Below are 57,671 nucleotides of genomic sequence, written 5' to 3'. Positions count from 1 at the left end.
GTGAACGTGATGAATCCACGCGTTTTGGTAGGTGCCTTTATCGGTGCCATGGCTGCTTACTTGTTCTGCGGACTCACTATGGGCGCTGTAGGTAGAGCAGCTGGCGCAATGGTGGATGAAGTAAGACGCCAATTCAGAGAAATCAAAGGCATATTGGAAGGCAAAGCCACACCCGATTATGGACGATGTGTAGAGATTAGCACCAAATCGGCACAACGCGAGATGATTTTACCTTCACTCTTAGCCATTGCTATTCCTATTGTTGTGGGAATCGTTTTGGGTGTTGCAGGCGTTCTTGGACTACTCGTAGGTGGCTTGGCAGCAGGATTTACCCTCGCCATCTTTATGGCAAATGCTGGTGGTGCATGGGACAATGCCAAGAAGATGGTGGAAGAAGGCAACTTCGGTGGCAAAGGTTCGGCATGCCATAAGGCTACTGTCGTTGGCGACACTGTAGGTGATCCATTTAAAGACACCAGCGGACCAAGTCTGAACATCCTCATTAAGCTCATGTCCATGGTGAGCATTGTCATGGCAGGACTGACTGCTGCGCTCATCTAACACGAACTTAGAACACTGATAGAGGCAATTACCTCAACCTCCAAATCTGCATACGCAATGAATGAAAAATGCTATTGGAGGTTGAGGTAATTTTCATTTCATCCAATGAGAGTTGTCGTTGTTCCAAAGAAAAAGCACTTTCTTCACTCTATTGGCTTATAAATCATAGTTTTTATGTAATTTTGCACCCATAAAAATGACAACGACAATGACAGAACAGCAACCCTCTTATCACCAACATGCGAAGGAACAACACCACAATACAGAGCATCATCACCACCATAGGAAACATCCTCAGTTCCAAAACAACCATGCGATGCGGAAAAAACGTAGGAAGATGGCGAGCAACGTATTGTTCTTTTCGCTTTGCATCGTTGCTGCACTCATCATGATGGCGGTCATTTGGATGTACACCGCTGAGTAGCAGAGCAGACAGAAAACATAAAAGGCGTTTCGAGTATCGTACTCGAAACGCCTTTTATGCTTAGGGATGCCCCAAAAGTGGGACACCCGTTGTAGGATTTAGCAAACTTTCTCTAATCGCTTCATTACAGAGAACATGAACAAAGCAGAGAGTAAGCAGACTCCAATGAATACAGACCAAACAGCCCATACAGGTAAATCACCCCAAAGATATCCACCTACGCTCACCAACAAGTTACCAATGGCGGTAGCAGCAAACCATCCACCCATCATGGCTCCCTTGAGTTTAGGAGGTGCAACTTTGCTGACGAAACTGATTCCCATCGGACTCAACAGCAATTCACCAAACGTCAGCACTAAATAAGTACTAATCAACCAGTTGGCAGATGCGTAGCTGGCTGTTCCAGCCTCGGCAGCCAACGCCTGTTCATTAGGAGTAAGCAAGCCTTGTGAACCAACAATCATGATGGTATAGGCCGATGCAGCAATCACCATACCGTAGGCTATCTTGCGTGGAGCCGAAGGTTCTTTGCCCTTGGCAGCCAATGCACCGAAGATTGCCATGCTGACTGGTGTCAACGCAACTACATAGAAGGGGTTGAACTGTTGGAAGATAGGCGCACTCACATCAATAGCTCCTTCTACTTGTGTGTACTTATAAATCAATACACCAATTGATGCTAAGAGGACAGCTAACGAAATTCCCTTAGCTTTCTGTGTTCTTGACTGGAAGAATGAGAATCCTGCATAAACGATAAAGACAATCATCACAAGGTTCACTACATCGAAAGCCATGCTCTGAACACCAGAAGAAGTCTTTTGAGTAAACTCGTTAGCAAAGTAAGTCAGGGTGAGTCCGTTCTGGTGGAATGACATCCAGAAGAAAATAACCACAGCAAACACCAACATTAGTGCCACTACTCTATCCTTTACATCCTTCTTGCTCAATTCTTCGGTCTCGATAGCTTGACCATCGTCTGTCTTGGCTGCCGTGCCATTTCCTTCCACATGACGGAACGTTGAACGGAAACCGTAATAAATAGCCATAGAAATAATCAAAGATACACATGCTACGGCGAAGGAGAAATGGTAAGCATCGTTCTCAGCATAACCAACAGATTCTGCCCACTCTTTAATGCGTACGGCTGCCGTTGGTGCAAACAAAGCACCAATGTTGATAGCCATATAGAAGATGGAGAAAGCTGAATCGCGCTTGTCGGCATACTTCGGATCATCGTAAAGGTTACCTACCATTACTTGCAAGTTACCCTTAAACAAGCCTGTACCAAAGCTGATGAACAGCAAAGCCAGCAACATTACCAAGAGCGCAAACGTCTCACCGCCCAACGGGATGGATAAGAACAGGTAGCCCAAGAACATCACCACGATACCAATGGTGACCATCTTGCCAAAACCAAACTTGTCGGCAAGCACACCACCCACCAATGGGAGGAAGTAAACCAGTCCAAGGAACACACTGTAAATCATACCAGCCGTACCAGGATCTAATCCAAAGTTAGCTCTTAAAAACAATACAAACACGGCAATCATGGTGTAATAACCGAATCTCTCGCCAGTGTTGGCCAATGCCAAAGCAAAAAGGCCTTTAGGTTGATTTTCAAACATAGTTTATTAATTATTTAGTTGTTGTAGTAATATCAAACAAATAGGACAGTCTTAACTGAATATTCGACAGATTAGATCTGGCAAAATAATCGCGCTTCGTGTCCCCGTATAGGTTCCCTAATCCATAGTAGTACCGAGCGTCTAAAAGCAGATGCCCCACCTTGGGCAACGAATATTCCACTCCAATGCCTGCCACAATGCCATAATCAAACTTATGTTCCACGGGCATTTTGTATTGGGTCGTCTCAGCATTGGCTCTGTCTTGCACGTTCGCCTTATTGAGTTCAAAGTTCATTTGCGTGCTTTCATTTAGCATGTAGCCAAATTGTGGTCCTGCTTGGAAGAAGAACTGAAAGCCTCGTTGTTCTTTTCCCCAAGCCAAATGTGCGAAGACGGGTACTTGTATATAGTTAATGGTGCGGCTGTATTCCTCCGCCAAACCAGTGTTCTTGTTGAGCACTGGCTCGTTTTGCAGATTCACAATGTCTTCTTTCCAACCAGCTTGCACATAATTGATTTCCGCATGGATAGAACAAAGGGTTTGAAAATATTTCTCAGAGATATACCGAAAAGACACGCCTCCCGTCATCCCTCCATGAAACGTTTGCGTCACTTTGGGCACAAACCCGACATTGCTCAGCACATAACCTCCATTCACACCTACGGCAAACTCGTTGCGATGACTCCCTACCTGCGCCGTAAGGAGCAGCGGGTAAAACAGTAAAAAGAGGGAAAGAAGTGGATGTTTCATTTTTTACGCTAACACATGGTTTGTAGTAGAAAGGCTTAATACGAGATGCTCTCTATCCCTCCGTTACTCTTAAAGTGAATCAACATGAACGTGGAGTTCTGCCATCCAGCCTTTTTTATGCGTCGAAAGTCCAAAGGAGTCTGTAAGGCGGTATAGGAGTTTTGTTTTTTCAGTCCTGAAAAGGCTTTCCCATATTGGTGCAATCCACGACAAAAGAATTGTGCATGGTCGTAACCTGTCAAGGCAAATCGTGGAATGGCGTATTGCATTTCTTCTTTGAACCACAGACGATACTTTTGCTCAAACTGCTTGGTTTGTGGAGAGAGCGCATTATAATACGCCACGGTAGGTATATAGGTGGGGTATTTGCAGAAGTATTCGAAATACACTTTGGTGTACATCAACCACTCTGTATAGCCAAACAACGACACCGACAGTGTAGGATTGGCTGCCTTCAGTCCGTCTATCTTTGCCAATGCCACGTTTAACTCGGGCGATTTACCTGTGTTCAGTACCACCACATTGGGCTTTGACAAGGTAAACGATTTGGCAAACTGTTCCTCGCTGGATTTCAAGTTCGTAATGTTATAAGCGATTTTCTTATCCTCTAATTGTTTCCGTAACGTGAAAGTAAAAATGCCTTTCTGACTATCTCGGTCGTTGCAATCGATGAACACAGGATGATAGTTGGGGAAACGGTTAAGGAAAGCATGAATGGCATCTTCATTCAGCTGGTCGGCAGACTGATAAACTTGGTAGACCTGTGGATTGGTTGCCACTTCCCCACTCTCGATAGAGAAAGGTATCACCAGCTTGATGCCGAAGCGTTTGCAGAAATCACCCAAGTGGGTAACCTGCTTGGTGTACAATGGACCAAAAATAATGTCGCACCGTTGCGCATTCACATCTAAGAGTGTTTGTCGAATGTCGGCATCAATGGGCACGTTCCAAGCATAAACATCGGTGGAGATGCCTTGACGCTTCAAGTCGTCACACGCCAACAGCAAACCGCGATAGTATTCTACCATTCTGCGACCATCACCGTCTACGTTGTGCAAGGGCAACATCACTCCTATGCGAATGGCACGCTTGGTTATGTCTAACTCTTTTCCCTTAACCAATTGTGTGGTGACAGGTTGGTTCTTGTCTGTCTTGGGTACAACGGGGACTGCATTGGGTTTCTTCCCCTTTTCGAATGGAATAAATACGGTGTCACCTTTCTTTAACTCGTATCCCTCCACTTTCATTTCTGGATTAGCATCCATTAAATCGGGGACGGAAATGCCATATTTTCGGGCAATCCCAAAGACGGTGTCTTTCTTTTTTGCCTCATAGATATCTCGCCACTGATTTACTTGCGCTGTGGCGTCAAGACAAAACAAGAGTGTTAATAATAAGACTATATAGTTAAAGATTGGTTTCATGTCACAAATTGTCTTTTTCTGTTTCATTTGCAAATTTACAAAAAAATCTCTAATCGCTCCTCTTTAATCATGAATCTTTTAGTATCTTTGCAAAGATAGAAAGCTCCAAGCTTTCAATTTTCGTATAGTAAGGTGCAGTATAGCACCACATTGGACAAACAAAACAACGGAATGAAAATAAAATTCATTATTTCTACACTAACACTTTTATTCCCACTCCTCCTTTCTGCTCAAGAGCAACCCACCATTAACCCGCATGCTGTTTATTTTTCAGACAAGGGTGAACCCAGTGAGCCAACAACTTCTATTAGCGGTTCGGCTCCTTTACGAGTACTACTGACAGCGAACGAGAGCCATACAACTGGTTGGACAGCTTACTACGAGTGGAGAATTACCATGGAAGGAGAAAAAGCTCCTTACCTTGTTCGTTATGAGAAAGATACAGAGGTTCGCTTTACCAAAGCTGGTGCGCATCGCATTGAACTGTATGCCATCTTCACCCAAGGTCAGGACTCTGTGAAATATACCCAAGAGTATTGGGCAGATGCACAACCTATCACCGTCTCTATCTCGGAAAGCAAGCTGGAGATGCCCAACGCCTTTTCGCCCAATGGCGATGGCATCAACGATGTTTACAAAGCCAAAGAGGGCTGGCAAAGCATCATTGAGTTTAAGGGTTACATCTTTAATAGGTGGGGACAGAAGCTCTTTGAATGGCACAATCCTGCCGAGGGGTGGGACGGAAAGTACCAAGGCAAAGACGTGAAGCAAGGCGTTTACTTTTGCTTGGTAAAGGCAAAAGGTGCCGATGGACAGGTGTTCAACATCAAGACGGATGTCAACCTGATGCGCACCTACCAACCATGAAATTAGAAAGAAAGAATAACCATCAACCTCTCAAAAGAAAGCAAACTACTTATGCCTTGCGAAGACGATAAAATCAATATATTTGGTGCGCGCGTGCACAATCTTAAAAACATAGATGTAGAAATTCCGCGAAATGCCCTTACCGTTATTACGGGCTTGTCGGGCTCGGGCAAATCATCCTTGGCGTTTGACACCATCTTTGCAGAAGGTCAACGAAGATACATCGAAACCTTCTCTGCCTACGCACGCAACTTCCTCGGAAACATGGAACGACCTGATGTAGATAAAATCACGGGGCTGTCTCCTGTCATCAGTATCGAGCAGAAAACCACCAACAAAAATCCACGCTCTACGGTAGGTACGACTACCGAGATATACGACTACCTGCGCCTACTCTTTGCACGTGCTGGCACAGCCTATAGCTACATGACGGGCGAAAAAATGGTGAAATACACTGAGGAGAAAGTCATTGACATGATTTTGCACGATTATGCCGACAAAAAAATATTCATCTTATCGCCCTTGGTGAAACAGCGAAAGGGGCATTATCGTGAACTTTTCGAGAGTATGAGGCGCAAAGGCTACCTCTACATGCGAGTGGACGGAGAGATAAAAGAGGTGGTGCGAGGCATGAAGGTAGATAGATACAAGAACCACAACATTGAGGTGGTGATTGATAAGCTACAGGTGCGAGGAAATGACGACGAACGATTGATGAAGACCATACAGATAGCCATGAAGCAAGGCGATGGGGTTATCATGATTATGGAGAAGGACTCGGGAATTATTCGCAATTTTTCCAAACGGCTCATGGACCCCGTCAGTGGCATTTCGTACGGAGAGCCCGCACCCAACATCTTCTCTTTTAACTCACCAGAAGGAGCTTGTCCACATTGTAAAGGGTTGGGAACGGTCAACGAAATCGACTTGAAAAAGGTCATACCCAATGACAATCTCAGCATTTACGAAGGTGCTATCGTGCCCTTGGGTAAATACAAAAAACAAATGATATTTTGGCAAATCGATGCCATCTTACATCGATATGACCTGAATATCAAAACGCCATTTCGAGAAATTCCTCAGGAGGCAGTAGACGAAATATTGTATGGCAGTTTAGAGAATGTTAAAATAGTCAAGGAGTTGGTACACACCAGCAGCGATTATTTTGTGACCTTCGACGGCATCATCAAATATTTGCGCACCGTCATGGAGAACGATGACTCGAGTGCAGGGCAAAAGTGGGCTGACCAGTTTTTGGCTACAACCACCTGTCCCGAATGCAACGGCATGCGACTGAAACGTGAGTCGCTCTCCTATCGCATTGGTAACGAGAATATAGCACAGGTAGCCAACTTGGATATGAGTGAGCTAAAGGACTGGCTCGAACACGCGGAAACTCATTTGGATGAACAACAAAAAGTAATAGCTGCCGAGATTATCAAGGAATTACAAACTCGTGTGAGCTTCTTACTTGAAGTGGGTCTCAACTATTTATCGCTCAATCGACAGTCGGCTTCGCTCTCGGGAGGCGAGAGCCAGCGCATTCGATTGGCTACGCAGATAGGCTCGCAACTGGTCAATGTGCTGTACATTCTTGACGAACCCAGCATCGGGTTGCACCAAAGAGATAACGAGCGACTCATTCGTTCGTTAAAGGAGTTGCGAGACCTCGGCAACTCGGTCATCGTGGTAGAACACGACAAAGATATGATGTTGGCAGCCGACTACATCGTAGACATTGGACCAAAGGCAGGACGCAAAGGGGGTGAGGTGGTATTTCAAGGCACTCCACAACAAATGCTTCGACAATCTACCATTACAGCCGACTACCTCAACGGCAAACGCAGCATCGAGATTCCCTCTAAGCGGCGCAAAGGAAACGGCAAGAGCATTTGGCTGAAAGGGGCAAGGGGCAACAATTTGAAAGATGTAGAGGTGGAGTTTCCGCTCGGAAAACTCATTGTCGTGACGGGAGTGTCTGGCTCTGGCAAGTCTACCCTCATCAATGAGACTTTGCAGCCCATCTTGTCAAAGCATTTTTATCGCTCATTAAAAAAACCGATGCCGTACGATTCAATAGAGGGTATCGATAATATTGACAAGGTAGTCAATGTTGATCAAAGTCCATTGGGGCGTACGCCGCGCAGCAATCCAGCCACTTATACTGGCGTGTTCAGCGACATTCGATCCCTGTTCGTCAACCTTCCAGAGGCAAAGATACGGGGTTACAAACCTGGACGCTTCTCGTTTAATGTAAAAGGTGGGCGATGTGAGGCTTGTAATGGCAATGGCTACAAGACGATTGAAATGAATTTCCTGCCCGATGTCATGGTGCCATGCGAGGTATGCCATGGCAAACGCTACAACCGAGAGACACTCGAAGTGAGATATAAGGGCAAAAGTATTGCCGACGTGCTGGATATGACGATCAATCAAGCTGTGGAGTTCTTCGACACCGTACCTAATATTCTTCACAAAATAAAAACGATTCAAGATGTTGGCTTAGGCTACATCAAATTAGGACAGCCCTCCACAACCCTTTCGGGCGGTGAGAGTCAGCGAGTGAAGTTAGCTACCGAACTCTCGAAGCGTGACACAGGAAAGACATTATACATCCTTGATGAGCCAACCACTGGACTGCACTTCGAGGACATCCGCATCTTGATGAATGTGCTGCAACAATTAGTGGATCGTGGTAACACAGTGGTGATAATCGAACACAACTTAGACGTCATCAAACTGGCTGATTACATTATTGATATGGGACCAGAGGGGGGACGTGGCGGCGGAAAGGTTTTAAGTACAGGAACTCCCGAAGAAGTAGCGCAAAGCAAGGAGGGCTATACCCCTCGTTTTTTGAAAGAAGAACTAAAACAAACAAGGAAAAAGAAGTAAAGCTCTTTCTTCCTCTTTTCTTGAATCAATGATTGAAGGCGGTTATCTACAGTGGATGACCGCCTTCACTCGTTGTTACAACTGCCTCAATTCTTTACTACAACAAAGCTGGCAACTGTTCGTAGCGTTTTTAATATCGCTACATCTCAACAAAAATATCCTCCGCCTGACGTGTAAAGAACACAATTCAGACGGAGGATGTTTAGTATCTTTTTATATCTTAGAGCGCTACCGAAGCCGCATGTATCCAATCGAATACCATGTAGCACACGCCAAACAACACTACACCTGCTGTGCATACAGCCAATGCCAACTTGGTATTGGTGTGGCTCTTGAACGTGGGCAACGGATTTTCACTTTTCTTGATGTACATCGCCTTCACAATCAAGAGGTAGTAATATAAGGAGATAACCGTATTGATTAACGCAATGAACAACACGATGTACGCCCATGCCCCTACTGAAGTGCTTAAATCGGCATCCTGCACGGCTGCCATAAAGATAAAGAACTTAGAGAACATTCCCGCAAATGGTGGAATACCGCCCAAGGAGAACAATGCCAAAGTCATGAGGAAAGCCAGCTTGGGATTGGTTTGATAAAAGCCATTGTAACTGTCCATCATCACCGTACCGTTGTTATGTTCCTCTACCGCACTGATAATGGTAAACACTGCCATGTTAGCTACCACGTAAATCAGCACATAGAAGCTCAATGCAGTGACGCTCAACGCCGAGTTACCAACAATCGCCAAGACAATATAACCTGCCTGAGAGATAGAACTGAACGCCATAAAGCGTTTCAGGTTGGTTTGACGAATGGCAAACAAGTTGGCTATCGTGATTGACAACACAATAACGATGTACAACAAATATTGCCAATAGAGAACCATGGGGGCAAATACTTTCATCAAGATAGTGCAAAGAGCAAAAGCTGCTGCACCTTTACTCACTACCGAGAGATAGCCAGTAACGGTAGTTGGCGCACCTTGGTACGAGTCGGCTGTCCAGAAATGGAAAGGCACCAAGCTAATCTTAAAGCCCAATCCGCTGAAAAAGAACACCATGCCAAGAATGGTAAACGGTGTAGCTGTGAGTTGTGTGGCAATGTCTTCAAAGTAAAGCGTGCCTACCGCACCATAGATAAAGCTGATACCGTAGAGCATCACCCCACTTGAGAAGGTGGCTGTCAATATGAATTTGGCTCCTGCTTCGGCTGAGTCGTGACGATATTTGTCAAACGCAACTAAGCAAGCCATAGGTACACTCGCCATTTCCAAGCCTAAGAAAAAGAGCAAGAAGTGGTTGGCACTTACCATGATATTCATTCCCAACAGCGTTGCTATCACCAATAAGTAAAACTCTCCCTCCTTAAAAGCGGTATCGGGACGTGACAACCATTCTTTTGACTGAATGAGAACGATGAGCGTTCCAAAAGCCAAAATGGTCTTTATCACCCCAATAGCAGGCGTAGCGATGTACATTGCCCCAAAAACAGTGTGTGTCTCAATGGGGAACAGGTTGATGAGGATGTGCGCAAACATAAGCAGACAAATCATGGGATTGAACCATGAGCGACGCTTGTCGGTGGGCGCAAGCGTCCTAATCTTCTGCGATGTAGCAAAGTCGGCAACAAACGTAACCAGCAAAAGCACCACTAAGGTGACCTCTGGCATCATATATAGGAATTGACTGTAATTCATCTTCTTCTAAACTTTAGTGTATTATATTGAGTAGGATAGGTCCTACGGCATCATTGATGACATTGCTTGCCCACAGAGGTGCGATACCTAAGCCAGCTACACAGAATATCAAACACATCACAGCCACACGCTCGTCCCATGTAGCATCAGTGAGTTGCTCAAAATGAGGATTGGCTACCTTTTGATAAAGTATCTTTCCAACAACACGCAAGATATAAACTGCGGTGACAACAATGGAGGTACAAGCGATAATAGTAGCGGTGCGGTGGAAGGTGTCGTTGTTGGCAAACGAGCCTACAAAGATAGTCATCTCCGCAACGAAGCCCGAGAAACCAGGTAATCCCAAGTTCGCCAAACCTGCCACTACATAACCTACGCCCAAGAAAGGCATGATTTTCATCAATCCACCCAACTGACGGACATCACGTGTATGCGTACGTCCGTAAATCATACCGATGAGTGCAAAGAACAAAGCGGTCATCAAACCGTGCGAGAGCATTTGGAGAATGGCACCCGTACAAGCGGTTTTGGTCATCATCAATAGAGCGAACAACACCAATCCACAGTGACTTACCGAAGAATAGGCGTTGATATATTTCAAGTCGGTTTGCACACAAGCCGAGAGAGCACCATAGACAACAGAGATGGTGGTGAGGATTAGGAAGATCCAAGCCAACTCTTGTGCCGCCTCTGGCAACAAGAACATGGCGATGCGGAAACAACCGTAGCCTCCCAACTTCATCAACACGCCAGCATGGAGCATAGAGACAGCGGTGGGCGCTGAAGCATGTCCATCGGGTGACCATGTGTGGAAGGGAAACAAGGCGCCTAACACACCGAAGCCAATGAATATCAATGGGAAAAATATCTTCTGAACATCAACAGGGATATTGTGCAGGGCAGCAATCTCAAGCACGTTCATCGTGGTGGCTCCACTATAGAAATAAATACCCAAGATACCAATAATCAGCAAGGCACTTCCGCCCATGAGCATCAACGTCAACTTCATAGCGGCATATTCCTTGGGACCACTTCCCCACACACCTATAAGCAGATACATAGGGATAAGTGCCACCTCGTAGAACATGAACATGGTAAATAAATCGATAGAGATAAAGAAGCCAAACACACCAATGCTCAACAAGGTGAACCAAAGGAAGTATTCTTTAGTCATGGGCTTGAGCTGCCAAGAGGCAAAGGTACCCGTAAAGACGATGATACTCGATAAGAGCAACATGACAACCGAGATACCATCCACTCCTACCGTGTAGGCAATGTTGAGCGGTTTGAACCAAGGTGCACTGTACATAAACAGCATGGCTTCGGTATTTCCTGCCTGACGCATTTGGATAAATGCAATAGTAAGCCAAACAGAGAGTGCCAGCAAAGCGGTAGAGCCAGCCACCATGACGCCACGTACTTGACGGATGTTGCGAGCCAACCAAAGCCCGAACAACATCAAGACGGGAATAACGACGAATAATGTTAATATACTCATTTTTGTATTTTATTCATTAAATCTTTCTAACTAAAGCATTACAGCAAGCAAATCAATGCCAACGTCAATGCTACACTACCTGTAAGGAACCAAATGGCGTATTGTCTCACATCGCCACTCTGCCAAGGTCGGATGCTTTCGCCTGCCTCCTGTGTACCCCATGCCAAGAAGTTAAAGAAGCCATCAATAACATGACGGTCGAACCAAGCAATGGGACGGCTGACACAACGGAAGATAATTTTGTGTGTCACGAACTGCCAAACCTCGTCCATATAGAAACGTTTGTAAGCAGCGCGGTGCAAGGTTGGGAAAGTACTTGCCAACTTGTCTGCCACTGGCGTTTTCTCTCCTTTATACATAAAGGTGGCGAGACCGATGGCAAGCAATGCCAATACGGTACTGGTAATCGCCACTGACCAGTTGGTATGCGTATTAAACCCAATGCCGTTGGCAGACACCAGCTGTCCTGCACGTGTCCCCCAAAGGAAGACGGTACAAGTGATGAGCGACAAGAATATCAACGGAAAGGTCATCACTGCAGGAGCTTCGTGAGGCGCATGCACGTTGGGTTCGCCCTGATGCGACTCGTAATAGCTCTTACCCCAGAAGATAACGTAATACAAACGGAACATATAGAAGGCGGTCATCATGGCAATACCGCTCATCACCATTCCCATGACGGGATGAAAGTTGTAACAAGCCACCAATATTTCATCCTTTGAATAGAATCCAGAGAAAGGTGGAATGCCCGAAATAGCAAGACATGAAATCAAGAACGTAATGTGGGTAATGGGCATGTACTTGCGAAGTCCTCCCATATAATACTTCTCATTGGAGTGTACGGCATGAATCACACAACCTGCACCCAAGAACAAACAAGCCTTGAACATGGCATGCGTAAACAGATGAAACATGCTTGCCATATATCCTAAGCCTTGTACGTCGGCATATTCTTCGGTCATTGCTACTGCTCCTGTGGCAGGATCGGGCAAGCAAACGCCCAAGGCAACGAGCATGAAACCAATCTGCGAAATGGTTGAGAATGCCAAGACACGCTTGATGTCACTCTGTGCGCACGCCACGGCAGCTGCATAAAAGGCGGTAAAGGCAGCAATATAAGCAATCCAATGTAACTGTTCGGGTGCATATTCCACGAACAAGGGGAACATACTTGCCACCAAATACACACCTGCCACCACCATCGTTGCAGCGTGAATCAATGCCGAAACGGGCGTTGGACCCTCCATCGCATCGGGCAACCAAATGTGTAAAGGGAACATGGCTGATTTACCTGCACCACCAATAAACATCAGGAACAGAGCTAACGGCATCACCCAAGCGGCATGAGCGGCATGAGTTGCCAATTCTGGTGTAGCGGTTAAATCGTAATTGAATGTACCTACATAGAAGCTATAAAACAAGATACCGATTAAAAAGAACAAATCGGCAAAACGTGTCACAATGAAGGCTTTCTTTGAAGCAGCCACGGCTGTGTGCATGGGATAATAGAAACCAATGAGCAGGTAAGAGCTAACGCCCACCAACTCCCAAAACAAATACATCTGGAAAATATTGGTTGCCACAACCAAACCCAACATTGACATGGTGAAGAGCGAAAGGAAAGCATAATAACGCTGAAAACCTTTCTCGCCGTGCATATAGCCAAAGGAATAGATGTGCACCATGAAACTGACCGTAGAGATAACCACTAACATCATCACAGAAATAGGTGTCAACCTAAAACCGATGTTAAAGGTAAGCAGTTCGGTAAACTTCAACCACGTAATATTAAAAGGTGTAATGGTGGGATATAATCCGTCAACGCCACGCCCTACGCCTATAAAATATTCATAAGCGGTGTAGCAAGAGAGACAGAACACCGTACCAAGCACCACGGTGCCAATGAGTCCAGCCACCTTATGACTCATCTTCATACCCAACAGTCCAAGGATCAGGAAACTGAGTGCAGGTAGAAGAAGTATTAAATATACATAACTGTAATCCATCATCTTATAATTTCATATTTTCAATACTGTTCACCTGATCACTACCAAAGTTTCGGTAAACGTTTATAATAATGGCAATCGCCACCGCTGTCTCGGCAGCACTGATGCCAATGGAGAACAACGTGAAGAAAAAACCCTCCAACTGTTCGGGGAACAGGATACGGTTAAACACGGCAAAGTTGATGTCTGCGGAGTTAAGAACCAACTCTACGGAGATTAACATTGCCAACAAATTACGACGGGTAACGAAGCCAAATACGCCAATAAAGAACAACAGCGCACTCAGGCCTATCAAACATTCAACGGGTATCATTTATCATCCTCCTTTCTGGCAATCAACAAACCGCCAATGATACATGCCAACAAGAACACGGAAATGAGTTCGAAGGGCAAAACATACTGATATTTTTCAGAGCCTACCAATGCTTGTCCGATGACATTCATCGGGACTTCTGCATCAGCAACCTGCGTTGCTTGATGAATAAACTGATTCTTCACCAAGACACCTATCACGGTAGCCAGTCCTATCAATGAGAGCAAAGCCCCCTGAATGACGCGTGAACCTTTGAGATGTTCTACTAATCCTTGGAGCGTACGCTTAGATACCAACTGTATTGCAAAGATATAGAGTATCGTGATGCCCCCTGCATAAATAGCAATCTGTGCTGCTCCCAAATATGTATATCCTAAAAGGAAATAGATACCTGCAACACCAAATAAAACAAATATCAGAAAGGTAGCCGCCCGCATAATCCTTTTTGTTAGTACACACATAATGGCAGAGCCCAAGATGACGACTGCCAAAATGCAAAACATGATTAAATTAGCCATATACGTTACTACTTTTATTTGGTTTTGGTATTAAATTGTCCAATGGTCAGCGGTGCCCCACCGTCTATCAAGTCTGGCAAACTTCCGCCTTGATACACTTCCTTGTCAAGGTGCATGGTCAAGGAATCTCGCTCAAACACACTGTTTTCAAAGTCGTTGGTAAACTCAATGGCGTTGAAGTTACAAGAATTAACACAGAGTTGGCAGAACATACAATCGCCTAATTTGTACTGATAGTCCACCAATTGTTTCTTTTTCCTGCCCGTCTCTTCATTGACAACCATTTCACTCTTAATGAGTATGGTCTCATTGGGACATGCTTTCTCGCACATAGTGCACGCTACACAGTTGTGAGTGCCGTCTTCGTTACGCTTAAACACTAAGCGTCCGCGGTGACGTTGAGCCACATGCAGTGTCGTCTTGCGATTCTCTGGATATTGTTCGGTGCTCTTTGGGGTGAAGTATTCCTTCAAGGTAACCCTCAAACCCGTTACAAGCGACTTGATAGCATACCAGATTTCGCTAAAATATGATTGTTTATTTTCCATCTTACTGAATCTTCAAGAAATGAAACATTTTAACCGTGGATACCAAAAGCCACACAAATGGTCATCAGTATGAGATTTACCAATGCCAATGGCATGAGATACTTCCACTCTAAAGTTAAGATTTGGTCAATTCTCAAACGTGGGAACGTCCAGCGAATCCACATCAGAAGCCAAACTACGACAAAGGTCTTACCTAAGAACCACACAATGCCAGGAATATAATTCATCACAGCATCGAAGCCTTCGACACCAATATTGAAAGGTGCCCAACCGCCTAAGAACACGGCAGTGGCTAATCCTGCGATGACAAATAGGTTGAGGTATTCTGCCAAATAGTAGAAACCAAAACCCATACCCGAATACTCTGTATGGTATCCAGCGGTCAACTCGCTCTCTGCCTCTGCCAAGTCGAACGGTCCACGATTCGCTTCAGCATTACCAGCTACCAAGAACAACAAGAATGCAATGATCGCAGGAAGGTGTCCTTTGATAATTAACCAGTTCCATGGTCCTGTCTGTGCTTCCACAATTCCACTCATCTGCATCGTTCCCGTCAAGGCAACAGCCGCAATGAGGGTCAGTCCCAAGGTCATTTCATACGAAATCATCTGCACCGCTCCACGCATGGCAGACAGAACAGAATATTTGTTATTAGATCCCCATCCTGCCAAAAAGACTCCTAACACACCAATGCTCGATATAGCAGACACCAAGAAGATGCCCACGTTAAAATCGAGAATGTGCGCTCCCTTATTCCAAGGAAGGAACGAGAAAGTACCCACTGAGGCAATCACCACAAAGAATGGTGCAATATAATACAAGAATTTGTCGGCTTTGTCAACGGCAAAGATTTCTTTAATGAGCATCTTAAACACGTCGGCAAACACCTGAAGCGTTCCCCAAAAGCCCACACGCATAGGCCCGAGACGGCATTGGAAATAGGCACACACCTTACGTTCCATGAATATCAACACTATCGCCAACAAGGCGTAGGCAGTGAGAATGGCGACACCAACGACAACACATTCAATGAATATCGTCCAAAAATCGTTCAAACCTAAGGTTTGTCGAAGCAGCGTGTCAAACCATGTGGTTACTATACTAAAATCAAACATGATCTATTTAAGTTATTTATATTGAACAAGTTGCAAACATTGAGCAAAGCATTGCTACAAGTTGTCAACTTATATACCTGCTATCTGTCAATATCTGGAATGACAAAATCGAGCGCCGCACCTGCAGTAACAAGGTCAGCTATCTTCTGTCCTCTCAACATCTCATCCATGGCAGCGACATGACTCAATCCCATAGGACGGAATTTCAAGCGGTAAGGCATCTTGTCTCCCTTGGAATCCAAGTAAACTCCTATTTCACCGCGTGAGCCTTCGCATGAGAAATACCATTGTCCTTCAGGCACTTTGATGATTGGCTTCTGTTTTACATAGAAGTCGCCTGCTGGAATATTATCAATGAGTTGTTCGATGATGCGAATGCTTTGCTTGATTTCCTCAATACGATTGAGGTATCTACCAAACGAATCGCAATGCTCGTTGAGAACTTCCTCAAACTCCACCTTGTCGTACATGGCATAAGGATGATACTTGCGCACATCGTTTTTCCAGCCAGAAGCACGTCCAGAAGCACCCGTCACACCATAACTAATGATGTTTTCAAGATTCATGGGCGCAATTCCCTTGAAGCGTTGTTGCATGATGACGTTATCTCCAAACACATCTATGTACTCTTGTAGCATGGGTTTGAGGTAAGCACACAGTTTCTTGGTGTTCTCTACAAAGTTGGGATCGATATCATCTTGGCAACCGCCAATGCGGTAATAGTTTTGGATGAGTCGTCCACCTGTAGTCTCCTCCATAACGTTCAGCACATGTTCACGGTCGCGCATACTGTACAAGAAGGCTGTCAAAGCACCCAAATCCTGTGCGCAACAACCCAAATATAGCAAGTGCGAGTCGATACGCTGCAACTCGTCCATGATGGTACGGATGTACTGTATGCGCTCGGTCAGTTCTATCTCCATCGCCTCTTCAATGACGCCCACCAACGCATGGCGGTTCATCATGGCACTGAGGTAGTCCATTCGGTCGGTCAACGCCAAGGTTTGAGGATAGGTGTACGCCTCACACATCTTCTCCATTCCACGGTGGATATATCCCAAATGCGGATAGATGTGCTTCACGGTTTCACCGTCCAACACACTTTGCAAGCGAAGTACACCGTGCGTACTGGGGTGTTGAGGACCAATGTTGATAACGAAATCGTTGTCTGTAAACAACGGAACGCGAGTCTCTACCAAGTTACCGTTCTTGTCGAGCGAATATTGGAACGTGTAATCCAACTCCACATCCTCTTCCAAAGTGTACTGGTTGTTCTCGGGCGAGACATCGAAGTTCTTACGAAGTGGATAGCCCTTGAAATCATTGCGCAAATAAAGACGGCGCATATCCTTATGCCCCAAGAACTTAATACCTAAGAAGTCGTAAACTTCACGCTCTAAGATATCGGCAGCCTTCCATAGGTTGGAAACGGTATCGAGAACATACTCCTCCCCTATTTGCTGCGCTATCGCCTTAACCGATGTACGCTCGTGAGTTTTTGTGTTTTCTAAAATATAAATACATCCTAACCCTTCTTCGCCAAAGTCTTCGCCAACAATGGTAACAAGGTAATCGAAATGCTTGTCGTTCTTCAGTTTTGACATCTCTTGTGCCAAGTTACTGAATGCAATTTCTATATTTTCTAATTTCATATCCGATATACCTTATTTAATGTTGATGTTCTAACTCTTCTTGAGGATGAAAGTCTTCGGGAACGTGAGTCACTACGATAGGCTTGTTTTCCTTCAGTTTTTGTTGGTACACCTCTGCGTTACTCAATCCGTGGTGGTGAGCCTCTTGCTTATGGTTGACACCTCCGAAGAATTTTTCTACTTTGATTTTGCGCTGCAACTGCATCATACCATACATGATAGCCTCTGGGCGTGGCGGACATCCCGGTATAAAGACATCAACGGGAACAATCTCATCAATTCCTCTTACCACATGATAGCTGCTCTTAAACGGACCACCAGAAATGGCACATCCACCCACCGCAATGACGTATTTGGGTTCTGCCATTTCATCGTACAAACGCCTAAAAGCAGGTGCCATTTTGTTGGTAATGGTTCCAGCACACATAATCAGGTCGGCTTGTCGTGGAGAGTTACGTGTGACCTCAAATCCGAAACGAGCGAAATCGTAACGAGCGCATCCCACTGCCATAAACTCAATACCGCAACAGCTGGTAGCGAATGTCAAGCTCCAGAGCGAGTTGGCACGTCCCCAGTTAATCAATTGGTCCAGCGAACCTGTGACAACATTCACGCCTCCTTCATGGAGTTCGTCAACAATGCGTTCCAACGATTCGTTGTCCTTAAACTCCTTGTAAGGAATACTCTTGATATACGGTTTCTTTATTTCCATTCCAAAGCTCCTTTCCGCCAAGCATAAGCCAAGCCTAAGACAAGTACCATGAGGAAGAAACCGATGCTAACCAAAGCCATAGCTCCAAAATCTCGCACAACTACCGCCCATGGATAGAGCAGTACAGTCTCGATATCGAACATGAGGAAAAGGATAGCGAAGAGGTAATAACCAACGTGCATGGGAAGCCACGAAGAACCTCTCGTTGGGATACCACTCTCATAGGGTTCGCCTTTTACCGCATTATACGAGCGCGGACCAATTAACTTTGCAATGACATAAGCTGCCACTACCAAGGTTACGGCCGTCAACAAAACGGTAACGAATAAAGTAAAATTCATAAAAATTATTATAATTATAATTGTTCTCGCTTTCTGTCGAAACACATACATTTTTCAAATGCGATGCAAAGTTAATCATTATTTTGAGATTTTTACAAGATATGAACAAAAAAAATAGGTTAAATTGCTAACTTCAGATTGCAAAACATGAATTCCAAGTGAATATTTTATTATCGGGACAACACAACCCACATGCCACTACCAACAAATTCACTCCAACAAAAGCAAAAGAAAGGTGGTATTTGATGGCATAAAAAATCAGAAAAATCTTTACAAGAAACATTAGAAAACTCACGGATTTAAGGGCAAAATCCTGGCGATATTTTCAACCAACCTCATGGTTGACGCCAAATATGCGAATTTTGCAAACTACTGATATAATGATACTTACGAAATTTCAAGTAGAAACCACAGAGGTTATCTCTATGCTTTAAGCATCAAAAAGGGTGATTTTGGCGTCTTGGAATCATGCAATAAGGGTGCTATTGTAATCATTTAGCACGACTAAAGCATGGAGACAAGCAGGTTGAAGCAATAAGATAAAGGAACAACTCACTGTTTTGACGCCTTCAAAATTCTAAAACAAAGAAAACTCGAGCAATTTTCTTAGGCTTATCTCAATGCTTTAACAGGGGGAAAATGCACTTGAAAACAAGCAAAAAATTTTACATATATAAGAGTAATCGCAACCTTGTTGAAAAGCGATTGAAAATAAATGTCATCCGTAGGCAATTAGAAGAACGTTTTAAGGACGGACTGCAAATGACATAATTTCTCCTCAAATTGCATCAACGAACTGTAGAAAGTGCAACGATGCAATTTGAGGAGGAATGAAGAACTATTGTACCAATAGTTTTTTACCGTTTACAATGTAAATGCCACGTGGCAGGTCAGAGAGTTTTTCTACAAATACACGTTGTCCTGACAGCGTATAGATTTTATTCTCGCTGGGGCGTTTTACAGTGGTTTCTATCTGCTGTATGCCTGTGGTTACCGTCACTGGTTGGATAAGTATTACAGACGAAAAGGTTTCGTTATAGTAAGGGTCGCTTGCACCATCAAAGGTATTATCCGATGTTTTTAACACCCAAATGCCTTGCACCGCTTGATTAGTGCTGGTGTGAGTTCCTCTTTTAGATTTAATATAGAACTTACCAAAAAGATTAAGCGGATTTTCGAATTTAACATGTGCTGCTTGACCAGCCTTTTGCAATTCAAGTCCGTTGGCTGCCTCGTCCAATTTGCTGGTTACACCATTAGGAGCAAAATCTTTAAGCCAATCGGGAGCAGGCGTCTTGGTAGGATAACTCAACCACTTGTTATCGATAGTCTTGAAAGCAACTTTTCCATTCTTCAAGACATGCGCCGTGAAGCATGCCGACTCGTTGGGAACATCTCCTAATGCAACTTTACGCGTAGACAGCTTACCATCAGAATAATCAAGCAAAAATATGTCTTGTCCAATACCATAGAACTTAATGGTGTAGCGTTTACCATTCACTGGCATTTCTACATCCGTATCATTAAGAAAGTCATATCTGGCTTTCAATAATTGTTCTGTTGTGTGTGTTTTTGGTGCATCGCAAATTTTTTTTAAGGCAAGACGACTTTTGGCTTTTGGCTTTGGATATCCCACACCTTCATGGGTCAATAATAATCTCACTAATGATAACTCTAATTCTGGTATTTCGTTATTGTTCGTTGTTGAACGAGTCGCCACCGCATCGAAGGCGATATTAGCAGGATTAGACTTTTCTTCCACGTTTGTTGTCTTTTGAATACTCATACCGTTATCGGCTGCAAATGCGGTATTCCGTCCAATGGTAAAACATAGAATGATTGCGCAAAATAATTGTAATTTTGTGTTCATAAATAAAAAAATGTTGTTGTTAATTGATAAAATTATTCAAATAGTCCGCAAAAGTAACTATTTTTTCTAAAAGTCCTGCAAGCTAAAATAAAATCTTGATATAAATCAAGGCATTAACAACGAGTTGTTTTTTCAAAAATGATTTAAAAATCTAATGGTATATTACCAATTACAAGGCAATATAAAAAGAAAAAAACACCATGAATACGGGCTGAAAGTTCAAAAAACATACATCCAAGAGCGCGCCATGAGAGCGGGATTTGAGACTATCTTGCACACTGAAAGTCCCAAAGCAGGGGCATCAGCAGGAGACGATTTATGCGAAAAACGCATAATATAGCCATACTGCCAAAGCCACAAACACGAGAAAGAGTACTATTTTTAATAAACAACTCGTTATTTTCTTCAACAAAAAGGCACCCACAATAATGGCTATTAGTAGGTAGATATAAAAACTAATATTCGAAAACATGATTTTAACTATTTCATTCTACTTCATTGAACTCATGCGCTGTCCGCCCTGAGTAAGGTTGATTCTTGCGGCCAGCCTTGAACAAATGTGCGAACGCTGGTGGTATGGGGGTTTCAAACTCCATGGGACGGTGCGTAACGGGGTGATAAAAACACAGCACGTAAGCATGCAGACAAAGACGCCCGATGGGATTGTCGCCATTGCCATATTTATGGTCTCCACATACGGGATGCCCCATATCTGCCGAATGTACACGTATCTGATTCTTGCGTCCTGTCTCTAATCGATACTCCACCAACGAATGTTCTGTTGTTCGATTCAAGGTGTGAAAATGCGTCACTGCAAACTTTCCCCCATTGTCCTCTGGACTCGAATAAGTGATGTACGCCCTGTTGTCTTTGAGCCAGTTGGCAATGGTGCCCTCATCTTGTTCCATTTCGCCCGACACTACTGCCACATATCGCCTATCGTACACGTTGTGATGCCAGTCATGTTCCAGCAGTTGGGCGGTTTGGATGTCCTTAGCATATATCATGAGTCCACTGGTATCCCTGTCAAGTCGATGCACCACATGCGCAGTACATTTCAGTTTGCTCTGTTTGAAATAACTGTCGAGCACTTTTTTGACATTCAGCGAGGCATGTCCTGCCGCCATGGAAAGGATGCCTGCTTGCTTTTCTATCACCACCAAGTAGCGGTCTTCGTAAACTATCTTAACATACTTACTCTTAAAGAGTGTGTTCTTTTTCGACTTACTGATAGCTATTTTGGTGCCTGGCGTCACGGGATAATCGAACTGGGTGATTTGCTTACCATTGACAATAATGCCACGTCCAGCCAATGTTGCTTTGAGCTTTGACTTACTGAGATGCGTCACATGATTGAGCAACCAATTCAGGAGCGTGTCTGTCTCTTCAACGACATAGCATTGGTAATCCTTGTTGGAGAAGTTTGAGTTCATTCATCATCCATTTTGAAAGTTGATACAAAGATACCATTTTTCGTGAATTTATAAACGCTTGTTTAACAATTATCAATAAAAATGTTTACCTTTGCGCTCAAATTATATAAAATAAGGTAAAAGAACATGATAACAGTTTCAAATCTTGCAATTCAGTTTGGCAAGAGAGTCCTTTATAAAGATGTAAATATCAAATTCACTCACGGCAACATCTATGGCATTATCGGTGCCAATGGTGCTGGTAAATCCACCCTACTCAAAGCCATCAGTGGCGAATTAGAGCCCACAAAAGGCAGCGTAGAGTTAGGACCGGGCGAACGACTGTCGGTACTTGAACAAGACCACTTTAAGTATGACGAATATTTAGTCATGGACACGGTTTTGATGGGTCACGAACCTTTGTGGAAGAACATGAAGGAGCGCGAAGCCTTGTACAGCAAACCCGAGATGTCGGAAGAAGACGGTACACGTGCTGCTGACTTGGAATTGAAGTTTGCAGAGATGAATGGCTGGGAGGCAGAAAGCGATGCTGCCCAACTGTTACAACACTTAGGCATTGGCGAGGCATTACACACCAAAACTATGAGCGAGTTGTCAAACAACGAAAAGGTGCGTGTGATGTTGGCAAAGGCACTGTTTGGTAATCCCGAAAATCTACTACTTGATGAGCCTACCAATGACCTTGACTTAGATTCGGTACAATGGTTGGAAGAATACCTGAGCAACATAGAGCAGACGGTGTTAGTGGTTAGTCACGACCGTCACTTCTTAGATGCCGTGAGTACACAGACCGTAGACATCGACTTTGGTAAGGTGACCGTATTCTCGGGCAACTATTCGTTCTGGTACGAGAGTTCACAATTGGCATTACGTCAAGCACAGAACCAAAAGATGAAAGCCGAAGAGAAGCGCAAGCAGTTGGAAGAATTTATCCGCAGATTCTCTGCCAATGTGGCAAAGAGTAAGCAAACAACCTCGCGCAAAAAGATGTTGGAGCGATTGAACGTGGAGGAAATTCGCCCCTCCAGTCGTAAATACCCTGGCATTATCTTCCAAATGGAACGTGAACCCGGCAACCAAATCCTGCAAGTTGAGGGATTGAAAGCTCTCGACACCGATGGGAGCGTATTGTTCGACAACGTGAGCTTTACAGTTGAAAAGGATGAGAAGGTGGTCTTCTTAAGCCATAATCCCAAAGCCATGACCGCTCTATTCGAGATTATCAATGGTCATCGTGAGCCCGATGCTGGGACCTATAACTGGGGAGTAACAATTACTACCGCCTATCTCCCACTCGACAATGCCGAATTCTTTGAATCAGACATGAACTTAGTCGATTGGCTCAGCCAGTTTGGTACAGGCAACGAAGTGGTGATGAAAGGATATTTAGGACGCATGTTGTTCTCGGGTGAAGAGGTATTAAAAAAGGTGAACGTGCTCTCGGGTGGCGAGAAAATGCGCTGTATGATTGCTCGTATGCAACTGAAAAATGCCAACTGCCTCATCTTAGACACCCCCACGAACCATTTGGACTTGGAGAGTATTCAGGCATTTAACAACAATTTGGTGACGTTCAAAGGCAACATCCTCTTTTCGAGTCATGACCACGAGTTTATCCAAACCGTGGCAAACCGCATCATCGAACTGACACCAAAGGGCACCATTGATAAATTGATGAATTACGATGAATACATCTATGATGATCAAATCAAAGAACTCAAAGAGAAGATGTACCAGTAAGCAACACAACATTTTAATGGTTTGAACAATAAAAGCAAGGCTTGACAAGTAAAGAAAAACTTGGCAAGCTTTTTGCTGATATTTAAGACAGGTAATAATAAATATTGATTATGAGCAAAAGAAATAAACACAAAGAGCAAGAAGCAGAAAAGAAGCTTGATACACAGCACGAAGAGATGGACGCTGGCACAGTAATGGACGAAAAGAAAGTGGAAGAGCAAGCTGCTGCCACGGACAACCAACCCGAGGAGCAAGGCGAAACACCCACCATAGACCCATTAGCTGAGGCACAAGCACAAATCGAAGAACTCAAAGATCGGTATCTACGTACAGTGGCAGAGTTTGAAAACTTTAAGCGTAGAACACAGAAAGAAAAGGCTGAACTCATCTTCAACGGCAGTGAGAAAACTGTATCTGCCATCCTTCCTATCTTGGACGACATGGAAAGAGCGGCTGCCAATGCGAATAAGACAGATGACATTCACGCACTTGAAGAGGGTTGGGAACTCATCTTTAAGAAGCTATTGAAAACGCTGGAGGGATTGGGCGTGAAAAAAATTGAAACGCAAGACAAACCCTTCGACGTAGATTTTCATGAGGCAGTAGCGATGGTCCCCAATGTTGAAGACGACAAAAAGGGCAAAGTGATTGACTGTGTACAAACGGGTTATACGCTCAATGAAAAAGTTATCAGACACGCGAAAGTTGCTGTAGGACAGTAATATAAGATAACGATATAGAATCTAAAAAACAAAACATTGAAGGAATGGCAAAACGCGATTATTATGAAGTGCTTGGTGTGAACAAGGATGCTTCAGAAGATGAAATAAAAAAGGCCTACCGAAAGTTAGCTATAAAATATCATCCCGATAAAAACCCGGGAAGTAAAGAGGCGGAAGAGAAGTTTAAGGAGGCTGCGGAAGCTTACGATGTACTTCATGATCCGAAAAAAAGACAACAATACGACCAGTTTGGCTTCAATGCGCCAGGCGGAGGAGGATTTGAAGGATTCAGCGGTGGAGGCTTCTCCATGGATGACATCTTCTCGATGTTTGGCGACGTATTCGGCGGACACAGCGGCTTTAGTGGCTTTGGTGGCTTCGGCGGTGGCACTGCTGGCGAGCGGCAACAACCACAATATCGAGGTGCCGACCTGCGCTTGAAGGTAAAGCTCACGTTACAAGAGATTAGCACAGGTGTTACCAAAAAGTTCAAAGTAAAGAAAGATATTGCCTGCACCCACTGTAATGGTAGCGGTGCAGAGAAAGGAAGTGGTACACAAACTTGTCCTACTTGTCACGGACAAGGGGTTGTAGTAAAGACCGTGAGAACCATGTTGGGCATGATGCAGACACAGTCAGAATGTCCTACGTGTCATGGTGCGGGCACTGTTATCAAAAACAAATGCCAACACTGTCATGGCACAGGTGTGGTGAAAGGCGAGGAAATCGTTGAGATTAAGATACCAGCTGGCGTGGCAGAAGGCATGGTAGTGAATGTTCCAGGCAAGGGCAATGCTGGTCCAAGAAACGGAATTACGGGAAATATTCAGGTATTGATAGAAGAACAACCCAACGACACGTTTATCCGAGACGGTCAAGACATTATTTACAACTTGTTGCTTGACTTCCCGACTGCTGCCTTGGGAGGCGAGGTAGAGATACCTACGTTGGAGAATACACGTGTAAGAATAAAAATAGAAGCAGGCACTCAACCCGGAAAAACGCTTCGTTTGAGAGGCAAGGGACTTCCTGCAGTGCAGGGATATGGCTCTGGAAGAGGTGACTTGGTGGTGAACATCAGCATCTATGTGCCCAAGACCTTGAGCCGAGATGAAAAGGAAACGATAGAACGCCTGCGCACCAGTGACAATTTTAAGGGTGACTACGCCACAAAGCAGTCTATCTTTAAGAAGTTTAGAAACTATTTTAATGAATAAGGTACATGAAACTCTTCATGCACAAGAATGACTTAATTCATTGATTGCCTTATGAATTACCAAGAAACTATTGATTATCTGTTTCACGCAGCCCCAGTCTTTGAAAAGGTTGGGGCGTCTGCCTATAAAGAAGGGTTATCTAACACAATTGCTTTAGACGAACACTTTGGGCATCCGCATCGTCAGTATCGCACCATTCATGTAGCAGGAACCAACGGAAAAGGCTCCTGTTCGCACACCTTGGCTGCTATCTTGCAAGCCGAAGGCTATCGAGTGGGCTTGTACACCTCACCGCATTTGGTTGATTTTAGAGAGCGCATTCGCATCAATGGCGTGTGCATAGACGAGGAGACTGTTATTAAATTTGTAGAAGAAGAAAAGGATTTCTTCGAACCCCTCCACCCTTCTTTCTTTGAACTGACCACCGCATTGGCGTTTAAGTATTTTGCCGACCAGCAAGTAGATATTGCTGTCATCGAAGTGGGGCTTGGTGGACGGTTGGATTGCACTAACATCATCACCCCAGAACTCTCCTTAATTACAAATATTAGCTTTGACCATACGCAATTTTTGGGCAACACCTTGGCAAAGATTGCAGGTGAGAAAGCAGGTATCATCAAACCCCACGTTCCTGTTGTTGTAGGAGAAGCCCTCCCCGAGACAAGACCTGTATTCGAGAAAAAAGCGCAACAAGAACATGCACCAATTATCTTTGCGGAGGATGCACCAGAGGTTTTGCACTCAACCTATGATGTTCCTTCGCAACAACGCATTTACAAGACCCTGTCTTTCGGAGAACTGCGAGGAGATTTAACAGGCTGTTATCAAGACAAGAATACCAACACCGTACTCGCTGCCGTTAAAGTTTTACGACAAATGCACATTCTTAAACATCCCGAAAGTTTAGCACAAGGCATGAAAAATGTGATGCAGACCACAGGACTTATGGGAAGATGGCAGTGTCTGCAAAAGCAAACTTCCACTCAACCAGCCATCTATTGTGACACTGGACACAACGTGGCAGGCTGGAACTATCTGAGCCAACAGCTGCAACAACAGAAATACGAGACGCTCAGAATCGTCTTTGGTATGGTTGATGACAAAGATCTCCAGACCATTATGAAGATGTTGCCCGCTGATGCGGTGTACTATTGGACACAACCCTCGACAGAGAGAGCTTTTCCTGTGGAGGAAATTGCCAAGGCAGGGGCTTCCAATCAGCTTCGAGGACAGCAGTATCGAACTGTTCGAGAAGCGTATTCCACCTGCTTAAAGCAAGCCAATCCAAATGATTTTGTGTTTGTCGGAGGTAGCAGTTATATTGTTGCCGATTTGCTAACCTTTTTAGAAAGGAAGCGATTTAAGGGTATTTAACATCTGATTGTCCAGCTTTTTTAAGACTTTCGTTTGTCATATTCATTTTTTTTCAGTTACTTTGCAAGTACAATAAAATGACTAAAAGCTTATAAATATGACTAACACAAGTGACGCAAATAATTGCTGTGGGCTGAAACGTGAAGATTTTCAGACAACAATTGATGGCAAAAAGACAGATTTGTACGTTCTGAAGAATCAAAATGGAAATGAAGTTGCCATTACGAATTATGGTGGCGCTGTAGTTGCTATCATGGTTCCAGACCAACAAGGAAAACTGGCAAATATCATTCAAGGACACGATAATATTCAAGCGGTTATTGATTCGCCAGAGCCTTACCTATCTACGTTAATTGGACGGTATGGCAATCGAATTGCCAAGGGACGTTTTCAGCTCAACGGTAAAGAATATAATCTACCCATCAACAATGGTCCCAATAGTTTGCATGGCGGCAAAAAGGGATTTAATGCCAAGGTTTGGGAGGCACAACAAATGAACGAGCAAACGCTTGTCTTGAAATATGTAAGTCCCTATGGCGAAGAAGGATTCACGGGAGAAGTGAGAACCATTGTTGAATATACTTTCACTGACGATAACGAACTCGTTATTGAATATTTAGCTTTTACCAACAAGAAAACCATTATCAACTTAACGCATCACGGCTTCTTCTCATTGTCAGGCATCGCAAATCCAACTCCAACGGTAGAAGAGCAGATTTGTGAAATCAATGCCGATTATTACATCCCCATCGATGAGACCTCTATTCCTACGGGCGAGATTCGCTTCGTAAAGGGTACACCATTCGATTTCCGTCAGCCTAAAGCCATTGGAAAAGACATAGAAGCCGAAAACGAGCAGATAAAGAATGGTGCTGGCTACGATCACTGCTTTGTATTGAATAAGAAAGAAGAAGGCGAATTGAGTTTTGCTGCCAGACTTACCGATCCTAAGAGCGGTCGTGTCATGGAAGTTTATACCACAGAACCGGGCGTTCAGCTCTATACTGACAATTGGGCAGACGGTTATCAAGGGCAACATGGAGCTACATTCCCAAGACGAAGTGCAGTTTGTTTCGAAGCTCAACACTTCCCCGACTCACCCAATCATCCATACTTCCCTTCGGTTGTCTTAGAACCAGGGCAAGAGTATAAGCAAAAAACAGTTTATAAGTTTTCTGTCAAATCATAATCATCAATTACCCTATTCGTCATTTAGCCTTATCATGAATTGATTGAGACCGTGCCAAGAAATTGGACTTTCTACTAAATAAAGGAAGAAACACAACGGTTTATCGAATGGACTAAACAATAGTTGAGATTGATGTACCGAGAGAACAAACCTAAAATACCCGTTACAAAAGGACATGTGTTGACAGTTCCCTCCCCTATCTGAAATAACTAAAAATAAATAATTAAAATCTCTTAACAGTAAAAATGGAAAAACAGACAAACAAAAATGGCGTCATTGTTGCGATTATTTCAATGATGTTCCTCTTTGCGATGATCTCATTTGTAACAAATCTTGCCGCCCCATTTGGTAATATTTGGGGTAAGACCTACTCTTGGGCAGGCATGGTGGGAAACCTCATGAACTTCTTAGCTTATCTCTTCATGGGTATTCCTGCAGGTAAGATGTTGGTGAAGTACGGTTATAAAAAGACAGCACTCATTGCTATGGCTGTGGGTTTCATTGGACTTTTTATCCAATATCTATCAAGCATCTTTGGTGGAAGCAGTGAAATGTTCACTATCCAAGATAATCCTGTGATGCTCAACTTCATCATCTATCTGATAGGAGCTTTCATTTGTGGTTTCTGTGTTTGTATGTTAAACACTGTTGTGAACCCCATGTTAAACCTGTTGGGTGGTGGCGGCAACCGCGGAAACCAACTCATCCAGACGGATGGTACACTTAACTCGCTCACCGCTACATTGACTCCGTTTTTCGTAGGTGTGCTGATTGGAGAGGTTACCGACAAAACCAGTATGAACGATGTCACTCCACTACTGTGGGTTGCCATGGCTGTGTTTGCTGTTACATTCCTTATCATCGCCTTTGTCACCATACCAGAACCACAGTCAACTGCTTCGGGCGTAACGTTCGAGCATAGTCCTTGGAACTTCCGACACTTCGTTTTGGGCGTAATCGCGATATTCTTCTATGTAGGTATTGAAGTGGGTGTACCAGCCGAACTCAATTTCTACATCACGAAATTAGGATTCCCTGGAGCTGCTGCCATCGCCGGTGGTATCGTTGCCATCTATTGGCTTTTGATGTTGGTGGGTCGATTTATCAGTAGTTTCGTGAGTGGTAAAATCTCTTCTCGAGCACAACTCATTTCCACTTCTGCCTTAGGCATCATCCTATTAGTCATTGCCATATTACTTCCTGAAAGTTCGTCCGTTACATTCCATGGTGTGAATGTTCCTGTTAAATGCTTCTTTATCATCGCTTGTGGTATTTGTACCTCTATTATGTGGGGCTGCATCTTCAACTTAGCAACAGAAGGCTTAGGCAAATACACTGCTCCTGCATCAGGAATTTTCATGACAATGGTCGTTGGTGGTGGTGTAATGCCATTCATCCAAGACCAGATAGCAACCTCTTTGAATGATTACATTTCAAGTTATTGGTTGATTGTAGCCATGTTAGGTTATCTGCTCTACTATGGACTCGTAGGAAGCAAGAATGTGAATAAAGACATTCCTGTAGATTAAATAAGAATAAGCGATAAGCTGAGTGCATGCAAACGCATGCGTTCAGCTTTTTTTGATGATTGACATACTGAAATTTATTAACCCCTTAAACATATATAATATGGATATAGATCACGTTAGAAGTCGTTTTATCAAACACTTTGATGGTAAAACTGGAAATATTTATTTCTCTCCCGGACGTATTAACCTTATTGGCGAGCACACCGACTACAATGGTGGGTTTGTCTTTCCCGGTGCTGTAGACAAGGGCATCATGGCAGAGATTAGGCCCAATGGCAGCAACACGATTATGTGTTATGCTATCGATTTGAAAGATCGCGTTGAGTTTAAGGTGGACGATCCACAAGGACCACGTACCAGTTGGGCACGCTACATCTATGGCATCGTGCAGGAAATGAAGAAATTAGGCGTAGAGGTGAAAGGCTTTAACACTGCTTTCTCTGGAGATGTTCCTTTGGGCGCAGGCATGTCTTCGTCTGCTGCACTCGAGAGTTGTTACGCTTTTGCACTTAATGACTTGTTTGGCGACAACAAGGTGTCCAAATGGGATATGGTCTTGGCAGGTCAAGCTACCGAGCATAACTACGTAGGTGTGAACTGTGGCATCATGGATCAGTTTGCCAGTGTGTTTGGACAAGAAGGAAAACTGATGCGCTTAGACTGCCGTAGTCGCGAGTTTGAGTACTTCCCCTTTAATCCTAAAGGGTACAGGTTGATGTTGGTCAACTCTTGTGTTAAGCACGAGTTGGTTGGTTCGCCATATAACGACCGTCGCAAATCTTGTGAAAATGTAGTGAAGCACATTGCTGCTAAGCATCCTGAAGGCAAGTTTGAAACGCTACGCGATTGCACTTGGGAGCAGTTAGAAGAAGTAAAAGATGAAGTAGGAGCAGAAGACTACAGCCGCGCTCGCTTTGTTTTGGGAGAAAAAGACCGCGTCTTGGCTGTTTGCGATGCACTGCAAGCTGGCGACTATGAGACTGTTGGCAAGAAGATGTACGAAACACACGAGGGCTTAAGCAAAGACTACGAAGTATCATGTGAAGAGCTTGACTTCCTCAACGAAGTGGCTAAAGAAAACAAAGTCACAGGTAGTCGCATTATGGGTGGCGGCTTCGGAGGATGCACCATCAACCTTGTAAAAGACGAGATTCATGACAAATTTGTAGCAGATGTAACAGAGAAATATGCTGCCAAATTTGGAAAGAAACCTGAAATTTATGATGTTGTGATTAGCCAAGGCTCACACAAAGTTTGCTAATTAACTTTTATGGAAAGATATCTGTTGGCTCATTTGTCGCCAACAGATATTTTTTTTTGTTTATCTACAAAAATAAAATGATTCAAAACTATCAACCATGAAGCTAAAAAGTAAGATATTTTTAACCATCGCTTTTGTTGCCACATTGTTTGCAGCATGTTCAAGTGGCAATGATAAGAACCTCACCGTTTCGGGACTCAATCCTGCCAAATTCGATACCATCATTCATGAAAAACCCATGAAACTATTTGTGATAAAAAATAGTCATGACATGGAGGTGTGTGTAACTAACTTCGGCGCACGCATTGTCTCTATTTGCGTGCCAAATAAAGCCGACATCGCTACCGATGTGGTGCTGGGTTTTGACAACATCGCACAATATGCCGACACCGTTCACAACGCCAGCGACTTTGGAGCTGTCATTGGTCGATATGCTAACCGTATCAACAAAGGACAAATCACCGTTGCAGGTAAAAAGATACAATTGCCACAAAACAGTTTCAGACATTGTCTGCATGGAGGACCCTCGGGATGGCAATACGCAATTTATGAAGGTCAACAATTAAACGATTCCACCTTACAATTGAGCCTTCACTCCCCCAATGGCGACAATAACTTCCCTGGCAATGTAACTGCTACAGTTACTTACACTGTGAAGAATGACAACACGCTGGACATACAATTTGAGGCAACAACCGATGCAGAGACGGTAATCAATATGACCAACAACTCGTACTTCAATCTCTCGGGTGATCCGTCAAAGGCAGGCACCAACATGATTTTGTATATCAATGCAGACAACTACACTCCTTGCGACAGCACATTGATGACAACGGGAGAGATAAAGTCCGTTTATGGCACGCCTATGGATTTCCGCAAACGCCATCCGCTCTTTGAAACTATTGGTGACACAACCTTTACACAAATCAAATATGCCAATGGCTATGACCACAACTATGTACTCAACACCTATACCAATGGCAAGGGTGACGACACAAAGGTGGCAGCCAGTCTGTACTCACCTGAATCGGGCATCTATATGGAGGTGTTTACCAACCAGCCTGGTTTACAGTTTTACTCTGGAAATCTCCTCTCAGGGAGTGTAGTGGGCAAGAAAGGCATCGCCTATCCACAGCGTGCAGCCGTATGCTTAGCGCCACAGAAATATCCCAATTCGCCTAATAAGAAGAATTGGCCTTCACCATATCTCAAACCCGGTGAGAAATATTTCAATCATGTGGCTTATCGATTTAGCATTCGCTAAATAAAGTCTAAGCGATAGGCATGGGTGGAACTAACTACTTGCGCTATCCAAAATATAATAGTTTCTACAAATCAGTCGAAGGGGATGTGTCAAAAAAGGCACTCCTCTTTTTTGCAATATCTGCAATATTAGCGAGACCTCACCGCCTACGAGAGTTCCGATGAAAATACACTTGCAGAGGAAACAGAGGAAACAGAGGACAGGTCAATGTAGATTATCATGCCTCATTTCTTAACTTCGTTTGTCTTTCAAGAAGACCTGATAAACAAAAAAATAACTGTCAATTTATTTAACAAACATGCTTGTATAATTCGCATATTTTGAAACAAACTGTCGGCTGGTTGCAAATACGCGAATTATGAGAAAGTTTTGTAATGATATGACTATCAATATGTTATCACAAAAAGAATGTAATAAATGTCTCTTTTTATCTTTATTTGGCTCCAAAAAGCAATAAAAAATCGTGTTGTAACAATGAGTTTGTGTCTCAAAATAGGCTCAATAGTGCGACTATTCACATGTAATAGTCGTATTAACTCAATGCTCTAATTGAAAATTAGCACTTTATTTGTCGAAAAATGTCAAATATACCTGCTTTTTTCTACTTTTCTTTTTCTATTTCACAACTTTTCAAGAGCCGTTTTATTGTCATCTTTTTTTACAAAAATAATTTTAATAGACGTGCGCATGTATGGGATGTTTCATCGAAAAAACTAAAATATTACAATTCTACAACTACAGTCTGCAGAAAAATAACTATATTTGCAAAATAATTAAAATTGGGATTATCTAACATGGAATTTACTGCTCAGCAAATAGCACAATATATTAATGGCAGAATAGAAGGAGATGAAAACGTAAGCGTTCATAACTTTTCTAAAATTGAAGAGGGCAAGACAGGTACTATTTCATTTCTTTCAAATCCGAAATATACACAATATCTTTACAACACCCAGTCGTCTATCGTCTTGATAGATGACAAAATTACAATAGACCGTCCCGTCTCAACCACCCTGATTTGGGTTCAGAATGCCTACGATGCAATAGCCAAGCTGTTGCAACTGTATGAATCTATGCGGACGCATAAGACAGGTATCGACCCTTTGGCATCCATAGCACCAACAGCCAAGATTGGTAAGAATGTCTATATTGGTGCCTTTGCCTCTATTGGCGAGGGCGTTGTCGTGGGGGACAACACACAGATTTATCCGCATGTGGTGCTATGTGACAACGTTACCGTGGGAGACGACTGTCTCTTCTATCCCCAAGTAACGGTCTATCACGATTGCAAAATAGGCAACCATGTCATTTTGCATGCGGGGTGTGTCATTGGAGCCGACGGATTTGGGTTTGCTCCAACAAGCGATGGATATGATAAAATCCCTCAGATAGGAATTGTCACCATTGAAGACCATGTAGAGATTGGTGCCAATACTTGTGTAGACCGATCGACCATGGGCAGCACGTATATTAGAAAAGGTGTTAAATTAGACAACCTTGTACAGATTGCCCACAACACCGAGATTGGCGAGCATACAGTGATGAGTGCGCAAGTGGGTGTAGCTGGCTCTACAAAAATAGGACAATGGTGCATGTTTGGCGGACAGGTAGGTATAGCAGGTCACATTACCATTGGCGACAAAGTGTACCTCGGTGCACAATCGGGTGTACCAGGAAATTTGAAGGACAATCAACAACTCATGGGTACTCCTCCTATGGAACAAATACGTTTCTTTCGCTCCCATGCCGTAGCCCGCAAATTACCAGAGATGTACAAACAACTCAACGAGTTGCAAAGGGAAATAGAATTATTAAAGAAAACCACGAACAAATTGGTTTCCAACAATCAAGAATAAAATGGATACAATCAAACAGAGAACTCTTAACGGTAGCTTTTCATTGTGTGGCAAAGGCTTACACACTGGTCTTAGTTTGACAGTTACCTTTAACCCTGCTGCAGAGAATACTGGATACAAGATACAACGCATAGACTTAGAAAACCAACCCATCATAGACGCTGTTGCTGAAAAAGTGGTAGACACGCAACGCGGTACGGTTTTGGCTAATGGAGAGGTGCGGGTATCTACGGTAGAACATGGTTTGTCTGCCTTGTATGCCATGGGCATTGACAACTGTCTCATTCAGGTAAACGGACCAGAATTTCCTATTCTTGACGGTTCGGCTGCTATGTATGTTGACAAAATCAGACAAGTAGGAATCGTAGAACAGAATGCACCCAAAGACTTTTACATCATTCGCAAGAAGATAGAGGTAAAAGACGAGGAGACGGGGTCGTGCATTACTATCTTACCTGACGAGCAGTTTAGCATCACAGCCATGTGTTCGTTTGAGTCAAAGTTCATCAACAGCCAGTTTGCTACCTTAGACAACATCGAAAACTATGGGGACGAAATAGCTCCTGCCCGAACCTTTGTCTTCGTTCGCGACATTGTTCCTTTGCTGGAAGCCAATCTCATTAAAGGCGGAGACATGGACAACGCTATCATCATCTACGAGCGTGAGGTGTCGCAGGACAAGCTGAACCAGCTTGCAGACATATTGAAAGTTCCCCATATGGATGCCACCAAGATTGGCTACATTCAGCACAAGCCGTTGATGTGGGAGAACGAGTGTACCCGTCACAAACTTCTGGACATCATTGGTGACATGGCACTCATAGGAAAGCCCATCAAGGGACGCATCGTTGCCACTCGTCCAGGACATACCATAAACAACAAGTTTGCCCGACTCATGCGCAAGGAGATTCGTAAACACGAGATACAAGCTCCGATTTACGACCCCAATGAAGAGCCATTGTTGGACAACATTCGCATTCGCCAACTGCTGCCTCATCGTTATCCCATGCAGCTTGTCGACAAAATCATTGCCATGGGGTCGTACAGTATCGTAGGTGTGAAAAACATTACAAGCAACGAACCGTTCTTCGTGGGACATTTTCCCAAAGAGCCTGTAATGCCAGGCGTTCTGCAAATTGAAGCCATGGCGCAGTGTGGTGGCATTTTAGTATTAAATCAAGTGGAAGAACCAGAACGATGGTCTACTTACTTTCTTAAAATAGATAATGTAAAATTCCGCCAAAAGGTAGTTCCCGGTGACACCTTGATATTCCGTGTAGAGATGATTCAGCCCGTTAGACATAGCATCAGCACCATGCGAGGCTACGCCTTTGTGGGCGATACGGTAGTCTCCGAAGCCACTTTCACTGCACAGATTGTCAAAACCAAATAGTATGGAGCAAGGTCTTCAAACCCACGACTCTGCCCTATTCATAAAGATTTCCAAATAGAATATGAATCAAATCAGTCCATTAGCTTATGTTCATCCTGAAGCAAAATTAGGCGACAACAACATCATTGGTCCATTTTGCTATATCGACAAAAACACTGTTTTGGGTGATGGCAACGTATTACAGAACAGTGTTACGATTCACGTTGGTGCAAGGATTGGAAACAACAACGAACTTTTCCCTGGTGCGAGCATTAGCACGAAACCGCAAGATTTGAAATTTAAGGGCGAAGAGACCACCTGCCAAATAGGAAATCATAACAGCATCCGAGAAAACGTCACCATCTCACGAGGCACAGCTTCTAAGGGTACCACCATTGTAGGCGACAACAACCTGCTGATGGAGAACATGCACATCGCCCACGATTGCATCATCGGCAATGAGATTATCATAGGAAACTCCACCAAGTTGGCAGGCGAGGTGACAGTTGACGACCGTGCCATTATCAGTGCCACATTCCTGTGCCACCAGTTCTGTCACATAGGAGGATATGTGATGGTACAAGGAGGGAGCCGTTCTCCGAAAGACATTCCACCATACATCATCGCAGGACGAGAGCCGATTCGTTATGCTGGAATTAACATTGTAGGACTTCGACGCAGAGGCTTTAGCAACGAACTGATAGACTTGATACACGAAGCATACAGGTTGCTGTACAGTAAGGGCGTTTTGAGTGAAGGCATTGAAGAGATAAAGAAAAACATCAACATCACTCCCGAAATACAATATATTATCGATTTCGTAGAATCTTCGAAGCGAGGCATCATTCGATAAATGAATACACTGATTGTTCTTCTTGGTCCTACGGGTGTAGGCAAAACAGAACTCTCTCTGAAAATTGCCGAACACCTCAACACTTCTATCATTAACGCCGACTCGCGACAACTGTTCGCAGAGATTCCTATTGGAACTGCTGCACCTACTTCTTCACAATTACAACGAGTAAAACATTACTTCGTTGGCTCGCTGCATTTACAAAATTATTATAGTGCAGCTAAATACGAAGAAGAAGTGTTACAACTTCTACCCAAACTCTTTTCGACTTCTCCACACCATGTGGCTTTGCTTTCTGGTGGAAGCATGATGTATATCAGTGCTGTATGTCAGGGCATTGATGACATTCCCACTGTTGACGACACCACCCGCCAATGGATGAAAGAGCGATTGGAGCGGGAGGGGTTAGCTCCACTCGTGAAAGAGCTCAGCTTATTAGACCCCGTACATTATAATATAGTAGATAAAAACAATCCCAGACGAGTGGTTCATGCACTCGAAATCTGCCACATGACGGGTAAGCCTTACTCCTCTTTCAGAACCAACACCAAGAAGAAAAGACCTTTCAACATAGTGAAGGTTGGCGTAAACAGAACTCGTGAGGAGATGTACAACCGTATCAACCTTCGTGTTCTCGAAATGATGCGACAAGGATTGCTCGAGGAGGCAAAGTCGGTTTATCCACTTAAAGGATTAAATGCTCTCAATACAGTGGGTTACAAAGAGCTGTTCGCCTATTTCGATGGACACATACCGCTCGAAGAAGCCATCCGCAGGATTCAGTCTAATTCGCGTGAATACATGCGGAAACAACTCACTTGGTTCAAAAAAGACCAAGATATTCAATGGTTCAATCCCGACAACATTGAAGAAATACTAAATTATATCGACAATCAGCTATAGATACCAACTTATTTGCTACTTTTGCAAACAAATGAATCATCATGAAATTGAACCGAATTAAAACATTCCTCAACTGGTGTTGGAATAAAATACGTGGATTTTGGCCATGGTATAAACAGCAATACATTGGACGTCCATGGTATGCAAAAACAGGAATAGCATTACTTTCTGGAGTGATAGCACTCTTTATTTATTTGGGTGCAGTAGACATCAATTTCCTTTGGTTGTTTGGCAAATCACCAGGCTTTGCCCAAATCAAGAACCCCACCACTGCCTCGGCATCTGAGATTTACAGCAGTGATGGCAAGCTCATCGGTAAGTTTTTTAACGAGAACCGAACCCCTGTTACTTTCAACGAGGTGAATCCACTTTTCTGGAAAGCCTTGATTGATACAGAAGACGAGCGATTCTATCACCACATTGGCATCGATTTTCAAGGTATCTTCTCTGCAGCAAAAGATGCAATAGTAGGAAATGACGCACGAGGAGCCTCAACTATTACACAACAGTTGGCAAAGAATATGTTCCGCGTGCGTACGCAATATTCTACGGGAATACTGGGGAAGATACCTGGTATCAAGATGTTGGTCATGAAAAGCAAAGAGTGGATTATTGCTCTTAAGCTGGAGATGCTCTACGACAAGAACGAAATTCTCACCATGTATGCCAACACCGTTGATTTTGGGTCTAACTCATACGGCATAAAAACAGCAAGCAAGACATATTTCAACACGACACCTTCGCAGTTGACGGTCGAAGAGAGTGCGGTATTAGTAGGAATGCTGAAAGCCACCACTCATTACAATCCCATTTCTAATCCCGAAAACAGTCTGCGCCGTAGGAACGTTGTCATGAAGCTGATGGAGGCGAAAGACGACTTGTCTAAAGCGCAATACGACAGTTTAAGTACAATTCCTATCAAGCTACATTATAGTGTCGAAACCAATTATGACGGACAAGCACTCTACTTCAGGGAAGCCATAGCCAACTATCTAAAGGATTGGTGCGAAGAAAATGGATATGATCTCTATACCAGTGGATTGAAGATTTACACCACGTTGGACACACGAATGCAACGTTATGCTGAAGAAGCCGCTCGCAAACAGATGAAACAAATTCAGCGCAACTTCAACAATCACTGGGGGAAGAATGATCCTTGGATTGATGAGAACGGACAGGTCATCCCTGGCTTCATCGAACAGATTGCACAGCGACAGCCTGTATACAAATATTTGAGTGCCAAGTTCCCCCATCAGCCTGACTCCATCTCTTATTATTTGAACCAGCCCCATACGGTAAAACTCTTTGACTATGGACATGGCACGATAGAAAAACAAATGTCTACCATGGACTCTATTCGCTACATGGTACGCTTCATGCACTGCTCCATGGTAGCCATGGAACCGCAAACAGGAGCTGTAAGGGCTTGGGTGGGTGACATCGATTTCAATTCATGGAAGTATGACAAGGTGACAGCGATGCGACAGCCTGGTTCTACGTTCAAGCTGTTTGTCTACACCGAAGCTATGAATCAAGGACTAACGCCGTGTGACAAACGGCGCGATGAATACATCTCCATGCAAGTATATGACAAGAAGAAGCAACAAGAGGTAACTTGGACACCAGGCAATGCCAACGGACGCTTCTCTGGTGACTCTATCCCACTGAAAGGAGCTTTTGCCCGAAGCATTAACTCCATTGCTGTTCGACTTGGACAAGAAATGGGTATCAAGCGCATCATTGAGACTGCTCACAAGATGGGCATCAAGAGTCCACTCGATGATGCACCAGCCTTGGCATTGGGGTCGTCGGATGTAAACCTCTTGGAAATGGCAAATGCTTATTGCACCGTCGCCAACGATGGCAAACACCATGAGCCAGTCCTGGTAACGAGAATAGAGGACAGTGAAGGACGCCAAGTGTACATCGCTCCCACCAAGTCCGAACAAGTCATTCCATACAAGAGTGCTTTCTTTATGCAACAACTGCTTTTGGGCGGCTTACGTGAACCCGGTGGCACGTCCATGAGTCTTGGAGGATATGTGGGTAAATACAGAGATACCGATTGGGGAGGTAAGACGGGAACTTCCAACAATCATTCTGATGCATGGTTCATGGGAGTAAGTCCCAAACTTGTTGTTGGCGCATGGGTTGGAGGCGAATATCGAAGCATACACTTCCGGACAGGAGCACTCGGACAAGGCTCGCGAACAGCCTTGCCTATCTGTGGATACTTCTTGCAAGAGGTACTCAATGACCCTGCATTCAAAGCTTACCATGCCAAATTTAGCAAGCCAAAAGATAATGACATCACACGCAGCATGTACACTTGTGACAGCTATTACGAAAAGGCGAAAGTGGACACCACGGCACAAGACACCTTAAACGACGATATGGAAGAGGTGCTCTTTGACGAGTTTGGCAACCCCATTCACAAATCTGAAGAAAAGCTCAAACCTTCTGAACGACTTGCGGTGCCACAAAAGAAGAAGGAACCCACAGAAGAGGTCATCAAGCTGGATAACTTGTAATGGCACATGGCATTGATATTGAAAAGATAGACCTGAACAATCAGGAGCTGCAAAATGCACTGCAACTGGTTCAGTTCACCCACCGTTCCTTGTTCCTCACGGGAAAGGCAGGAACAGGTAAGTCTACTTTCCTGCATTACATTGCCCAAACTACTAAAAAGAAATATGTTATCCTCGCCCCTACTGGCATTGCAGCAATCAATGTCGGTGGGGCTACACTTCATAGCTTTTTCAAACTTCCCTTTCATCCGCTACTTCCTAACGACCGACGGTACAGCACGCAACAACTTAGAAATACGCTCAAATATAACAGCGAGAAAATAAAACTCATCCGTGAACTCGAACTTATCATCATTGATGAGATTTCTATGGTTCGTGCCGACATCATTGATTTCATTGACAAAATATTAAGGGTTTACTCGCACAATATGCGCATCCCTTTCGGTGGAAAGCAGTTACTGTTGGTGGGCGATGTCTATCAGTTGGAGCCTGTCCTCAAAGAGGAAGACTGGCAACTGCTGCAACCTTACTATCCATCTAAGTTCTTTTTTGATGCACACGTGTTTAGAACCTTCCAATTGGTTTGTATTGAACTGCAAAAGGTGTATCGGCAGCGTGACGACAAATTTATCAGCATCCTTGACCATATCCGTACCTCCACCATCACGACTACCGACCTCTCCTTATTGAATCAACAGGTGGGGCAACACCAACCAATGGATGCGCATCAACTATCCATTACCTTATCCACTCGACGTGATACGGTTGATTATATCAATAGCTTGCATTTATCCAAGTTACCTGGCGATGCCACAATCCTCCATGGAAGTATTGACGGTGAATACCCTGAAAACAATTTGCCCACTCCTATAGAACTTGAAGTAAAAACTGGTGCACAGATTCTGTTCATCAAGAACGACCGTGAAAAGAGATGGGTCAATGGCACCTTAGGTACGATTATCGGCATTGGTGATGAAGAGGATGGAAAGATTTACGTTCGCACAGAGCAGGGCGAAGACGTTGATGTGGAACAGGAAGTATGGAACAATGTGCGATACACCTATAATCAGAAAGAGCAAAAGGTAGAGGAAGAGATTTTGGGGTCTTTCCAGCAATTCCCATTACGTCTGGCATGGGCGATTACCATTCATAAGAGTCAGGGTCTCACGTTCAACCAAGTGAAAATAGACCTCTCTGGAGGTGTTTTCGCAGGTGGACAAACCTATGTCGCCCTTTCTCGCTGTCGCTCGCTAAAAGGTATTGCACTACAAGAACCCGTTAAGAGAGAAGATATCTATGTAAATCAAGAAGTAGTGAAGTTTTCAAAAACCTACAACGACCCAAGTGCACTCAACACGGCTATACAACAGAGCAAAGCAGACAAACAGTACCATGATGCCACCAAGGCTTTTGACAGAGGGGACATGCAGGCGGCACTCGACTACTTCTATAAAGCCATTCACAGTCGATACGACATTGAAAAGCCTGAAGTAAAACGCCTCATCCGTAGAAAGCTAAACATCATCAACCTCCTTCGTGAACAAAACAAACAATTGCAGAAGGAAAAGAAAGACGCAGAAGCTTTTCTCAAAGAGTTGTCTACAGAATATGTCATCATGGGAAAAGATTGTGAAAAAGAAGGCATGACCGAGGCTGCTATCCGGAATTATCAGAAAGCCCTAAAGCTTTATCCCACTCATCCCCAAGCCCTGAAAAGACTCAAGAAGCTTAACGGCTAAAAATGATATTGATTACTAATAAGCTCTGCCAATGAAAAGGCGAAGTCTCCATACACATACAGCCACGACAACGCCCTGAGTCTCCTACCCCACAGAGATAACCACTTCTATCAACGCGCATTAAGCCCCTTATTCGTACACTCCAAGAAGCTTGATATAAGGAGATAAAAATGAAAATTATTCTCTTTATATCATCTTCAAACTGTTTGTTATAATTTTAAAATAAAACCAACATTTAGTAAATGTATGTTAATTTATTTTATATTGAATCAACATTAGATTGAATCATAACGAATAATTGACTATTTTTGCAAAAAGCAATTAACTTTAAATCAATCATACGAACATTGCTCAAAATAGAGATGGACTTTGTCATATATTAATTTATACTTAAGATTCTATAATAACCAAAATAATATGAACAGAATATTACCCAGCAAGACCATCCGCAAAACATTGTTCACAATGCTGCTTAGCGGAAACATCCTATTGGCTCTTTCAACAGTAGCATCACCGTCTACGAGAGAAAAAATCAATAACTCAACACAACAAGACGTTACTTGTACTGGCATTGTATCCGATATCCACGGAGAGCCCATCACTGGTGCCTCAGTTGTATCCAATGACAAGAAATGGAAAACCATTACTGATATTGATGGCAGATTCTCCTTGAAGTCAATTCCTATAAATACAGTATTTACAGTTTCTTATCTTGGTTTCGAGACTATAACTGTGAAATGGCAAGGTAAGCCAATTATCATCACGCTCAAAGAGACGAACGAAGCCCTTAGTGAGGTTGTAGTCACCGCATTGGGCATTAAACGTGCAGCCAAAGCTCTAAGCTACAATGTACAAGAGTTGGCAGGTGAAAAACTCAACACCGTAAAAGATGCGAATTTCATGAATTCATTATCAGGGAAGGTTGCAGGTGTAAATATCAACGCATCGTCGGCGGGAATTGGTGGAGCTACGCGTGTTGTAATGCGCGGTATCAAATCAATTGCTCACGACAACAATGCATTGTATGTGATAGATGGTGTTCCCATCAGCAACCATAACGATGGCGGAAGCGGTGGTATGTATGCCGCTCAACCGACAGGAGAAGGTATTAGCGACTTAAACGCTGATGACATAGAATCGATGTCGGTTTTATCAGGACCTGCTGCGGCCGCTCTTTACGGATCGAGTGCAGCAAACGGAGTGATATTAATTACTACAAAGAAAGGAGCAGAGGGCATCACACGATTGGAAGTTTCTAACAGTACAACCTTCTCAAATCCATTCATCATGCCAGAATTTCAGGACACATACTCTAATCGACCTGGTGAATTTAAAAGCTGGGGCAAAAAAGGTACACTCTACAGCATGAATCCCGCAGACTTCTTCAATACAGGAACCAATCTCATCAACTCCGTTACATTTACAACTGGAACCAAGAAGAATCAAACATTTGCATCGGCATCACTGAACAACGCCGCTGGTATTCTACCCAACAATACTTACAACCGTTACAATTTTACGATTCGGAACACTACAAAATTTTTAAACGACAAACTTACACTTGATGTAGGAGCAAATTATGTACGTCAAAACCAAAAGAACATGATGGCACAAGGAGAGTACTGGAATCCTTTGCTTGCCTTATACTTATTCCCGCGTGGCGAAGATTTTGACGAACTTAGACAATATGAGATCTATGACCCTGTGCGACGTATTAGCATTCAGAATTGGACATGGGGTGACCAAGGTCATCTGCTTGAGAACCCCTATTGGCAAATGCACCGCAAAGACCGTACACAGCAACATGATCGATATATGCTCAATGCCAACCTGACATACGATGTCATGAAATGGCTTAGCATTAGTGGAAGAATTCGGATGGACAACCAACATAACAACAATGAAACAAAATATCACGCCACCACCAATCAATGGTGGACTCAGGGTAGCCAAAAAGGGCTCTATGGGTATGGACGTGGCGACAATCGACAGATATATGGTGATTTGATGGCTAACGTCAATAAAAACTGGAATGAGACTTATTCACTCTCCTGTACGCTTGGCACAAGCTTTAAAGATTACCGAACAAACTACGAGGGTTACTCTGGTCCACTTCGTGACATGCCCAATGTATTTAATGCCTATAACATAGACACACAGTTGGGTACTCCAGGAATCTCACATGCACAACTAAGAGAATATGCTATATTTGCAAGTGCTGAATTGGGTTGGCGATCAATGGTATATCTCACCATGACAGCTCGCAATGAGTGGTCGTCTACGCTTTCAAATACTTCACAGATGTCTTACTTTTTCCCCTCAATTGGAATTTCTGGTATTATATCACAAATGGTCAAGCTACCTAAAGCTATCAACTATCTAAAGGCACGCATTTCATGGGCTGATGTGGGTTCACCTCTGCCCATGAATCTTACAGAACAAGCATATACTTGGAATTCTAACTCAAAAACATGGGATGCACCAAACTACAGACCTATCAATAAACTATACCCTGAAAAGACTACCTCCTGGGAGGCAGGCATCAACACCAAACTTTTTGACAATACTCTCAGTCTCGATGCTACATGGTATTTATCAGACACTAAAAAACAGACCTTCAACGTACAGACATCGGCGGCCAGTGGCTATTCCTCTATGTATATCCAAACAGGAAATGTACGTAACTGGGGAATGGAGTTTGCATTGGGTTATCATCAACACTTCGGGTTGCTGAATTGGGAAAGTAATCTGACCTACAGCTTCAATCGGAATAAAATCACAGAGTTAGTTAAAGATTATTACGATGAAGTAACGAACGAACACTATCATTTAGACTATCTTAACCAATCAAACGTAAGGCTGGTTGTTGGTGGTACAATGGGAGATATTTATGCTGGCAGTGATTTTAAACGAGATCCTGAAGGAAATATTTGGGTAGACCCATCTACAGGCAACGTAGTAAAAGAGAATTTGGAGCAGCCAGTGAAAATTGGTTCGGTTCTTCCTGATGGAAATTTGGGCTGGCGTAATAGCATTACCATTAAAGGTGTGAATCTGACAGCACTTCTCACAGCGCGCTTTGGAGGGCACGTTCTATCGGTAACCCAATCAATTTTGGACGAATATGGAGTGTCCAAAACATCCGCCATAGCACGTGACAACGGTGGCATACAAGTTAACCGTGGACTCATCGATCCTGAAAAGTATTATACTGCTGTGGCAGGTCGCGAGCCCATTGCTCAAGAGTATCTGTACAGTGCAACCAATGTACGCCTACAAGAACTTTCCGTGGGATACACTATTCCTAAGACATGGCTACTAAACACATGTAGTGCCAACATATCCCTCATTGCACGCAACCTGTGGATGATTTATTGTAAGGCTCCATTCGACCCCGAATCTACTGCTTCAACTGGCACATACATGCAAGGTTACGATTACTTTATGCAGCCCAGCATGCGTAGTATTGGATTCAGCGTTAAGTTGAAATTCTAATTATTATGAAATAATAAGCAAACAATATGAAATACATCAAAAATACTTTTATTACATTGACTGTCATTGTATCCCTCTTGACAAGTAGCTGTACAGATAACTTTTCAGAGATTAATGCAAAAATAGACGGTGTCACCGAAAACGAAATGAGTGGAGACAATTTCAAGATAGGATCCTCATATCCTCGAATAGAAGCTTTGGTGGTCCCTGCTGACGCATCAGGCTATTTTCAACACCAAGAAAATTTATGTGGAGACGTGTATGGTCGCTTCATGATGTCAAATGCAAAATGGAAAGGTGGTAATCTCTCTGAGTTCAGCTATCAACATAATGGCTGGATAGACAACTGTTTCAACCTCATCACCGACTTCTATCCTGCATGGCGTGATATAGTGAAAGACACCCATGCTGAAGGCGTTAACTATGCTTGGGCAGTCATTCTACGAGTGTCTATCATGCACCGTCTTACCGACATTTTCGGCCCTATACCCTACTCTAAGATAGATAGCGGAAACCTTTTTGTGCCTTATGACTCCCAAGAAGAAGTCTACAAGAAAATGTTGAATGAACTGAGCGATGCCATTCAAACATTATCAGTATACCATCATGCCAACCCATCGGCTACTCCCATGAAGGCATACGACCGAGTATATGGCGGGGATTTTGGAAAATGGATTAAGTACGCTAATTCACTGAAACTACGAATGGCAATTCGAATGAGATTTGCTGAACCAGATTTAGCTCGTAAATATGCAGAAGAAGCTGTTAACAATAATGTGGGGGTTATCACTGACAACGCAGACAATGCAGCCTATCAGCCAACAGGAAACAATATGCTTTGGCTCGTGGTTGAGGGCTGGAATGATGCGAAAGCTTGTGCAGATATTACATCATACATGGAAGGATACAATGATCCTCGGCGAGAAAGATATTTCACAGAATCTACTTTCGACCAGAAGGGCTTTAAAGGATTGCGTGCTGCTACGAATACAAGTGACGATGCTTATAAAAAGTACTCTAAACCACGCATTGGACAAACCGACAAAACTCTATGGCTCACAGCCGCTGAAGTTTATTTTTTGCGATCCGAGGGTTCAATGCTTGGCTGGGAAATGAAAGGTTCTGCTAAAGAGCTGTACGAAGAGGGTATCCGACACTCATTCGACCAATGGGGAGCAGGATCTGCTGACGGATATATTCAAGACGGAAAGAGCAAGCCTGCTGACTATTTGGATCCCAACGGTAGTGCTGAAAGCGCTGAAGCCGTTAGCAAAATTACAATCAAATGGGACGACAATGCTAATAATGAGGAGAAACTTGAAAGAATTATTACACAGAAGTGGATTGCATTATGGCCTCTGGGGCATGAAGCGTGGTGTGAGCATCGCCGTACAGGCTATCCACGGTTCTTTGACTTGGTTCGCCCAGTACAGACCATATATAAAGGCATGAAAGTAGCCAATCGCCTGCCATTTGCACGCGCAGAATACGATAACAATCATGATAACATACGCAAAGCAGTACAACTTCTTGGTGGACCAGACAATTTTGCAACAAAAATGTGGTGGCAAGCAAAGCCATAGCAAAGAATGATATGTAACAAAAATAATCAACAAAACTACAACACATCAATGGAATATACAAAATTAATGGTACTTACCACATTTATAACTTTACTGTCGGCTTGTGACAGCTGGACGAATGTGGAAGTATACGAACCCACAAATCTAACGAATGCTAACCGCACAGAAACTTACTACGCCAACCTTCGGGCATACAAACAACGCACTCATACTATAACGTACGCTAAGTGGCAAGGTTGGACTGGTGTTGGTGATACGCTGAATGGACAAATGCGTGGACTCCCAGACAGTCTGAATGTTGTAGGTCTCACTGCTGCTTTCCAAGACCCTACAGCAGAAATGAAAAGCGACATGGAGTTTGTACGAAAAATTAAAGGTACAAAAGTGATTGTAGCGATATCAATAATCAATATTGGCGATGGTTTTAAAACGGAAAAGTCCAATCAGCAAGACATGAGTATACAACAATATGCAGACAAACTCATCAATTTGGTTTTACTAAACAATTACGATGGCTTGGACATCGAACTACTGCCTGAGAGTGGAAAAAGAGGTTCAATTGCAGGTGACAGGAATAACACTCACGAACTATTAGATGCGCTAAGCAGATCCTTGGGACCAAGGTCTGGTAATGAAAAATTACTTTTTTTTAGTGGAGACCCTACCGCCATATCTGCAGAAGAGATATACTGGTTCAACTATGTTGTAGCCTATGCTTTTGGGTCAAAGTCAGATGCAGATCTTGATAACATTGTCAAAGAATGGAATAAGCAATTCATTGCAAGTTTCAGTTTTACTGAACTGACAAGCCGCTTGATAGTCATGGAGGACTTCCTATCTCATAAAGATGGTGGTGTTCTCTATAAGGATCGTTTTAATAATGGGATGCTCAGCTTGGAAGGCATGGCTCGTTGGATACCACTATATCACGGAAAAAGAGTAACAAAAGGAGGAGTTGGCATCTATCGCATGGACAATGAATATACTATTGAAGGACAGACATCCACATATCCTGCCACTCACAAAGTTATCCAAATACTCAATCCATCTATTAAATAATTTTTCTTATGCTCAAACATTTCTTAATTTTTTATACTGTCATGGCAGCCTTCTTGATAACAGCCTGTAATGATGCCGAATATTCACCCTATGACAATTCCATTTACATAGCAGAAGCTTATGGGAACAATCAACGATACATCACAATAGACAATGAAGGGGCAGAAACTGCAATCTCTGCACGTCTTGCTCAAAAAGCTAAGACAACCGTTAAAGTTACAATATCTATTAACGACAAAGCTTTAGAGCGGTTCAACCAAAAGAACCATACCAACTACAGACCTCTTCCGACAAACTGTTACACTATCTCTGCGGAACAGATAGAGATACAAGAAGGAAAAGTGAGTAGTGAACCTATAAAAATAAAAATCAACACTACTACTCTCGAATCTCTTAAAGGCGAAGAACAATACGCTATTGCTGCAACCATCATCAGCTACAGCCCACAAGATATACACCTTATGGACAACATGAAGACCTGCGTTTTCGTCTGTGAGAAGACAAAAACAGAAACAAAGAATTAAACTATTATAATGAGAACAAAATACTGTATTATCAACATACTGGCAAGTTTATTACTGCTAATATCTTTTATAACAATAGGTTGCGATCAATCAGAAGATCCAGAAGACTACTCACCCAAACTCTATGTGTTTACGACTCTCAAAAATGGTATGGTAGAGCGATCTGAAGTGGTACAATCACCCACATCCATTATCATGCCAAAAGATACGGTTGAGTTTTATGTACACCTATCCAAGGAAGTGTCACATGACATTACTGTAAGCGTTACGGAGAGCCCGATAGTAGCTCACGAATATGACACTCTAAAGACTCCATTACCAACAGGATCGGTAAAAATGCTCGAGCAAAGTGTAGTGATACCTGCAGGAAAAACAATTTCCACCAAACCATTACGCATATCGCTGGAACAAACTAAAGATGTAGAGAGCCTGAAAGGAGAAGGTATCATAGCATTACAAATCACCACTAACAGTGGCATAGAAATCCTGAAAGGCCGAGATGTATGTTACTGGACCATCAGCAAACAAGTTCGTAACATCTTCCAAGGTTCTACGAACGGTATAACACCTTACCCAATCAATCTCTTCACACTGAAAGCTAACGTTCGCTCCAACCACCTACGTCGACTTTACGACAGTAGACCTAACACACAATGGTTCTGTGAAAAAGAGGGCTGGTTACAAGTACGATTCAATAAGAAATCAGTATTAAGTGGTCTTGCCATATGGCCATACGACAACAATGGAGATTATAGCGGCAGTCCAAAAATTATTGAATTATTCACAAGTAATGACGGTGAGGAATGGCAATCGCTTGGCATTGTTGAGTTTCCATTACCATCGGCATATAGTCCATTGGTTTTGAGGCTTTACTCACCTTTAGAAGTAGAATACGTAAAGATTGTATTCCACGAGGGGTTCAGTGAAAAAATAAGAATGGCAGAGCTTGCTGTTTATCATTAACCTATATTATTAACTTCAAAAACTAAAAATGATGAAAATGACAAAACATTTACTTCTGTTTATCATTTTGGCGATAACCTCCATGAATGGCATCGCAAAAAACGGATTCTACGAGTTTGACAGTGTAGTACCTGAGACAATTCTACAACTCTTTTTACAAGCTCAGAAAGAAGGACGCAATTATCCTACAGATCAACAGTTTAAAGATGCTGGTATCTCACTCGATGATCTGGAGTTCATCCGCTCACACGTGCAACGTCGCCAGTTGGTCAACCCCAAAGATCATTTGCTGACAAATCTGTACGATTATCGTAAATTATTCATGTGTACACCAATGGGCAATGGGCTTCATGGATACCATGGGTATCCAAGTGATGAATTGGGACACTCCGACGTCTATACCATGTGGAACTACACCGAAGCTTTCGGATCATGGAACCACGGCTTCTTCCAAGCTCCTGGATCTTGGGTAGACGCTGCTCACAAAAACGGTAGCCGTTGTATGTCAGGTCAAATGTTCTTTGAATCCACATTTGGTGGTGCGGATGATACAAAATGGATTCAGCTCATCTCCACCAAAGAAAATGGCAAATATGTTTACGTTGAGCCCATGATTAATGCTTTGATGTTTTTCGGGTCTGACGGCATTGTGTATAACTGGGAGGCACATGGCTACACAAATGCTGACGTGATAGCTTTCCATAAAGCACTGTACAAAAAGGCCAAAGAACGCAACTTCTTAGACTACAACTCGTTGATTTACACTAATGAGTCGTCATTAAATGAGAGCAACGCCAAATATCTTGTCGGCACGAAAGAAGAGCCTGTTCACGAGTGTTTCCTCAACTACTCGGGTGGAGACATTTCAGACAACATTGATAACTCACAGTCCATAGCCGAACAGTTTTGTGGTGGCACAGACAGAGTATACCAAGGTGTACACATCCTGCGCATGGATCGCACATGGACACGTCTGGCTAAACCTGGCGCTGATAAAATGGGACTGATTGTATGGGGAGAACACGAACGTACCCATATCTACGACAAATCTGAAGGAGCCACACCAGAGAAATGGCAAGCAGACTACCAACTGATGCAGGAACATTTCATTTCTGGTGGTAATGGCAATCCAGCCAATAGACCTTCGCTTAGTGGCAGCACCTCTGCTACTTATGCTGATAAACTGGCAAGCTTCTGCGGTATGGCGGAATTCTTCCCAGAACGTTCAACCATACAAGGCAAGCAGGCATTTGCTACACACTTCAACCTTGGCAATGGAAATTATTATTACTTGAACGGCGTGAAACAAACAAAAGGTGGCTGGTATAATATGGCTGCACAAGATGTGGTTCCCACTTACCGATGGCTCATCTACAAGGCTGGTACCACAAATGTGAACTCCACAATTAAGGCATCTTTCTATCATACTGATGCTTATGTCGGAGGTTCATGCTTAAGTTTGAAAGGCAATGCAGGCGCTGAAGGTGCTGACATCATTCTGTATAAGACACAGATGCAGCTTGGAACAGAACCTATAGCAAAGATTGCCACAAAATCGTTAGAAGGCAATGCAACACTATCGCTACTATTAAAAGTAGACGGCACATGGAAGGAATACGCTGCTGGGGCAATTGGAAGTAACTGGCACGAGAACACCATCAAGTTAGCTGATTTGGGGCAAGGAACGATTGAACGTATCGCACTCCGCATAAAAGGTAATGCAGATATCCTTGTAGGTAAGATTGAACTCAACGACAACACGGTCAAAACACCAAAGGGTATCAAAGAAATTCTTTCCGCAACCACAGTGGCCGAAGACGTTGATAACATAACGCTCAAAATACACTGGAAAGTTGATGCGACCCCTGATGAGTATGGACGCTGTTTTAACGAGGCCAATGACATTGACCACTTTGAAATAGTATGCAAAACTGAAACTGGAGACATCTTAGAGGTTGGACGTACCTCTCAATGGGCTACAATCGTATCAAAAGTACCTTTTGCTGCAGATGCAGAAACTATGGAAATAGGTGTACGAGCTGTTTCTACAGATCTTAAGACTAAATCAGAAATCAAGTGGTTTACGGTAAACAAGGGAACCCCCGATGAGATTGTTGATCCTTCAGATGTTTCAGGAAACACTGGTATTTACGACATTAACTTCAATAAAAAAACTCCTCACACACGTGAAGACCGCTACATGATGCACATCGGTCTCTATAGTAACGACGGAACACTACAAAAGTTCCCAAATAACGATATACAGTCACGTATTACCAAGCAACTCTATCTTGATGCCACAGAGAAGGCTCTCTTCGATGTAGTTGCTGGCGAGACCTACACACCGTATATCGATTATAGTGCTCTATGGATGAGTGGTTATGCTTACATTGACTGGGATAACTCTGGTGACTTCGATGCTGAAACAGGTATTTCTTTTGATGCCAACTGCAAGCCGACTCGTGAAGATAACTGTGAAGTGGTGAGCTTCTCGGCACACAATTCCAACAACGATGAGAACACTTGGTACAAGAGTGATGGAACACGTTTCTACAAATCAGAGTTCCCTAAACCTAACAATATCAAAATGGCGCCATTTAGAGTACCTGTCGACATCACACCTGGCATCTACCGCATGCGCTTCAAACTCGATTGGAATAGCTTAAAACCAGGAGGAAACGATGATCCTCGTAATTTGATTTACCAAAACGGAGGTGATATCATTGATGTACTTATCAATGTCCATGCTGCAGAAGGAAAATTGGGCGCTGATGCTAAGAACGGCACGGTAGAAAAGAACGGCAATATACTTACCACCGAGATGAACGCCACAGCTGAATATGGTAAGGACTTGCCATTAACATTCAAACCTGAACAAAATTACAATATCACAGGTGCTACCGTACGTCACGGTTACAATCTCAGAAACGAATACAACTACGCAGGTGACGGCAAATATGATGATAATGGTAATCGCCAATGGTGGGAAGACAAGCTCGAGTTCACAGGTGAAAGCTACACGATTCCAGCAAAACTTGTGAACAGCAATCTACTGGTAATTCCACACTTCAATTTACCTAATAGTATCAATACAGTTAATGTAGATGAAAAGACTCTTTCAGAAAACAACATCTACAACCTCTCTGGGCAGATGATACGCCGTGCGGGCGAAAAAACAAAAATTCCAGCAGGAGTATATGTTGTAAAAGGATGCAAATTTGTTGTTAAATAATAGTCTATGAATTTGAATGTATGAGCATCAGCTCATCCTATATGTAAAAAGCGACAGACCGTCTCCAAAGATAGATAGTCTGTCGTTTTTTTATAATCTATAAAAGGCTTCTTGTATCCCACAGAGGTAACCTTTTCTATCAACACACATTAAACCCCTTATTCGTACACTCCAAGATGCTTGATACTATGAGATAGAAATACAGCTAACATGACCTTGAAATATCATGAAAATGATGAGCCGTTTGGCATTATAATATCCTCATACTATAGGATTTATTGAACTTTCCTCATTTCGTCACTTTTCCGAAGCAGGCTTATAAATTAAGTGTCTTTCACAATAGCGCTCCTTTTTATTAACGACTATATCTACTTGTTAATGTTTCTTAATAATTCAGGAAAAGGTAATTATTTTTCTAAATTTCTGAATACTTTTGTAATAAATTTAACTTGCAGTAGCTTGGATAATTTATATTATCTGATTGTGCAAAAGCCTTGATGATAGACTACATGTTACACACGCTGTTAGTGATCACCCTTTTGACAAACATGTATGAAGAATTAATTAACACATTTATAACAATGATGACAAGAAAACATCTTTACACATTATTAATTACGTGCCTCGCACTGCTGTCCTCCGTCACAGCCAAGGCTGGTAACAGGGAATGGACAGTAAATACGAACAATCCGAAAGAATTGTTGTACACGTACAGGACAAAAAATTATACCTATGGTAAGTATACCCTCCACGGTGAAATTACATTTTCATTTGTCAACGAGCGTGTGAATCGTGAAGCTAACGACAACTGGAAAGATTTTCACATGCGCATAGGAACCGTTAAAGATAATGGCGTAATTTATAAAACGTCCGGATCTGTTAAAGTTGTAGGAACCGATGCCAATGGAAATCCGTATGATTTATCAAATTATTGTCACTTTCATTATTACAACTCAAATATTAATGAAGATAAGAATGACTTGGTAGAATTTGATGATTTTGTAGTTCAAGGCGGTGGCTGGTGGAATATGGATGTGCAAAGCAGTATTAAATTATTCTTCCAAGACTACACTGGTAAAGTTCTCGAAACGGTTCGCATCCCTCGCCCCATCGATAATACAGTTAAATGCTATAGCACCACCGAAGGCTCACTACTCGCTGACCAAAAACTATTAGTGCTCACTATCGCACCAACCTTTTGAATCGCTATAATGATTTTAATCAGCACATGAACAAAGGTGTGATGTTTGTGAAAAACAATGGCGACGGTACATATCTTTTCGATCCTGTGTGGGAGGAATTCAAGACCACAGATGCTAACAACAATCAATATGCCCGAAACAAATACAAACAAAACGCTTTAGGGTGGACAGGACAAGTTAGTAACGACAAGGTTGTAGTAGCTCCTAAAGGCGCAGATGGAAAATATCGTCTTACCATCAATGCACTCATGCCTATTGCTACAATCGAAGAACAAAAGGACGGTTTAGCCTATACACTGTTGCAAGCCATTGTACGTGCACCAAAAGGTGCTAAGGTCCGAATGAGTATCAAGGCTTGGGACTATATTTATAAAAAGTACAAAATGGTTGAAACAGATGGTGCCGTCATAGCAGGTGTTGGTATTGACGACACTTCCGATCTTACAAAAAATACTGCATACGGCACGGTTAATAAACATGGTCGTGTAGATTATCTAAAACGTGAGGCTAATGGTGGATGGTTGAAATTGGAATTTCCAGTTAGAATGACTCAGATAGAAAACATTCAAGGGCAAGAAATGGAATCGAGAGGCTACATGATTCTCACTTCTGACCAAGAATTTGAGGTGAGCGACATTTTTATGCTGTGGCGTCCCAATCAGCATGGATACTACCAAACATCTGCGAATTACACCCCCAATAATATAGGTGATGATGATATTAACACATCGTACGTTGACCTGACAAAAGAAAAAAAGTTCAGCCTCTTTGACCGAGGAGACAATCTCAATCGTGTGGTAAAGGTTAATGCAAACACTACCTTTGCACTTGAAGGGCACGAACACCCTTGCAACGTCTTAGTAGAAGGGAAAAATATGCCTCTGCTTTATCTTACTGACCGTGGTGTGCTGACAAACGACAATGGCTCATTCAAAGCAAACACCGGCGTATGGTTGAAAAATGACAAGAAACAATACATGGAGAGCGGCTATACCTTTGGTGTAAAGGAAGGCTTTACGGCTGATAAGGTTTGGTTCGACCGCAACTTTGCCCGTAGACAAGATGCTAACGGCAAATATCACAGCATGTCTACCATCTGCCTGCCTTTCGCGATGAACGCAACAGAGCTGTCCAAGTTCAACATATCAAAGGCTTACAAGTTCGAGAACGCCGATGGCAACACGGCTACATTTAAGGAGGTGACCTCTACCATAGCAGACACACCTTATTTGATAGAACCGAGCAAGGCTATCACGGATGCCAATGAAAAGCCTATCGAGTTTGTCAACAAGCAAATCCCTGCCAGCAACATTGCCACAGGCGACTTCATCGGCACCTACCAATATCGCAACTTACCAGCCAAAGACGGAGATTACACGAACTATATCTTCGGTTTCAATACACAGAAATTCAATTACGTAAAATCTAACGGTGCTTCGTTTAAGCCTTTCCGTGCCTACCTGCGCTCCATGCAATCGGCTGGCAACTTGGCGAAGAGTATCGAATTCAAGATTTGGGATGGTTCGGTGACGGGTATTGAGCAAATCGAAGCTAAAGATAACACACCATCACATGCACCCATCTACACCATTGACGGACGCATGGTTAGCCCAACGGGAAATCTACAACTCCTCCCTCAAGGCATCTATATTCAGAACGGAAAGAAAATCATTAAATAAGCAAACAAATGAAGAAGATATATCAACAGCCCCTCATCAACATAATTAAAATCAACGCCGACGATCTATTGAAAACTGTAGTAGCGTCGTTAGAAGACGATGCAGCAGGTGCAAAGCAGTTTGACTTTAATGATAGTTTTGAGGATAATGATGGGCTTGTATGGTCTGCCGATGATTATAAACAAGAACCATAACGTTGTTAACAGAATAAGATGAACAAAACAACATTATCAATATAACACGACGATAAGATACACTACGATAAAATCGATGATGGGTGGAACGATATGCTCGTTTCCACCCATCTCTTTTATATGCTGTGTACAAAAAAAATGTGGACGAAATAAACATGGTTATTTGTCTATTTCGCCCACATACAGCACAGAAGCACAACTGTTAGCTACGTTGAAGATGACTCCTACTTTAATCTAAGAAAATAATTGAGCTTATTGATGCGGTCATCTACTTGACAAGATTACCCAAAATGCTACGGGTTATTTCACGTGTCATCGTGCGCGCGGCTGCAGAAGTGGCATTCTTAACAGCACGTTCGGTAGTCGATGTTCGGGAACGTGATTTTTTACCTGTCACTTTATTAGATACAGCAGTGCCTAAGATAGAGGCAAATGTGGCAGTAAGGGCAGTAATAACGGATTTCAAAATCTTACTGAATAGCGTGTTACCACTGTGTTCAGCACTCGTGGGAGTTGTTTTATCGCTATCTTCTGCCACTTCTTGTTCGGCTTGCTGTTTCATCTGCATTAATTGTTCATAGGCACTCACGCGGTCAATCGGCTGATTGTATTTAATCCCCAATTTCGATTGGGCGATGATTGTTTTACGTTGTTCGTCGGTGATGGCTCCAATCTGACTCAACGGGAATAACATTTTGGCACGTTCAACTACCTGAGGAGCTCCCATTGCATCTAAGAACGACACCAGTGCCTCGCCTGTCTCAAGATTCGTAATCGCCTCTTCTGTCTTAAAAGCGGGATTAGCGCGAAAGGTTTCAGCTGCAGCTCTTACGGCTTTTTGATCTTTGGGCGTATAGGCACGCAGTGCATGTTGTACACGATTGCCTAATTGTCCAAGAATATTGAGGGGAATATCTGTGGGACTTTGGGTAATCAAAAAGATGCCCACTCCTTTACTTCTGATAAGACGTATCACCTGCTCTATCTTATCGATGAGCGCTTTAGATGTTCCGTCAAAAAGCATGTGCGCTTCATCAAAAAAGAACACTAACTTAGGTAATGGCTGATCGCCCACTTCTGGCAATGCAGTGTAGAGTTCTGAAATGAGCCAAAGCAGAAAAGTAGAATAGAGTTTTGGTTGCAACATCAATTTGTCTGCTGCTAAAACATTCATAATTCCCTTGCCCCCTTCGGTCTGTAACAAGTCGTTAATATCAAAAGATGGCTCACCAAAAAACTTATCGGCACCCTGACTTTCCAATTGAAGCAGTAAACGTTGAATGGCTCCTATGGAGGCTGAAGAAATATTCCCATATTTCGTGGTGTACTCTTTTGCATGCTGTCCAACATAGTCGAGCATGGAGCGCAAATCTTTCATGTCAATTATTAACAATCCCCTTTCGTCCGCGACACGAAACACAATATTCAGAATACCGGCTTGCGTGTCGTTGAGTTCAAGAAGTCGTGTCAACAATTCTGGTCCCATCTCTGAAATAGTAGCGCGCATAGGATGCCCTTGTTCACCATAAACATCAAAAAAGCGTACAGGACAAGATTGGAACGTGGGATTGTGTATGCCAAATTCTGCCATACGTTTCTCGATAAAGCCTGTGAGATGACCAGCCTGACTAATACCAGACAAATCGCCTTTCATATCAGCCATAAAGCAGGGCACGCCAGCCTGACAGAAAGATTCCGCCATTACCTGCAAACTAACTGTTTTGCCAGTACCTGTTGCGCCAGCCACCAAGCCATGTCGATTGACCATTGCCCCGTTCAACACAATCGGGCCATTCTGTCCATGTGCGATGTATAATCCTTGTTCTTGTGTGTACATGATATGTTATGAATAAATATTTTTGGTAAAGATACTGTATTTATTTGATAATTAGAAAGAAACAAGCAAAAAAATGAATGATATTTTTACAACGAAAGACA

At 43.2% G+C, this 57,671-nt stretch carries 43 protein-coding genes (1 of these 43 running past the window's edge); 27 read left to right on the top strand and 16 right to left on the bottom strand.

From position 1 onward, the window contains the following. Both BN35_RS07315 and BN35_RS07310 read left to right on the top strand, forming a co-directional pair. Positions 1-561, top strand: partial view of a sodium-translocating pyrophosphatase gene (locus BN35_RS07315; RefSeq protein ID WP_028900836.1) — the end only. The gene continues 1,641 nt to the left of window position 1, outside the view; the window shows 561 of its 2,202 coding nt (coding positions 1,642-2,202); the start codon falls outside the window, past its left edge; it ends in the stop codon at positions 559-561. 208 nt (positions 562-769) lie between these two features. Further along, on the top strand, positions 770-985 hold the full coding sequence (locus tag BN35_RS07310) for a hypothetical protein (RefSeq protein WP_025071556.1): 216 nt from the start codon (positions 770-772) through the stop codon (positions 983-985). 98 nt (positions 986-1,083) lie between these two features. Here the strand turns inward: BN35_RS07310 and BN35_RS07305 are convergent, their stop codons facing one another. Genes BN35_RS07305 through BN35_RS07295 form a run of 3 tightly spaced genes read right to left on the bottom strand, consistent with a single transcriptional unit; the run spans position 1,084 to position 4,785 of the window. Then, on the bottom strand, positions 1,084-2,610 hold the full coding sequence (locus tag BN35_RS07305) for a peptide MFS transporter (RefSeq protein WP_025071555.1): 1,527 nt from the start codon (positions 2,608-2,610) through the stop codon (positions 1,084-1,086). A 10-nt stretch (positions 2,611-2,620) separates the two neighbouring features. Continuing rightward, on the bottom strand, positions 2,621-3,361 hold the full coding sequence (locus BN35_RS07300) for a porin family protein (protein WP_025071554.1): 741 nt from the start codon (positions 3,359-3,361) through the stop codon (positions 2,621-2,623). Between the two features lie 35 nt (positions 3,362-3,396). Beyond that, positions 3,397-4,785, bottom strand: a complete 1,389-nt coding sequence (locus tag BN35_RS07295) for a LysM peptidoglycan-binding domain-containing protein (protein ID WP_025071553.1) — start codon at positions 4,783-4,785, stop codon at positions 3,397-3,399. A 171-nt stretch (positions 4,786-4,956) separates the two neighbouring features. Between BN35_RS07295 and BN35_RS07290 the strand changes: the two genes are divergently transcribed. Both BN35_RS07290 and uvrA read left to right on the top strand, forming a co-directional pair. After that, a complete protein-coding gene (locus tag BN35_RS07290) occupies positions 4,957-5,652 on the top strand; it encodes a gliding motility-associated C-terminal domain-containing protein (protein WP_036893200.1) in 696 nt (231 codons plus the stop codon). Between the two features lie 51 nt (positions 5,653-5,703). Next, the gene (uvrA, locus tag BN35_RS07285; protein WP_025071552.1) at positions 5,704-8,547 is read left to right on the top strand and encodes an excinuclease ABC subunit UvrA; all 2,844 of its coding nucleotides are present in this window, start codon (positions 5,704-5,706) and stop codon (positions 8,545-8,547) included. 220 nt (positions 8,548-8,767) lie between these two features. On the opposite strand, the gene BN35_RS07280 is transcribed toward uvrA, so the two are convergent. From BN35_RS07280 to BN35_RS07220, 12 genes are all read right to left on the bottom strand, one after another. After that, the gene (locus BN35_RS07280; RefSeq protein ID WP_036893188.1) at positions 8,768-10,246 is read right to left on the bottom strand and encodes an NADH-quinone oxidoreductase subunit N; all 1,479 of its coding nucleotides are present in this window, start codon (positions 10,244-10,246) and stop codon (positions 8,768-8,770) included. Positions 10,247-10,259: 13 nt separating this feature from the next. Further along, the gene (locus BN35_RS07275; protein ID WP_023058716.1) at positions 10,260-11,744 is read right to left on the bottom strand and encodes a complex I subunit 4 family protein; all 1,485 of its coding nucleotides are present in this window, start codon (positions 11,742-11,744) and stop codon (positions 10,260-10,262) included. A gap of 38 nt (positions 11,745-11,782) precedes the next feature. Continuing rightward, entirely contained in the window at positions 11,783-13,750 is a 1,968-nt protein-coding gene (locus BN35_RS07270; protein WP_025071551.1) for an NADH-quinone oxidoreductase subunit 5 family protein, read from the bottom strand. Between the two features lie 4 nt (positions 13,751-13,754). Next, positions 13,755-14,063 (bottom strand): NADH-quinone oxidoreductase subunit NuoK, encoded by a 309-nt coding sequence (nuoK, locus tag BN35_RS07265; RefSeq protein WP_004348632.1) that lies wholly within the window; start codon positions 14,061-14,063, stop codon positions 13,755-13,757. After that, positions 14,060-14,581, bottom strand: coding sequence for an NADH-quinone oxidoreductase subunit J family protein (locus tag BN35_RS07260; protein ID WP_025071550.1), 522 nt, complete (start codon positions 14,579-14,581; stop codon positions 14,060-14,062). Before BN35_RS07260 ends, nuoK begins: the two co-directional genes overlap by 4 nt. Positions 14,582-14,595: 14 nt before the next feature. Then, positions 14,596-15,129 carry a 4Fe-4S dicluster domain-containing protein gene (locus BN35_RS07255; protein WP_025071549.1) on the bottom strand — a complete coding sequence of 178 codons (534 nt, stop codon included), beginning with the start codon at positions 15,127-15,129 and terminating at the stop codon, positions 14,596-14,598. Positions 15,130-15,158: 29 nt separating this feature from the next. Further along, entirely contained in the window at positions 15,159-16,244 is a 1,086-nt protein-coding gene (gene nuoH, locus BN35_RS07250) for an NADH-quinone oxidoreductase subunit NuoH (protein ID WP_008125571.1), read from the bottom strand. An 80-nt stretch (positions 16,245-16,324) separates the two neighbouring features. Next, positions 16,325-17,896 carry an NADH-quinone oxidoreductase subunit D-related protein gene (locus tag BN35_RS07245; RefSeq protein ID WP_025071548.1) on the bottom strand — a complete coding sequence of 524 codons (1,572 nt, stop codon included), beginning with the start codon at positions 17,894-17,896 and terminating at the stop codon, positions 16,325-16,327. Between the two features lie 16 nt (positions 17,897-17,912). Next, positions 17,913-18,608, bottom strand: coding sequence for an NADH-quinone oxidoreductase subunit B (locus BN35_RS07240; RefSeq protein WP_025071547.1), 696 nt, complete (start codon positions 18,606-18,608; stop codon positions 17,913-17,915). Then, entirely contained in the window at positions 18,599-18,949 is a 351-nt protein-coding gene (locus BN35_RS07235) for an NADH-quinone oxidoreductase subunit A (protein WP_025071546.1), read from the bottom strand. Before BN35_RS07235 ends, BN35_RS07240 begins: the two co-directional genes overlap by 10 nt. An 838-nt stretch (positions 18,950-19,787) precedes the next feature. Further along, on the bottom strand, positions 19,788-20,819 hold the full coding sequence (locus BN35_RS07230) for a hypothetical protein (RefSeq protein ID WP_036893193.1): 1,032 nt from the start codon (positions 20,817-20,819) through the stop codon (positions 19,788-19,790). 485 nt (positions 20,820-21,304) lie between these two features. After that, positions 21,305-22,252 (bottom strand): RluA family pseudouridine synthase, encoded by a 948-nt coding sequence (locus BN35_RS07220; RefSeq protein WP_025071543.1) that lies wholly within the window; start codon positions 22,250-22,252, stop codon positions 21,305-21,307. Between the two features lie 126 nt (positions 22,253-22,378). Here BN35_RS07220 and BN35_RS07215 point away from each other — a divergent pair, with 126 nt between their 5' ends. The 23 genes from BN35_RS07215 (at position 22,379) to BN35_RS07110 (ending at position 55,733) form a co-directional block, all read left to right on the top strand. After that, positions 22,379-23,992: an ABC-F family ATP-binding cassette domain-containing protein gene (locus BN35_RS07215; protein ID WP_025071542.1), complete on the top strand. Its 1,614-nt coding sequence runs from the start codon at positions 22,379-22,381 to the stop codon at positions 23,990-23,992. 110 nt (positions 23,993-24,102) lie between these two features. Beyond that, the gene (locus BN35_RS07210) at positions 24,103-24,714 is read left to right on the top strand and encodes a nucleotide exchange factor GrpE (protein WP_025071541.1); all 612 of its coding nucleotides are present in this window, start codon (positions 24,103-24,105) and stop codon (positions 24,712-24,714) included. Between the two features lie 44 nt (positions 24,715-24,758). Further along, positions 24,759-25,931 (top strand): molecular chaperone DnaJ, encoded by a 1,173-nt coding sequence (gene dnaJ, locus BN35_RS07205; RefSeq protein WP_008123988.1) that lies wholly within the window; start codon positions 24,759-24,761, stop codon positions 25,929-25,931. A 51-nt stretch (positions 25,932-25,982) separates the two neighbouring features. Then, entirely contained in the window at positions 25,983-27,305 is a 1,323-nt protein-coding gene (locus tag BN35_RS07200) for a bifunctional folylpolyglutamate synthase/dihydrofolate synthase (RefSeq protein ID WP_025071540.1), read from the top strand. 97 nt (positions 27,306-27,402) lie between these two features. Beyond that, positions 27,403-28,494 (top strand): aldose epimerase family protein, encoded by a 1,092-nt coding sequence (locus BN35_RS07195; protein WP_025071539.1) that lies wholly within the window; start codon positions 27,403-27,405, stop codon positions 28,492-28,494. 245 nt (positions 28,495-28,739) lie between these two features. Beyond that, on the top strand, positions 28,740-30,023 hold the full coding sequence (locus tag BN35_RS07190) for an MFS transporter (RefSeq protein ID WP_044071341.1): 1,284 nt from the start codon (positions 28,740-28,742) through the stop codon (positions 30,021-30,023). A gap of 100 nt (positions 30,024-30,123) precedes the next feature. Continuing rightward, the gene (gene galK / locus BN35_RS07185) at positions 30,124-31,284 is read left to right on the top strand and encodes a galactokinase (protein ID WP_025071537.1); all 1,161 of its coding nucleotides are present in this window, start codon (positions 30,124-30,126) and stop codon (positions 31,282-31,284) included. Between the two features lie 97 nt (positions 31,285-31,381). Then, positions 31,382-32,548 carry an aldose epimerase family protein gene (locus tag BN35_RS07180; RefSeq protein WP_028900839.1) on the top strand — a complete coding sequence of 389 codons (1,167 nt, stop codon included), beginning with the start codon at positions 31,382-31,384 and terminating at the stop codon, positions 32,546-32,548. Positions 32,549-33,342: 794 nt separating this feature from the next. Further along, positions 33,343-34,404 (top strand): UDP-3-O-(3-hydroxymyristoyl)glucosamine N-acyltransferase, encoded by a 1,062-nt coding sequence (gene lpxD / locus BN35_RS07175; RefSeq protein WP_025071536.1) that lies wholly within the window; start codon positions 33,343-33,345, stop codon positions 34,402-34,404. A gap of 1 nt (position 34,405) precedes the next feature. After that, a complete protein-coding gene (locus BN35_RS07170) occupies positions 34,406-35,797 on the top strand; it encodes a bifunctional UDP-3-O-[3-hydroxymyristoyl] N-acetylglucosamine deacetylase/3-hydroxyacyl-ACP dehydratase (protein WP_025071535.1) in 1,392 nt (463 codons plus the stop codon). A gap of 61 nt (positions 35,798-35,858) precedes the next feature. After that, positions 35,859-36,629: an acyl-ACP--UDP-N-acetylglucosamine O-acyltransferase gene (gene lpxA, locus BN35_RS07165; protein WP_025071534.1), complete on the top strand. Its 771-nt coding sequence runs from the start codon at positions 35,859-35,861 to the stop codon at positions 36,627-36,629. Next, positions 36,630-37,532: a tRNA (adenosine(37)-N6)-dimethylallyltransferase MiaA gene (gene miaA / locus BN35_RS07160; RefSeq protein WP_025071533.1), complete on the top strand. Its 903-nt coding sequence runs from the start codon at positions 36,630-36,632 to the stop codon at positions 37,530-37,532. A gap of 41 nt (positions 37,533-37,573) precedes the next feature. Beyond that, the gene (locus BN35_RS07155; RefSeq protein WP_036893196.1) at positions 37,574-40,063 is read left to right on the top strand and encodes a transglycosylase domain-containing protein; all 2,490 of its coding nucleotides are present in this window, start codon (positions 37,574-37,576) and stop codon (positions 40,061-40,063) included. Next, complete coding sequence (locus tag BN35_RS07150) at positions 40,063-41,802, top strand: AAA family ATPase (protein ID WP_025071531.1); 1,740 nt, start codon at positions 40,063-40,065, stop codon at positions 41,800-41,802. Before BN35_RS07155 ends, BN35_RS07150 begins: the two co-directional genes overlap by 1 nt. Before the next feature lie 417 nt (positions 41,803-42,219). After that, a complete protein-coding gene (locus BN35_RS07145) occupies positions 42,220-45,297 on the top strand; it encodes a SusC/RagA family TonB-linked outer membrane protein (protein WP_025071530.1) in 3,078 nt (1,025 codons plus the stop codon). Between the two features lie 26 nt (positions 45,298-45,323). After that, a complete protein-coding gene (locus tag BN35_RS07140) occupies positions 45,324-46,880 on the top strand; it encodes a RagB/SusD family nutrient uptake outer membrane protein (protein ID WP_025071529.1) in 1,557 nt (518 codons plus the stop codon). Positions 46,881-46,928: 48 nt separating this feature from the next. Continuing rightward, a complete protein-coding gene (locus BN35_RS07135; RefSeq protein ID WP_159100000.1) occupies positions 46,929-47,939 on the top strand; it encodes a glycoside hydrolase family 18 in 1,011 nt (336 codons plus the stop codon). An 8-nt stretch (positions 47,940-47,947) separates the two neighbouring features. Then, a complete protein-coding gene (locus tag BN35_RS07130; protein WP_025071527.1) occupies positions 47,948-48,463 on the top strand; it encodes a DUF1735 domain-containing protein in 516 nt (171 codons plus the stop codon). A gap of 9 nt (positions 48,464-48,472) precedes the next feature. Then, complete coding sequence (locus BN35_RS07125) at positions 48,473-49,426, top strand: BT_3987 domain-containing protein (protein ID WP_025071526.1); 954 nt, start codon at positions 48,473-48,475, stop codon at positions 49,424-49,426. Between the two features lie 37 nt (positions 49,427-49,463). Further along, a complete protein-coding gene (locus BN35_RS07120) occupies positions 49,464-52,658 on the top strand; it encodes a glycosyl hydrolase family 85 (RefSeq protein WP_234396631.1) in 3,195 nt (1,064 codons plus the stop codon). 581 nt (positions 52,659-53,239) lie between these two features. Next, positions 53,240-53,860 (top strand): hypothetical protein, encoded by a 621-nt coding sequence (locus BN35_RS14130; RefSeq protein WP_234396630.1) that lies wholly within the window; start codon positions 53,240-53,242, stop codon positions 53,858-53,860. Beyond that, positions 53,857-55,539 carry a hypothetical protein gene (locus tag BN35_RS07115; protein WP_234396629.1) on the top strand — a complete coding sequence of 561 codons (1,683 nt, stop codon included), beginning with the start codon at positions 53,857-53,859 and terminating at the stop codon, positions 55,537-55,539. Before BN35_RS14130 ends, BN35_RS07115 begins: the two co-directional genes overlap by 4 nt. 8 nt (positions 55,540-55,547) lie before the next feature. Further along, positions 55,548-55,733, top strand: coding sequence for a hypothetical protein (locus BN35_RS07110; protein ID WP_025071524.1), 186 nt, complete (start codon positions 55,548-55,550; stop codon positions 55,731-55,733). 268 nt (positions 55,734-56,001) lie between these two features. Here BN35_RS07110 and BN35_RS07105 read toward each other — a convergent pair whose 3' ends face one another. Next, a complete protein-coding gene (locus BN35_RS07105; RefSeq protein WP_028900842.1) occupies positions 56,002-57,570 on the bottom strand; it encodes a helicase HerA-like domain-containing protein in 1,569 nt (522 codons plus the stop codon). Positions 57,571-57,671: the final 101 nt, after the last annotated feature.

It is taken from the genome of Hoylesella timonensis 4401737 = DSM 22865 = JCM 15640 (assembly GCF_000455445.1).
Lineage (GTDB): Bacteria > Bacteroidota > Bacteroidia > Bacteroidales > Bacteroidaceae > Prevotella > Prevotella timonensis.
This window is presented reverse-complemented; position numbering and strand designations above follow the sequence as displayed.

Coding starts and splice junctions, on each gene's coding strand:
- BN35_RS07310 (WP_025071556.1), top strand. CDS start 770: ATGACAGAACAGCAACCCTCTTATCACCAACATGCGAAGGAACAACAC.
- BN35_RS07305 (WP_025071555.1), bottom strand. CDS start 2,610: ATGTTTGAAAATCAACCTAAAGGCCTTTTTGCTTTGGCATTGGCCAAC.
- BN35_RS07300 (WP_025071554.1), bottom strand. CDS start 3,361: ATGAAACATCCACTTCTTTCCCTCTTTTTACTGTTTTACCCGCTGCTC.
- BN35_RS07295 (WP_025071553.1), bottom strand. CDS start 4,785: ATGAAACCAATCTTTAACTATATAGTCTTATTATTAACACTCTTGTTT.
- BN35_RS07290 (WP_036893200.1), top strand. CDS start 4,957: ATGAAAATAAAATTCATTATTTCTACACTAACACTTTTATTCCCACTC.
- uvrA (WP_025071552.1), top strand. CDS start 5,704: ATGCCTTGCGAAGACGATAAAATCAATATATTTGGTGCGCGCGTGCAC.
- BN35_RS07280 (WP_036893188.1), bottom strand. CDS start 10,246: ATGAATTACAGTCAATTCCTATATATGATGCCAGAGGTCACCTTAGTG.
- BN35_RS07275 (WP_023058716.1), bottom strand. CDS start 11,744: ATGAGTATATTAACATTATTCGTCGTTATTCCCGTCTTGATGTTGTTC.
- BN35_RS07270 (WP_025071551.1), bottom strand. CDS start 13,750: ATGGATTACAGTTATGTATATTTAATACTTCTTCTACCTGCACTCAGT.
- nuoK (WP_004348632.1), bottom strand. CDS start 14,063: ATGATACCCGTTGAATGTTTGATAGGCCTGAGTGCGCTGTTGTTCTTT.
- BN35_RS07260 (WP_025071550.1), bottom strand. CDS start 14,581: ATGGCTAATTTAATCATGTTTTGCATTTTGGCAGTCGTCATCTTGGGC.
- BN35_RS07255 (WP_025071549.1), bottom strand. CDS start 15,129: ATGGAAAATAAACAATCATATTTTAGCGAAATCTGGTATGCTATCAAG.
- nuoH (WP_008125571.1), bottom strand. CDS start 16,244: ATGTTTGATTTTAGTATAGTAACCACATGGTTTGACACGCTGCTTCGA.
- BN35_RS07245 (WP_025071548.1), bottom strand. CDS start 17,896: ATGAAATTAGAAAATATAGAAATTGCATTCAGTAACTTGGCACAAGAG.
- BN35_RS07240 (WP_025071547.1), bottom strand. CDS start 18,608: ATGGAAATAAAGAAACCGTATATCAAGAGTATTCCTTACAAGGAGTTT.
- BN35_RS07235 (WP_025071546.1), bottom strand. CDS start 18,949: ATGAATTTTACTTTATTCGTTACCGTTTTGTTGACGGCCGTAACCTTG.
- BN35_RS07230 (WP_036893193.1), bottom strand. CDS start 20,819: ATGAACACAAAATTACAATTATTTTGCGCAATCATTCTATGTTTTACC.
- BN35_RS07220 (WP_025071543.1), bottom strand. CDS start 22,252: ATGAACTCAAACTTCTCCAACAAGGATTACCAATGCTATGTCGTTGAA.
- BN35_RS07215 (WP_025071542.1), top strand. CDS start 22,379: ATGATAACAGTTTCAAATCTTGCAATTCAGTTTGGCAAGAGAGTCCTT.
- BN35_RS07210 (WP_025071541.1), top strand. CDS start 24,103: ATGAGCAAAAGAAATAAACACAAAGAGCAAGAAGCAGAAAAGAAGCTT.
- dnaJ (WP_008123988.1), top strand. CDS start 24,759: ATGGCAAAACGCGATTATTATGAAGTGCTTGGTGTGAACAAGGATGCT.
- BN35_RS07200 (WP_025071540.1), top strand. CDS start 25,983: ATGAATTACCAAGAAACTATTGATTATCTGTTTCACGCAGCCCCAGTC.
- BN35_RS07195 (WP_025071539.1), top strand. CDS start 27,403: ATGACTAACACAAGTGACGCAAATAATTGCTGTGGGCTGAAACGTGAA.
- BN35_RS07190 (WP_044071341.1), top strand. CDS start 28,740: ATGGAAAAACAGACAAACAAAAATGGCGTCATTGTTGCGATTATTTCA.
- galK (WP_025071537.1), top strand. CDS start 30,124: ATGGATATAGATCACGTTAGAAGTCGTTTTATCAAACACTTTGATGGT.
- BN35_RS07180 (WP_028900839.1), top strand. CDS start 31,382: ATGAAGCTAAAAAGTAAGATATTTTTAACCATCGCTTTTGTTGCCACA.
- lpxD (WP_025071536.1), top strand. CDS start 33,343: ATGGAATTTACTGCTCAGCAAATAGCACAATATATTAATGGCAGAATA.
- BN35_RS07170 (WP_025071535.1), top strand. CDS start 34,406: ATGGATACAATCAAACAGAGAACTCTTAACGGTAGCTTTTCATTGTGT.
- lpxA (WP_025071534.1), top strand. CDS start 35,859: ATGAATCAAATCAGTCCATTAGCTTATGTTCATCCTGAAGCAAAATTA.
- miaA (WP_025071533.1), top strand. CDS start 36,630: ATGAATACACTGATTGTTCTTCTTGGTCCTACGGGTGTAGGCAAAACA.
- BN35_RS07155 (WP_036893196.1), top strand. CDS start 37,574: ATGAAATTGAACCGAATTAAAACATTCCTCAACTGGTGTTGGAATAAA.
- BN35_RS07150 (WP_025071531.1), top strand. CDS start 40,063: ATGGCACATGGCATTGATATTGAAAAGATAGACCTGAACAATCAGGAG.
- BN35_RS07145 (WP_025071530.1), top strand. CDS start 42,220: ATGAACAGAATATTACCCAGCAAGACCATCCGCAAAACATTGTTCACA.
- BN35_RS07140 (WP_025071529.1), top strand. CDS start 45,324: ATGAAATACATCAAAAATACTTTTATTACATTGACTGTCATTGTATCC.
- BN35_RS07135 (WP_159100000.1), top strand. CDS start 46,929: ATGGAATATACAAAATTAATGGTACTTACCACATTTATAACTTTACTG.
- BN35_RS07130 (WP_025071527.1), top strand. CDS start 47,948: ATGCTCAAACATTTCTTAATTTTTTATACTGTCATGGCAGCCTTCTTG.
- BN35_RS07125 (WP_025071526.1), top strand. CDS start 48,473: ATGAGAACAAAATACTGTATTATCAACATACTGGCAAGTTTATTACTG.
- BN35_RS07120 (WP_234396631.1), top strand. CDS start 49,464: ATGACAAAACATTTACTTCTGTTTATCATTTTGGCGATAACCTCCATG.
- BN35_RS14130 (WP_234396630.1), top strand. CDS start 53,240: ATGATGACAAGAAAACATCTTTACACATTATTAATTACGTGCCTCGCA.
- BN35_RS07110 (WP_025071524.1), top strand. CDS start 55,548: ATGAAGAAGATATATCAACAGCCCCTCATCAACATAATTAAAATCAAC.
- BN35_RS07105 (WP_028900842.1), bottom strand. CDS start 57,570: ATGTACACACAAGAACAAGGATTATACATCGCACATGGACAGAATGGC.